Origin of the sequence: Salinicola sp. MH3R3-1 (assembly GCF_001937155.1) — a bacterium.
In the GTDB taxonomy this organism is placed as follows: Bacteria; Pseudomonadota; Gammaproteobacteria; order Pseudomonadales; family Halomonadaceae; genus Salinicola; species Salinicola halophyticus.
The window spans coordinates 1-57,671 of sequence record NZ_MSDP01000030.1 but is presented as its reverse complement, the minus strand read 5'-3'; the positions used below and the strand labels follow the sequence as shown (position 1 = coordinate 57,671).

The following is a 57,671-nucleotide window of genomic DNA, read 5'->3' as shown; positions in this document are numbered from 1 at the left end:
CTGGATCCGTGCGCTGGCGAAGGCCATGCGATTCTGGAAAGCGCTCACCGGCTGGGCCGGGAACGAACCGACACCTACGGCATCGAGTTCGATCTCGAGCGAGCGCGTCACATGCAGAGCCTGGTCGATGTCGGCATTCAGTCGGACCTGATGGATACCGTCATCTCGCCACGCTCGTTCGGGATGATGTTCTTCAACCCACCTTACGGCGATCTCGTCAGTGAAACCGGCGGCAGCAAGGGGTATGCCGGCAAGGGCAGGCAGCGCCTGGAGAAGCTGTTCTACCAGCGCTGTGTGCACCTTCTGCAGTACGGCGGGATCTTGGTAATGATCGTGCCGCACTACGTCTTCGACGATGAGCTGTCGAGCTGGGTCAGCCAGCACTTCGATCGCGTCACTGCGTTCGAGGCCGCGGTCGATACCTTCAAGCAGGTCGTCGTCTTTGGCGTTCGCACGAAGCGCAATGCACTACTGGCAAACGATAGGGCCAAAACGATCAGGCAGATGTTGCAGCAAATCGGGCTGGGAGAGTTCAAGCCCGAGCCGCTGCCTTCGATCTGGTGTGATGGTCTCTATGATGTGCCGCCGGCGATCGGCAGCGCGCCACACTGCTACCGCGTGTCGCTGGAACCCGAGCAGCTGAAGCAGGAGATCGATCAACTGGGCGGGCTATGGCCCGATTTCAACCTCGCGTTCTGGACCGATGGGGTTACACAACGACGTCCGCTGCGCCGGCTTTCGAGCTGGCACCTCGCGCTGTCGCTGGCAGCGGGAGGCATATCGGGCATCGTGACCTCGCGTTCGGGGCGTCAACTGGTCGTGAAGGGCGACACCTTCAAAGAGAAGTCCTCGAAGGTCGAGTTCGACGAAGACGCCGATGGCAACATCAGCGAGCGTCGGATTCTGACCGATCGTTTCGTGCCGGCCATCATGGCCTGGGACGTGACGCCGGACTCTCCCGACAAGGGGCGATTGTTCACGATCACCTCGACGCCGGCGCAGGATGCTCCTGCACAATCTGAACCCACCGACTCGGACGCCGAGACGGCATAAACCACCACGCACGCTCATAGAGCGAGCCAACCCCTACGGGCAGAACATCGCCCGTGGGGTCGTGTTCTGCCCGTTTTCATTGGAGACGGACATGAACATGCAATGCACAGCACCGGATAACGTCATCGCGCTCAACGATTTCATCGATGAGTTCGGCGACGGACTTCTGGATACGCTCAACCACACCCACCCTCCGGTCTACGACGGCCGAGGGAACCTGGCGCGACAGGCGGTGATGAACGCGCTGGCACGCCAGCCGTTTCCGGCACAGGCGGATGTCGTTCACGCGATCTGCGCGCTGCTGCTGGATCAGAACGAGCGTGCCGGCGTGATTAACGCCGAGATGGGGACCGGCAAGACGATGATGGCGATCGCCGTCGCCGCCGTGATGGCGACCGAAGGCTATCGTCGATCGTTGATCGTGTCTCCGCCGCACCTGGTCTACAAGTGGCGGCGCGAGATCCTCGAGACGGTGCCCGAGGCTCGGGTCTGGGTACTTAATGGGCCGGACACGCTGGCGAAGTTGCTCAAGCTGAGGGAGCAACTGGGACAGCCAGACGGTAGCCGGCCGGAGTTCTTCGTGCTGGGGCGCGTGCGGATGCGAATGGGGTTTCACTGGATCCCGGTGGCCACCCCGAAGCGTACCATTGCCGGTCGCCTCGCCGCGTGTCCGGACTGCGGCCGCATGATCCTCGACAACGACAATGAGCCGATTCGGTTCGAATTGTTTCAGCAGACCGAGCGTCAGCAAGCATGCACCGGATGCGGTGGCCAGCTCTGGACACTCATACGACAGCGGCAGCCCGGAGGGGATGCCCGCCGTCGTTCGGTGCTCAAGGCGCTGCAGCGCATTCCGACGATCGGCAAGGTGACATCGGAGAAACTGATCGACCAGTTCGGCGAGGGGTTTCTCTCGTCGATGCTGGCCGACAACGTGCACGAGTTCATCAACCTGATGGACGAGAACGGCGACCTGGTGTTCAACGATCGACAGGCGACGAGAATGGAGCGGGCGATGGCGAATATCGAGTTCGGTTTCGGTGAGGGCGGTTTCCAGCCGAGCGAATTCGTGAAGCGCTACCTGCCCGATCAGTTCTTCGACCTGCTGATCGTCGACGAGGGGCATGAGTACAAGAACGCAGGATCGGCCCAAGGCCAGGCTATGGGCGTACTGGCAGCAAAGGCACGCAAGACGCTTTTGCTGACCGGCACGCTGATGGGCGGCTACGCGGACGATCTGTTCTACCTGCTCTTCCGGATCCTGACGCCGGTGATGATCGAAGACGGCTACCGTCCCCAGCGCAATTCTTTGGGAGCGGCGTCCATGGCCTTCATGCGCGAGCACGGTGTTCTCAAAGACATCTACTCGGAGCGCGAGGGCGCTGGACACAAGACGGCGAAGGGGCGGAAAACCTCGGTGCGCACGGTGAAGGCACCAGGTTTCGGTCCCAAGGGCATACTGCGCTACGTGTTGCCCTTCACGGTCTTTCTCAAGCTCAAGGACATCGGTGGCGATGTACTGCCACCGTATGACGAGGAGTTCGTGGAAGTCCCGATGTCGTCCGGCCAGGCCAGCGCCTATGAGAGGCTCTCTGGAGAGCTGACACAGGCGTTGAAAGAGGCGCTGGCACGCAAGGACACCACACTGCTGGGCGTGGTGCTCAACGTGTTGCTGGCGTGGCCTGACTGCTGTTTTCGGCCGGAGACGGTCAAGCACCCGCGCTCGCGGGAGCTGATCAACTTCACTAAGTCGATCTTCGACGAGACGTCGACGATGCCGAAGGAGGACGAGCTGGTCGAGCTATGTCGGTCGGAGAAAGCCCAGGGCCGCAAGGTGCTGGTCTATTCCACCTACACCGGCAAGCGCGACACGACGAGTCGCCTGAAGCGGGTGCTCGAGCAGGCGGGGCTGAAGGTGGCCGTGCTGCGCTCGAGCGTCGACACCAGTCGGCGGGAAGATTGGATCGCGGATCAGGTCGAGAAAGGGATCGATGTACTGATCACCAACCCGGAGCTGGTGAAAACCGGCCTGGATCTTCTCGACTTCCCGACGATCGCGTTCATGCAGACCGGCTGGAACGTATACACGCTGCAGCAAGCGGCTCGGCGCTCGTGGCGTATCGGTCAGCACCGGGCGGTGCGTGTGGTGTTCTTCGGCTACGCCGAGACCTCACAGATCGCCTGTCTGCGACTGATGGCCAGCAAGATCGCCGTGGCGCAGAGCACGTCCGGGGACATCCCCGAGTCCGGGCTCGATGCGCTCAACAACGATGGCGAGTCGGTCGAAATGGAGCTGGCCCGTCAGTTGGTCGCTTGACGCTCACATTGACCTCAACCCAGCCCCTCTTCGGAGGGGTCACGTTGTTGCAATAGCTGCGATTACGAGGTAGCGCAGACCTTTGGCAAATGTGACGATCAAAAGGAAACTCCAAAGAGGTTCACGCATGAAGCCCGCTATTATAGTTAAAGGATCACCAACGATTGGCATCCAACTTAGCACAAGAACCCATCGTCCATGGCGTAGATAGATAGCCCGAGTCTTATCAAGTTTTTCCTTTTTACATGGGAACCATCGTCTATGGCTGTACTGGTCTATGTGGCGACCTATGTACCAATTGATAGCGGAGCCAAGCACGTTTCCTAATGTTGCGACCAGTAGCAAAAGTGGGATGAGGTATTTATTTGAAAACAACATGGCCATAAGCACTACCTCTGATTGCATTGGCAGTAGTGTCGCTGCCCCCAAAGCCGTAAAAAAAAGGCCGAGATAGCTGGTTATTTCAAATATAATGGTTGCCCCACATGTCTGTTTGGAAAAGCCGGTGCTGTATCATAAAGAATTTGTGTTGTTTTCGCTAAGAGCAGGCTGTTTTTTTATAATAATGGAGGTCGGGCATTTTTAATGCCAAGCCCTTTTGGGCTTGGCGAAAAGTGCCTTTGACTTTTTAGTCTCTATTTGACGCCCATGTGGATGTTGTAACGATTATCAGAATCGTTAACGCTACCAAGAGACGATCCTTTTATATCTAAGTAATAGGTTCCGGGGTCCACACTTTCATTGAGTGTGAAGTGCCCTTTGCTGTCAGAATCTTTAGCAAGAAGTTGGCCAGAAGGCGAGTACAAAGAGGCTTCTATGGCCATCGTTCGATTTGATTCGCTCGCAAGGTGTTCACTGCTCAAATACAGTTTTCCTGTTCTGGCGACGGGGATCTGATATCGGACTGGGCTACCTCCTAGTTGCTGAGAAGATGAGACGCCCTCTTTGAGTATTTTGCCTTCGGCTTCTTCGTGTCCCGGTGCAGCAAAAACCGGAGCGGTAGCGGCTACCGCAATTGCTAGGATCAACACTTTGATTCTGCTTTTCATGATATACTCCTAAATGATTGGTGCAGTACAAGTGTGTGTGATGAGCCTGAAAAAAAGCTGAATCATTATCTGATTCTTCACTCCATTATTGCTTGATGATTAAATGATATTGTTATGCGGAGGCTACATTTCTCCTTTGATTTCGAGCTTTATTAGCCACCAGTTGACCGGATATGAGATGATAAAACCAAAAGCCATGGCAACTTGTATCATAAACCAAAATTCAATTGTATTAATGCGCAACGGATGGCCCAAGACTGAAGGAAAGAGGTAGAAATGGGCGAAGGCCATGAATCCATACACCCCCACTTGCCAAAAGGTTAGGGGCAAAAAGTCAACTTTTATCGCTTGGATGATACCATTGCCAAATGAAGAGTTACGCGTCTTTTGGATAGTGAGGTATTGAAATGATATCGCTAGCAAAAAAGCTAAGAAATAACTCAATATCCATACTGAAAATATTTCCTTATCAAATAGTGTTTGCCAGCCTAGCCAAATGGAAATCGATGGAAAAAGTGATATCAAGGCTATGGCAGCTATATTGCCGAGCACGCAGCCACTGCCACATTGCAAGGTCCCTTTTGCCACCTTGAGAGGGAAGGAGGTATAACGATAATATGAAGGTTTGTCGTTATCTGCTGCTGTCCTTAGAGGAGCTTTTCGCGCTGCTAAAGGGTCATTTTTTCGGTAGAGAACAATGGTTAATAAATGGCCTAAAAACGAGAAGGTTTGCCAGATATGATTCATGAGGCTGATGTTGCGTGGGTTCCTTCGCACGACCATGATGATATAGATAACGCACAAAATACCTAGTGCAACAGAAAGCCAGGAAAGAGCCGTAGGCCAGTGTGGTATCATGTGTACTACCTTTAGTGCTTAAATTCCTAGCTGCTGCCTGTTGAGCTCAAAAGACTTAATTGAGTAAGCAGGCTCGTTATTGCCATCGGTATGCGAATTGGCGTCCATAAATCATCAGTATCGTTATCTGGTTTTCGATAAGGGCTAAGTATTGCTTTTGCAACTATTGCATGCTTGAATTTACATTTGTCTATTTGGGTTGCCTTGAATACTTGGGTGCATCCTAGGTGTTCATAAATAGGACCATGAGTACGATGAGCAAGGATAAGAGTAAGCTTGCTGGATCTGTTCTGCGTAAGGAAGCCTCTTCTATTTTGGTATCTTTATGCTCCAATAATGCCTTGGTCTTACGTCCGAAGAAAGAGCTACAATGCTCACTCATTAACCTTCGATAAAATATGGTTTTGTTGGTTGGTGTCGATGCCACTCCTGGTTTTTTCTGGACTCATAAGATATCTCTTGGTGATCGATGACGTGGGTCGGAACTGACGCGCCGTTGAATGAAAGCCATCGGATTCATGTCGTACAGCCTATTTTCAGCCTAGATGATGAAGTTTAGCCTTGTCGGCGGCCAGCCATGCGGGCAAGAATCCCGTCACGCCGTATTAGCCCGTGCCAAAGAAGTGCCATGCCAGCATGAACAACAATCAGCGTCAGCAGGGTCCAACCAAGCCAGACATGCCACTGGCGAGCTATCATCATGCGACCGTTTTCGGGGCTTCTGCCATCGAATAGAGGTATGCCAAATGGCGTGAATGGCTGGCCGCCGAGCCATGTCATGTAGAGCCCGAGAGCCGGTATTCCCAGCATAAGCAGATAGAGCAGCAGATGAGACATTACGGCTGTACGCGCCAGTCCACCGGTATGAGTTGGGCGGTGGGGTAGGCTGAGTAGAGCCCAAAGCGCTCGAGCCATAATCAGCCCCATCAGTAGCGTTCCTAGTGGCCGATGAGTCGAAAGCCAAGCCTGTATCCATTGCGGGTGCCCCCATAATACCTTGGCCGTCATACCGCCCAGTTGCCATAGCAACAGAGCGCCAATACCCCAGTGTAGCCAGCGGCTGATTCGACCGTAGTAAGCAGGTGTATCCCTCCATGGAAAAGATGACATCGTGATCCTCCCTTAATGTAAAACTTGGACTTTTAGTACCAGGCGCGCAGACCCATTACCAAGGCAGTTGTTGACTCATCATCATCGTAATTACGTTCGTAGCTAACCCCCACGTATGGGCTTAGCTCCCTCATCAGGTCGTAGCGCAGACGAAGACCGATCTCACTACTGTTAAAACCGCGCTCAATGTCGTACTCGGGAACATCCTGGAACGATGCTGAGAGCTCCAGTCGTGGTTGCAGGATCAATCGCTGAGTGAGTAGCATCTCGTATTCGAACTCGGCGCTTGCACTGACATCACCTTCGTCACTGAGGTATAGCGCAGTATCGGTTTCCAGCAGCAGCGGCACCAAACCCTGGAAGCCCACGACCGCGAAGCGTCGGTCGGGATCAGGGTTGAAGCTCTGGCGTACGCCGGCCTGCAAGTTCCAGAAAGGTGAGACTAGGCGGCTATAGAGTAGCTGTAGATCACTACTCTCGGGGCTTCCACCGTTGATCGGTCCCTCTCCCTCGCTTTTCCACCAGAATCGGTTGATATCGTTACCGATCCAGCCCTGGGCGTCCCACAGCCAGGCATTGGGCGCGCCGTTGCTATCTCGGTATTCGAATCGGTCGACCAGTATTTGGCTGAATATCGCGTCGTCATGTACCGGTTCGTTCCATTCGGTGGGAGAGCCGCTACGAGCATTCAAGGGCTCTTCGGGAACGACCTCGTCTACATTGGCACGACCGTGATGGTCGCCGAAAGCGACGGAGGGCAACCAGAGAGCTGCAATCAAAAATGCACCACAGTGAATGAGTTTGTTGTTAAACATTATCGAATGCCTCCGCCGGGGCTACCCGTACCACCCGGAACATCCCGGCATCCATGTGGTATAGCAGATGGCAGTGGAACGCCCAGCGTCCTGGTTCATCGGCAGTGAACAACAGCGAAGCACGTGAGGCGGGTAGTACGCTGAGGGTGTGCTTGAATGGGAGATAATCTCCCTGGCCATTTTCCAGTTCCATGAACATGCCATGCAAGTGGATGGGGTGTTCCATCATGGTGTCATTGACCAGGATCAGACGAATGCGCTCACCCAGCACGATGTCGATCGGCGTGGATTCGGAGTATGTCAGGCCGTCGAACGACCACATGTAGCGATCCATATTGCCGGTCAGGTGTAGCTCGATATTCCGCGACGGCACACGCCGGTCGCGCATTGGCTTGACGTTGCGCAGCTGCGTGTAAGTGAGTACACGATGGTCGACAGCCTCTAGCCCGGTACCTGGCTCACCGAGGCGGTCGCGTTGCACCTCGGCGACGTTGAAGTTGCCGGGCCCATGACCGCCGGGCTCATGGCGCGCCACGACCGGCCCGGGATCGCCTGCACCCATGCCCGCCATCCCGGCCATGGCCGCGCGTCCGCTGTTTTGGTTCATACTCGACATAGCGCTGTGATTCATGCCCGACATGCCACCCATGCCACCCATGCCACCCATGCCACCGTGGCCATCGCCGTGGCTCATGCCCGACGTGATGCCATTGTGCATGCCGCCCATGGCACCGGACTCTTCCTTGCCGTGGTCCATATCGGTCATGGCATCGGCGGACATGCCGCCCATGGCCCCGTGCGTCATGTCCATGCCCATATCCACCATCGTGCGCTGGGGTGATTCTCTCAACGCCGGTATCGCCGCGCGCATTCCGGCGCGAGGCGCCAAAGTACCCAGAGCGTAGCCGCTGCGATCCATCGACTCCGCCATCAGCGTATAGGCGATGCTGGCTTGGGGTTCGACAATGACGTCGAGAGTTTCCGCCACGCCAATCTGAAACTCGTCGGTCTCTACCGGCTCTACTTCCTGACCGTCGGCACCGACTACCGTCATTGGCAGGCCGGGAATGCGAAAGTTGAAGTAGGTCATGGCCGAGGCATTGATGACACGCAGGCGTACGCGTTCCCCGGGCTTGAATAGTCCTTCCCACCCCGTCGCTGGATGGCGTCCATTCATCAGGTAGGTGTAGGTGGAGCCGGTCACATCGGCGATGTCGTTGGGGCTCATGCGCATGTTATTCCATGCGAGCCGGTCACGAAGCGTCGACATCCAGCCATCCTTCTCGACGGCGTCGAAGAAATCGCCTGCCGTGCGTTCATTATAGTTGTAATAGTCGCTCTGACTTTTCAGTCGTGCCATTACCCGATGCGGATCTTCAAAAGTCCAGTCGTTGAGCATGATCACGTATTCGCGATCGGCCTGTATCCGATGGGGTGTTGCGGGATGAACGACAAGCGGCCCGGTCAGACCGATCTGCTCCTGCATACCGGAGTGACTGTGATACCAATAAGTCCCACTCTGGCGCACGGGAAATGCGGCTTCAAAACTTTCGCCTGGGGCGATGCCGGGAAAGGAAACGCCTGGTACACCGTCCATTTCAAACGGCAGCATCAAACCGTGCCAGTGAATAGAGGTATCCTGATCGAGGTGGTTGTGAACGCGCAGACGCGCTCCTTGTCCCTCCCACAGTTCGATGAGCGGCGCGGGGATCGAGCGATTGATGGTGATGCCGCTGCCGTGGCCTCCGGCGATGGCGACCCGTTCGCGACGTACGTCGAAATCCAGCGAAACTGGGTGGGGCGGGCCGCCTGCGACCTGCGCCGCGATTCCGCTCCGGGGGGAAAGCGTTTCCCCCCGCGCATAGCTTGGTAACAGTGACTCCAGCCCTGCCAGCGCACCGGTTCCGGCTAACGCGACCAGAAGACGGCGGCGATCGTTATCGATCGAACGATGTTTCATGAGTTTCTTTCCTGGAGTTCTAGTGACGTGCCTGAAGTGCTTGTGACGCGTGGCCAAGGCTCAAGAATTCGAATTTAACGTGACCGTCCCTTTCATCCCGGCTTCGTAGTGGCCTGGCAAGAAGCAAGCGTATTCAATGGCGTCGCCTTGCTGGGGCGCGGTCCAAGTCAATGTCTCGGTCTCGCCCGGCGCTATCGTGATGGCAGCACTCTGACGGCTCATCTCGTCTTGGTTCATCATGCCGTCGTGATGATTGTCCGCCATGTCATTGCTGTCGGTAGCACCGTGGTGATCACCACCCTGCTGCATCATGTCACGGTGCATCTGCTGCATACGGCTGCTGCCGATAGCAAATTCGTGAGGAATCATGGAAACGTTTTCGACACGAAAACGTACCGTCGTGCCTGGCGCGATCTGCAGTTCATCGGCATCAAACCACATGCTCCCAGCCTGGATATCGATCGTTCGATCAGGTTCGGAGCCAATTGTTTTCCCCTGGTCGTGGCCGGTGTCGGCCATTGCAGAGGTGGTGACGGCAGCAAAGGTGAAAAGCAAAAACAAGAATTTCATAAAAGCTCCACTGAAATGAGAGGGCGACACGTTTGTCCGATTGCCCGAGGAAGACGAAATAGGAAAGGGCCAGATGCTGCGGTCGGAAGTATCACCCGGCCGATGTCGGCAATGTCATGAACAGTTGGGTTTCATCATTGCCGAATTGATGCACGGTCAGTGCCTGAACCTGATCGCCGGGCATACCTGGAGTCCCAGCGGGCATGCCGGGCAGCGATATACCTTTCACGTCCGGACGTTCGGTGAAGAGCCGGCTGAGCGCCACGCCGGGTACATGGCCCTCGACAATGTAGCCGCCCATCTCGAGGGTATGGCAGCTTCCGAGTCCATGTGGAACTCCGAGACGCGCTTTGGTATCACTGAGACTCGTTGTTTCTATTACCTCGACTTCAACGCCACGCTCCTCCAAATATTCCCCATAAGCTGCACAACAGCCGCAGGAAGGGCTTTTATAAAGTATGGCTTTATCGGGCAGCGCGGCGTTTGCGAACTGAGCACTCAGTGTGAGTGTTGCGGATAACAGCAGTGTGATGGTCCTACGTGGCATGGCAGATATCCTGAGGGCTGTTGAATTCCTATCGCCAGTAGACGCCGGTAATCTGAAATAACGCTGAAAGGAAAATGCTACTGAGAGGAGATATTTTCAGGGTGTTCCGCGAGGGACAAAAGTTATCTCGACCCTCAGTCCGCCCAGTCTGGATCGGTCATAGGTCACGTGGCCGGCGTAGCGCGCGGCTAGCTGCGCTAAAATGGAGAGCCCGAGACCGTGCCCTCGATACTGTTCATCGAGCCTCATACCTCGCTGGCCGAGCTGCCCAAGCATGTCGTTGGGCACCCCCGGTCCGTCATCCTCTATTCGCAGGCGGCATGGCGCGGCGAGCAAAGTCAGCTCGACTCTCTGTCGCGCCCACTTTCCCGCGTTATCGAGCACGATGCCCAGCAATTCCATCCCGTCTTGACGCTCCAGCGGCATCCTAAAGTCGGTGATAGAGGTGTCATCGAGAATAAAAAATCGATTGGGATATAGAGTTTGAAACATTTCCAGCATGGAGGTGATCTCTTTCATCCCCATGTGTTGCTGGCCAGTAGATTGACCGACGATACGTGACTGTCGTAGCTCACTTTCCAGTTTTTCGTCGATATCATTGAGCCGTTCGAGCATACGCATGCGGCGTTTCTCATCCATGGCCCGTTTCGAACGCAGAGCCTGCATGACCGCGGTGAGCGGGGTTCTGATAGCATGAGAGAGGTTGGCAAGTGACTCTCGCGAGCGTTGCTGACGCCGTTCATGCTCATCGAGAAGCGTGTTTAGCTGGGCTATTGGCGCTTCTAACTCGGAGACGGTCTTGATTTGAAGGCGACGGCGCTCGCCGCGTTGAAGCTCGATGAGCTGTCGCGACAACTGACTGAAAGGATGCAGGGCACGGTTAACCGCAAATAGGTTGAGTAATATCAGCAACAGCAGTAATGCCACTGCCACTGCGCCGATCCACCAGTGCAGCCGTGTCAACCCCTGTTCGATACCGGTGAAATCCTCTCCCACAATCAGTGTGGCCGATTCGCCGCCGAGAAAGAATCGAGTCCGCCAGAGAAGCAAGCGATGATTACGCCAGTTTATTAATTCGGCGCCTTCACCCGACTCTTTAATCGGTAATGACTTGAGCGCACCGTGGGTACTGAAAACACGTCCGTTCATACGCAGTTGGTAGAAGTGGTGAAAAGTTTCGGCGGGATTGGCATCGGGCGGCAACGACAATGCCTTCAGGCCGTCGATGCGCAGACGACCAATGACCAACGCAGATTCCTGTTTCAAGCGATCAGCGAGAAAGTTATGTGCCAATCGATCTAATAGAAGCCCGTGTAGTACCCAGGTGCTGCCCACCACTATTAAGGCTGCTACGCCTAACCCCCCGAGTAGGCGTAGTCGCAGACTTCGCGAATTAGGCCGTAACAAGTATGTACCCTTGGCCGCGACGGGTTACAATTCGTTCGCGACCAAGCCGAGAGCGTAATCTACCGATGTAGACCTCGACTAGATTGGGCTCGGCTGCGTCTTGCTCAAGCGCATAAAGTTGATCTAGCAAATGCCTCTTGGAGTGGATGCGGTCGGGGTTGCGCATCAAATAGCGTAATAACCGGAATTCGGTAGAGGTCAAAGTCTGCCATTCTTGGTGCATCAAACTGAACTGTTGACGCGCCTCATCGAGACGAATGTCATTGACTTCCAATAATGAGGAGAAGGTATTTGCTTGCCTTCGTAATAGCGCTTGTAGTCGGGCTAGCAGCTCCTCCTCATGATAAGGCTTGGTCATATAATCATCGGCGCCTATGCGAAGACCTTCCACTTTATCGACCCAGCTATCTCTAGCCGTCAAAATCAATATTGGCACCGACCATTGCGCCTGCCTCCAATTAGCGAGAAGATTCAATCCGGCGCCATCAGGTAAGCCGAGATCGAGAATCACCAGCGCATACACCTCCGTAGCTGATAGAGCCATCGCCGTTCTCATGGTGAGGGCGATGTCGGTGCGGTATCCAGCGTCATCGAGAAGTTCGGCTAGGCTTTCCGCTAGTAGTTCATCATCTTCAATCAGTAAAATTTTCATATTTTCAGGGGTTTGCTTTAGCTTTCGGAGCTTTACCTTTCAGAATAGCTGATTTTCCTGAACTGATCCTGAATGCGTTGTACGCGATATCATCATGGGGCGCCAGCTTTATCCTCTCTCATCTATTACGCCGCTTACCCTAACTTCCTGGAGTTTGGCTTAGCCCAGCAATCGAGGAGATAGCGAATTTTAGATTACTGAGCTCTCTTGTGTGAGTTGAGCAGATAACTGGCAACGCCTCTTTAAATCGGCGCCTATGATTTATGAATAATGCCAAACGCAGAGTGCCGAGTTGCTGGGGCGGTTAGGGCCTGGCACTCCGGTTTTTATTAACCTACTTTAACCGAGGGGCTAAATAGGGACATTCATTCAGCTTGCGTTCAGAAAAGCCGCCTAGTTTTTAGAAACGAACGGGCTAGAAGCCCTAAGGTCAGAGCCCTTGGTACGGGCTGAGGATTGTTGAGTCAGCGACGCGAGGGATACGCATGGAGCTGTTCGCTCTTCTAATCATTCTAATTCTTGCTCTGAGCGCCGGCTTGTTGGTGCAGTGGTTGCCCATACGTCACCGGCCACGGCCTAGCTGGTCTCAACGCGTGCCGTTTTTGGGCGGGGGGACGCCCGACAGCCACGCCTGGAGCCGCTATCACGTTCGCTATTACTCCATGACACTGCTGTTGATCGCCTTCGAAATGGAAATGATGTTCATGTACCCGTGGGCAGTCGTATTCGTCGAGAAGGGCATGAAAGCCATGATGGAGATGGGCATGTTTCTCGCCATCCTGTCGGTGGGCATCGTCTATGCCTGGCGTGAGGGGGTGTTCAAGTGGCAGTGAACTGGCTGCATAAGCTCGCGGCGCGTGGCAGCGTTCCCGTGTTTCCCGTATTGGGGATCAATGGCGCTGGCGCGTTGAGACACCTTGTGCTTTCACCACACATCGAACTGGTCGACTCACCGCGCCACGCCAGCGTGCTGCTGGTGGCGGGGGAGATTCCGGCCGACCGCTTCGAGCCCCTGCGCCGGGTGCATGACCAATTGCCATACCCCTTCACGACGCTGTGGTTTCGCAGCGAACCCTGGCCCCATCTGGAACGCGTGGCCCGTATCGACGCTCTCGATGACCTGCCCGGCGCACTGGTCAAAGCGCATCGCGAGCTGATGGAAGGCCGCCGCGGCAGCGCCCATCGTCTCCTGCCGGATGAGCCGCCCAATCCTTGGGAAGGCGAGGGCGATTTCGGCCAGGGCGGTGAAGGCATGATGGGTGGGGTGCCCTACGGGCGACCCATGGCCATGAACATGGAGGATGACATCCGCGACGGGTTGACGCTGGATTCACTGACTTTCCGGCTGGGGCCATTCTTTTTCGCGTTTCCGCCCGGCATGGCGGCGGAGATCACCCTCCAGGGGGATCTTGTGGAGACATGGAAAACGCAGTTTGCACCGTATCCACAATTTCTCGACGAGGTCTTTTTCAACGCGCACGAGCGCCCCGTCCCCATTGCGGAGGTCGAGCTTGCCCGGGTTCGCCATCATCTGCAGCGTTTGTTTCATGCGTTACACCTGGCGGGCCTGGAGAGCGTGAGCCTGAGAGCCTTGCGCTTGGCGCATGGATTGTCGACGTCGAGCACCCTCGACGGATTGCGGCGTGCGCTATCGCGTAGTGGCTTCTTTCGCCTGACGGCGGGCGGAGGCGCGCTCGGCCCCGAGCAGGCACGCATGATCGGCGGGCCTGCCGCCCGAGCTGCCGGAATGGCTGATGATCTGCGCTCGGAGGACGCCGGCTATCGACGGCTGGGGTTCTCCCCCGTCTGTCAGGCCGAAGGCGATACCCATGCTCGCTGGCGGCAGCTTCTGGATGAAATCGATCAATCCCTCCATCTGGCCCGTCTGGCCGAACGTGACAACGTACACACGGAGCGAGCAGACAGCATCGAGACGCCGCGTGGCCCCTGGTCGGAGCGGCGGCCGGCGGATGCGAGTGCGCTCTTCGATGAGCTGTTGCCCGGGCTGGAGTGGGGCGACGCCCTGGCAACGGTCGCCAGTCTGGATGTCGCGGCGTTGGCCGACCAGCCTGTCGGCACACAGCCATCCGGTGAGTCCCGCGCGGCGCGGGGAGGCAACGGAAACGATGTTTAGCGAGCTATTTCTGCCGGTTCTCATGGTGATCTTCATGCTGGTTGTCGGCGGCTATGCCGTTGCCGTGCTTGATCGCCTGGTTGCCAGCGCTCTTGGCATCCCTCAGGCCGGGCGTATCTGGCTGGCGCCGATGGCGCGCGGAGCCTGGTTGCTGACCCAGCACGCCAATGCCACCGAAGCGCCGGATTGGCGGGCCTGGCGGCTGGCACCGGCCCTGTATCTGGCGTTGGCGGCGGGCGGGCTGGCGGTGGTGCCATGGTCGGCATCGCTGGTCGCCACGGACCTGGTCACCAGCGTGGTGCTGTGGGGCAGCGTGGAAGCGCTGGCGACCGTCGTCATCTTCTTGCATGGCTGGTCGGCGAATTCGTTACTGGCCTTGATCGGCGGGTACCGGTACGTGGCGCTGGGGCTTTCCTACATCCTGATCAGCATGTTCGTGCTGATCGGCGTGGCATTGCCGGCCGAATCGCTGCAGTTCACCCAGGTGGTGGCTTCGCAGGAAGGCCTGTGGAATGTCATCCGCCAGCCGCTGGGACTGCCGCTGTTTCTCATCGTCGGCCTGGGCATGACCTTCTGGGGGCCGCTGAATCTGGCCGATTCGACGGATCTTGCCGGCGGCACGGCCTCGGAGATCTCGGGGCCGCCACGGCTGGTCTGGGACATGGCCCGGGCGGGCATGCTGGTCGCGTTCAGCGGCGTGGCAGCGACTGCCTTCCTGGGGGGCTGGCTGGGGCCCTGGCTGCCCGGCCCGGTATGGATGTCCCTCAAGATGCTGGCGGTATTGAGCGTGCTGCTGTTGCTCGGGCGGCTACTGCCGCGACTGGCGCCGGAGCGCTGCGTCACCTTGATGTGGGTCGTGTTGCTGCCGCTGTCGTTCATCGATCTGGTATGGGCCGGGATAGGAGTGCTGTTGTGATGGAGAGCATGAATCACGGCCTCGGTGTCGATATCGCGTTTCTGCTGCTGGCCACGCTGGCGGTGGTCACCGGGTGGCGCGTGTTTCGCACCGATTCGATGGTACGGGCCTCCTTCTTTTTGCTGGTGTCGTTCATCGCCGTGGGCGTGATCATGATCCTGTTGGCGGCGGAATACCTGGGCGTTGCCATGTTCTTCATGATGGCCGTGGAAATGACGGTCATGGCGCTGTTCATGGTCATGTTCATGATGAACCCGGCCGGCCTGAATCCCATGAACATGGTCCATCAGGAACGCATCGCCATCGGGGCTGGCGTCGCCGGTTTTCTGGTACTGGGCGCCATGGCCCTGTTGGCAGTCTTTCCCGATCAGCCGGTGCCGGCAGGCCTCGACCCCGTCAGATCACTGGGCAACGAAATGCTCGGTGATTCGATGCTGATTTTCGAATCGGCGGGTCTCGTGCTGCTGACCACCATGATCGGCGTGGTGGTGCTGTCGAGCCATCGCGGGCGCTATGGCGCGGCGGCGGAGGGCTCGATGCCGCCGGGGCTGGAACCGGGCGGCGACCCGGCAGGCAAGCCCGAGGAGGACGAAGAGGGCGAGCATCACCATCATCACCATCATCACTGAGCGGGACAGACAGGCAGGGAGGCTTGCATGACACTCACCACACTTTTGCTATTGGCAGCGGCACTGATCGGTATCGGGATCTATGGCGCGCTTTCCCAGCAGTCGTTCGTGATGCTGATGATGGGACTGGAGCTGATCCTCAACGGTGTCATGCTGGCGGCAGTGGCGTTCTGGGCCTTCAGCGGGGCCGGAGCACCGGAAGGCCAACTGCTGACGATCATCGTCATGGCCGTGATGGCCATCGAGATGGCGATGGGGTTCGCCCTGGTGGTCGCGGTCTTCCGCGGTAAACAGGCCGACATGACCGAATCGCTGACCGGGCTGAAGCACTGATGCTGTGGTTCGTTCCTCTCTTGCCGCTGCTGGCTGCCCTCGTCATCCATGGGGTCGGCAAGCGTTGGCCGGGCGACGACAGGGGCCGTGCCGTGCTGACCCTGGCGGGGGTGGCGATCACGGTCGCTACCTTGCTGCTCGTGAGCATCGCGGTCACGGCGGACTGGGGCGGCACCTATCGCTGGAGCTCCCGAATCGTTCTGTCACTCGGGATGACGTCCACCAGCGCCGTGTTCGCCATCGTCGTGCCACTGATCGCCGCGCCGATCATCGTCTACAGCGCCTACCATGAAGCATCGCCGGTCAGTGGCAGAGAGACGGTGCGCCCCCCCGTCGGACTGGTGGCGCTGCTGACGGCGTTCGTCGGCGCGATGGAACTGCTCGTCCTGGCCGAGGATTTCGTCACCCTGCTGATCGCCTGGGAACTGGTCGGGGCATGCTCGTGGGCGCTCATCGCCCATGAATGGCAGAAGGCCGGCAACCTGCGGGATGCCGCCTGGGCGTTCCTGGTCACTCGCTTCGGGGATCTGGGGCTGTACATCGCCGCGGCGGCAGCGTTCGCCGGCACGGGGTCGTTTGCCTTTGCAGACCTGGCCCAACTCGATGGGTGGCGGCTGGACGTGTTCGTTGCCGGCGTCGTGCTGGCCGCCGCCGCGAAATCCGCCCAGGTGCCGTTCTCTCCCTGGCTGTTTGCCGCCATGTCCGGGCCGACACCGGTGTCGGCATTGCTCCATGCGGCGACCATGGTCGCGGCGGGGATCTACCTGGTGATTCGGCTGCATGCGGAACTGTCCGCAGTCGCCTGGTTTGCGCCGGTCGCCATCACGCTCGGAATGGCCACCGCCCTGGCAGGGGGGGTCGTGGCCTGTCTTCAGGACCATGCCAAGAAGCTGCTGGCCGCCTCTACATCGGCCCAGTATGGCCTAATGTGGCTGGCGGCAGGAGCGGGCTTTCCCGGTGTCGCCCTGGTGCACTTCGTCACACATGCGTTCACGAAAGCGGCCCTGTTTCTGGCGGCCGGCATCGCCGAACGCCATGTCGGCAGCTATTCGCTTAATGCGATGCGCCTGGGCCGCCTGCTTCCGGGCGTCGCGGCAGCCGCCATGGTGGCCAGCCTGGCACTGGCGGGGGTCGTTCCGCTGAGTGCGGCGTGGAGCAAGGAGAAGATCGTCACGGCCGCCGGCCATCAGGCGTCCTGGCTGGCCGTGATTGCCGCCGTGGCGGGAGGCCTCAGTGCGCTGTACGCCACACGCTTTCAACTGCTGGCGTTCGGGCGGGGGCGGCAGGACCGTACGAGTACCGCTTCCTCCCGGTCCGGGCACTCCCGGGCGGAGGCCATCTCGCTTTACCTGCTGGCGGCAGGCACGCTGGCGCTATCGCTACTCTGGTGGCCCGGTGTCGGAAATAGCCTTGCTGATTTGCTGTCTGTGCACTTTCCCAAGACCAAGCTATGGGAACTGATCGTATCGCTACTGCTGGTGGCGCTGGGTGTGGGCCTCGGCGCCTTGGCGGTGCGTCGTGAGGTGTCGAGCCAGCAGAGCGAAACGCGTATCGCTATGGCGGACTGGCTGGGTCTGCCGGCATTGACGGCGCGAGGTGCGGATGCCGTGATGATGTTCAGCCATGGCCTGGCACGCTTCGACGATCGCGCCGTGGATGCCGGGATCCGTGGCAGTGCCCGCTTCGGTGTGTGGCTGGCCAGGCTGGGAGAGCGGCGTGGCGAAGGCGCGTTCGATGGCGCCACAAGCCAGCTCGCGAAGGGTGTCGACTGGGCGGGGCAAGTGGCACGTCGGGCGCACACCGGGCAGATGCATCACTACTACACCGGTATCGCGGCAGGACTCGCCGCGATCCTGATCATTCTGAGCATAGGAGCGCTCCTTTGATTTTGACTGCAGCCTTGGGGCTTCCCATGCTGGGGGCCCTCGTACTCGCCGTTTCAAACCGTTGGACCGAGGTCACGGCTCGTCGATTTGCCATTGCGGTCTCGGTGTTGCCGGTGCTGTTGCTGGCTTGGGCGTGGCGACAGTTCGATCCGCAAGGTGCGCTATTCCAGTTCGTCGAGGAGGTACCCTGGGTACCCAGCCTGGGCATGGGCTACAGGTTGGGCGTGGATGGCATTGCGTTGGCTGTCGCGACGATGAGCTCCCTGGTTTTCTCGGCGAGTATCGCCTACCCCGTGGACACGAAGCATCAGCCTCGCCAGTACTACGCCTGGATGCTCTTCCTGCAGTCCGTGTCACTGGGTGTCTTCCTGGCGCTGGATCTGCTGCTCTTCTATGTCTTCTTCGATCTGAGCCTGGTGGGGATGTTCTTCCTGATCGGCCGCTGGGGGCATGGCCAGGCGCAGCTCGCCGCGTTCAAGTTCTTTCTATACACCTTCTTTGGCTCGCTATTGCTGCTGCTGGCGATCATCGGGCTTTACCTGTCGGTCGAACCGCATACCTTCGACATGCGTGTGCTTATCGAACAGCAGCCACTGGCCGGTACCGGGCTCTACGCCGGGCTGGTATTTCTGGCACTGATGCTGGGCTTTGCGATCAAGACGCCGATGGTGCCCGTGCATACCTGGCTGCCGCAGGCACACGTCGATGCACCGGGGCCGGTCTCGGCGATATTGGCGGGTGTGCTGCTCAAGATGGGCACCTACGGGATCATCCGCATTCCGTTCGCCATGATGGCGGAGACGTTCGCTCGCTATGCCCTGTTCATCGCCGTGCTCGCCGTCGTTTCGATACTCTACGGCGCCCTGGTCGCGCTCGCACAGCGTAATCTCAAGCGGCGCATCGCCTACACCTCGATCAACCACATGGGCTACACGGTACTGGGGATCGCCGTAGCCGCCGCGGTGCTAAGCGATGACACTGTCGCCCGGCAAATAGCGCTGACCGGGGCAACGGTACAAATGGTCGCGCATGGTCTGATCACTGGCACGCTATTCCTGATCTGTGGCTCATTCTGGCAGCGCACCGAGGAGTACGACCTGGACAGCTACGGTGGATTGCTTCGTCAGGCTCCGTGGTTGACAGCTTTCGCCGTGCTCGCATCGTTTGCCAGTCTGGGCCTGCCTGGCCTGGCCGGCTTCGTGGCGGAATTCCATATCTTTGTCGGCACCTTTGGTGTCTATCCGTGGCTCGCCGTCATCGGCGTGCTGGGCATCCTGGTGACGGCAGCATTGTTCCTGCAGATGCTGCAGAAGGTGTTCTTCGGGGCGATGCCGGAGCGCTGGGCGCAGTTCGAGGATCTGCGTCCCCTCGAGTGGGGCGTGCTCGCGGTGTTGTCGGCAGGCTTCGTGATCATCGGCGTGGCGCCGGCGTTTCTGCTGACACTGGTCGAGGCATCGGCGACGCTGTTGATGGGAGGCCACTGATGCCTATCGGTGACGTATTGCCGGAAATCAGCCTGACGCTGGGAGCGGTGGCGATCGTCCTGTTCGCCAGCTTCGTCCGTCAGCGGCAGCAGCACTGGGCAGCTGTGCTGGCCCTGCTCGCTATCGGTCTCGGTGCAGGGCTGACCTTCGCGCAATGGGGCGGGACGCCGCGGCTGACGTTTTCCGGTGTCTGGGCCCTGGATGGCGTGGCGCTCGCCAGCAAACTGGTCGTGCTGGTGGCCGGTGCGCTGGTCGTCGCGATGTCGCCTGAATGGATGCGGACCGATCGACGCCATGGCGAGTACTACGCGCTGGTGCTGTTCGCCCTGCTGGGCGTGATCATGATGGCATCGGCCAGCGATACCATGGAGTTGGTGTTGGGCGTGCTGTTGTCCTCGGTGGCCAGTTACCCGCTGGCCGCCTACCACCGTGGCTGGGCGCCCGCGCTGGAAGCCGGGATGAAGTATTTCCTGATCGGCGCCTTGACCAATACGTTGCTGACGATCGGAGTGGTGGTGCTGTTCGGCCTGACCGGCAATACCGGGTATCCGGACATTACCCAGGCGCTGGCCACGAACAGCGACCGCCTGGCGCTGACCATCGCCACGGCCTGCGTCGTGCTGGGTCTGACCTTCAAGCTGGCGGCGTTTCCGGCCCATGCCTGGATGCCGGACGTGGCGCAGGGTTCCCCGGTACCGGCGGCGGCCTTTCTGACCGTCATCCCCAAGATCGGCGCCGCGGTAGCGCTGGCCCGCTTTGTTTCCTTGCTGCCACCGGATGTAGTCTGGCGGGCGATCGTGGCATCGATCTCCGTCGCCACCATGACGCTGGGCAACGTGGCGGCATTGCGACAGACGGATGTGCGCCGTCTGCTGGGCTGGTCATCGGTTTCCCAGTCCGGGTATGCCCTGATGGCCATCGTGATGATGGGCATCAGCGATCAGGCCCTGCCGGCACTGGTGTTCTTCCTGGCAACCTATGCCACGGCCAACCTGGCTGCCTTCGCCGTGGTCACGCACCTGCGGGGACGTACCGCACTGGACGATTACCGGGGGCTGGCCCGACACGCACCGATCGCGGCAACGATACTGATCGTGTCGCTGTTATCCCTGGTGGGTATCCCGCCGCTGGTCGGCTTCTTCGGCAAACTGATGCTGTTTCGCGTCACGATCGAGGGCGGTTACGCCTGGCTGGCGCTCGTGGCGGTGATCAATACGGTCATCTCGCTGTTCTATTACCTGCGCATCGTCGCGCCGATGATGTTCGGCAGTAACCATTCCGCCGTGCATGTGCTGTCGGGCCAGTGGGCTCGATTCACAATGATCGTGTCTGGCGTGCTGCTGATCGTCGGAGGGCTTGGCGCAGAAGTACTCTCATTATTTACAGGCTCGATACGCTTTGCACTATAGGCCCCGGCGGGCCTAGCCTGCCGGATCCACATCAATGGAGTGATACTGAGAAAGGAGTCGTCCATGTCAACTGCTCAAGGTTTGGCAATTGAAACGCCAGACAACCTGCACGCCAAGGAATGGCTGCGCGCGTACCAGCGGATCCGTGCCGTCACCGAGGCCATCTGTGCACCTCTACACAAGGAAGACTATATGGTGCAGAGCATGCCGGATGTCAGCCCGCCGAAATGGCACATCGCCCATGTCAGCTGGTTTTTCGAAGCCTTCATTCTGAAACCGTTTCATTCCACCTATCAGACCCTCGACTCCGCGTACGACCACCTCTTCAATTCCTATTACGTGACCCACGGCACGCCGTTTCCCCGGCCCGAGCGCGGCATGATCTCGCGGCCGACCGTGGACGATGTCTATCGCTATCGCGCGCACATCGACCGGGCCATGGAAGAGCTGCTCGGCGATCCACCGCAGGAACATCTCCAGGAGATTCTCCGACGTCTCGAGCTGGGCCTGCCGCACGAACAGCAGCATCAGGAACTGCTGCTGATGGATATCAAGCACATCCTGGCCCAGAACCCGCTATGCCCGGTCTACCGGGACGACCTGGCGCCGACGCCTGCGCATGAGGTAGCTGCGCTCGGCTGGCATGCCTATCCCGCCGGCGTTCGGCACATCGGCCATGACGACACCGAGGGGGGCTTTGCCTACGACAACGAGATGGGGCGCCACCGTCAGTTCGTCGAAGCCTTCCGGCTCGCCGATCGCCCGGTGACCAATGGCGAGTTTCTGGAGTTCATGCTGGCGGGCGGATACGACAAACCCAATTACTGGTTGTCGGACGGCTGGGCCACGGTCAAGGCCGAGGGCTGGAAAGCACCGCTCTACTGGGTCGAGCGCGACGGGGCCTGGCACCACTACACCCTGGGCGGTCTGGTGCCGGTCGACAGGAACGCGCCGGTGTGCCATGTCAGCTTCTTTGAGGCCGATGCCTATGCGCAGTGGGCCGGTGCCCGCCTGCCCACCGAGGCCGAGTGGGAGACGGTGGCCCATGATGCCACCATTCAGGGCAACTTCGTCGAGCAGGACCATTTGCAGCCGATCGCCGATGCCGGGGACACAGATGCGCCGGGCCAGATGTTCGGCGATGTATGGGAGTGGACGGGCAGCGCCTATCGCCCCTATCCGGGGTTTCGCAAGTTGCCGGGCAGCCTGGGCGAATACAACGGCAAGTTCATGTCCGGCCAGATGGTGTTGCGAGGCGGCTGTTGTGCGACGCCGGCCGATCATATCCGCGCCACCTATCGCAACTTCTTCCCGCCTCATGCCCGCTGGGCATTTTCCGGCTTCCGTCTTGCCAAGGAGAGCTGATCATGACCCTGGCCGTACAATTCCATGACATGCACACGACCCCTGCCAAAACGTCGCTTCGCGATGAGATATTGATGGGGTTCAGCGCCGACCAGAAATTCGCCTCGCCAAAGTTCTTCTACGATCAGCGGGGTTCCGAGCTGTTCGACCGTATCTGCGCACAGCCGGAGTACTATCCGACACGAACAGAGGAGCTGATCCTGGCCAACGCCGCCGATGAGATAGCGGACATCGCCGGGAGTGAGGCGACGTTGATCGAGCTCGGCAGCGGAGCAAGTCGCAAGGTACGGTTACTGCTGGAAGCCATGCGACCGTCAAGCTATCTCGGCATCGATATATCCCGAGACTTCCTGCTCGAAAGCACGCGTCGCCTGGCTGCCGATTATCCATGGCTCGAGGTACACGCCGCCTGTGCCGACTTCTCTTGCAACATGGTCCTGCCGGAGGGGCTGGGATGCGAACGGCCGGTCGGCTTCTTTCCGGGATCGAGCATCGGCAATTTCGATCCCCAGGCCGCCGAAGATTTCCTGCGCGGCTTGCGCTCCTTGCTGCCCATAGGCAGCGGGTTGTTGATAGGTGTCGACCTGCTCAAGGACAAGGCGACACTCGAAGCCGCCTACAACGATGCGGTGGGCGTGACGGCAGCGTTCAACCTGAACCTGCTGGATCGGCTGCGCGCAGAGCTAAACACCGCAATCGATCCCGGGCATTTCGCCCACCGGGCTTTCTTCAACGAGGCGCAATCCCGCATCGAGATGCACCTGGTCAGCCAGTTACCCCAGGTCGTCGCGGTCGAGGGCGAGCGCTTCCATTTTCTGGAAGGCGAGACCATCCATACAGAAAATTCCTACAAATATACGGTTGAAGGCTTTCAGGCACTGGCAGATCGTGCAGGATTTGAAGCGATTTCCTGCTGGACTGATACTCAAGGCTTGTTTAGCGTGCACTATCTGGGTCGTGCCTAAAAAAGCAGTGGGATTCACTAAAGTATTTGAGGCTTTATGTCATTTTTAATTGGATAAAGTTGAGCGGGAATCCGTTAAGATAATTATAATAATTTCGATGCGCAGCGAGATTAATCCAGTACGACTGGCGAGTAATACGATCGATTCTGTACTCAATATGCATCATGAAGGTTCAACTTTCGGCGGAGCGGGGGCTTTGGGCAAACTGCTCTCTGACTTTCACGCGCCGCTACGCTCCGTTCGAAACCGTTCGACCCAGCGTCTCAAGGGCTAGCACGGATATTGACGGCTTGAGCGGCTTCCGCGATCAAATACCCCTAGTCGAGTACGAGACCGCCAAATTCAGGGGAAAATATGCCGCTATCTTGCCATGGATCAACTCGTGCGGGATGGCGAATGCCACTTTTATACGGATGTCAATTTCATCGGATCACAACAATAGGGGCATTTTTAGCTTAAAGAGCGAGCGATTACACGATCCGCAGGCCATCGCTAAACAGGACAACGAACATGGCAGCTAACCAGCAGCCCGCCTCGCATGCCTCCTTACCAGTAAGACGATGCGGTTTGACTCTATAGCCACTAGAAGGTTTAGAGTTTGAGCAGAGAAATTGAACTAGGTAACTTTTCATGCCAGCTACACATACCGAAGCATCCGGTAACACATACCAGTGGACCGTTCAAGGCATGGACTGTCCAAGCTGTGCCGGTAAGATCCGTGGTGCGGTGGAACGCTTGAAAGGCGTTTCCGACGTTCAGGTTTCGGTGATGAAGGAGACGCTGAGGCTTGGGCTGGACACGCAACAAACCTCAATGAAGCGTGTCGCGAAGACCGTCGAGCGACTTGGCTATTCCGTCCAATTCATGCCTGATTCTGATACTGCCAGTCCAGAAAACTCATCCGAATGTCATTCACCTTGCTGTGACGGTAACGCTCAAGACAACGACGCGGAAACGGTGACGGTACCTGATCGGGCCGACGCCGAGAGCACGCTCAGCTGGAAGGTAGGCGGCATGGACTGCGCCAGTTGCGCGGCGAAAATTCGTGGCGGTGTGGAGAACCTGCCGGGAGTCTCCGACGTCAAAGTGTCGGTCATGAACGAGACGCTCACGCTGAAGCTCGACGAACAGCAAACCTCGCCGGACAGCGTCGAGAAATCGATCAAGCGGCTCGGTTACAGTGTAACGCCGCGCACCGCCATAACCGGTAATGGCTCCAATGGCGCCAGCTCCACAGCTGACGAAGGCGTCGCCGAGGCAGTGTCGGCCTCACCGAAACGCTGGTTTCTGCATGGCAAGGGCCGGCTAGTGGTCATGACCGGGGCTGTCCTGCTGGCCGCCGTGGCGGTGCGCCTGGTGGCCTCGGAGTCTCTGGCTTATTGGGGCTTCATCCTGGCGTGTCTGGTCGGGCTGGTTCCCGTGGCGAAACGCGCCTTTTCTGCCGCGCGCGCGGGCATGCCGTTCACCATAGAAATGCTGATGACCATCGCTGCAGGTGGCGCGCTGATCATCGGTGCCGCCGAGGAGGCGGCGCTGGTGGTATTCCTGTTCGCCGTCGGCGAAGTGCTTGAAGGGGTGGCTGCGGATCGCGCTCGCTCGAGCATTCGCGCGCTGAGTGATCTGGTGCCCAAGAGCGCGCTGGTCGAAGACGCACAGAGGGCGACTCGCAAGGTCAATGCCGCGAATCTGAAGATTGGTCAGGTCGTCGTCGCGCGACCCGGCGACCGGATTCCTGCCGATGGGCAGATCATTGAAGGAACGTCTTCTATCGATGAATCGCCGGTGACCGGTGAATCGGTGCCCAAGAGCAAGACCCTCGACGAGTCGGTCTTCGCCGGGTCCATCAATAATGATGCCGTGCTGCGTATTCGCGTCACCAAGGCGCCCGAAGACAATACCATCGCGCGGATCATCCGCTTGGTGGAAGAAGCACAGGAAGCCCGTGCGCCCACCGAGCGTTTCATTGATCGCTTCAGCCGTGTCTATATGCCCGCTGTGGTCGGTACCGCGCTACTCGTTGCGATCATTCCTCCGCTACTTTTCGGCGGCGCTTGGGGTGAATGGACTTATCGAGCCCTGGCGCTGCTGTTGATTGGCTGCCCGTGTGCGCTGGTAATTTCGGTACCGGCTTCGATCGCCTCGTCGCTGTCTACCGGGGCACGCCGCGGGCTATTGTTGAAGGGGGGCGCGGTGATCGAGTCCACCGCCAAGGCTAGCCTCGTGACCTTCGACAAGACCGGCACCCTGACCGCCGGGAAACCAGTCGTTACCGACGTGCAAGCGGCTGCCGATGACCACGATGAGGCTGATGTCGTTGCCTTGGCCGCCAGTGTCGAGGCCGGCTCCAGCCACCCGCTCGCCGAGGCGGTGTTAAGTCATGCCGAATCGCGTCATATCGCGTTTTCTCAAGGGGCGGACGCACGCGTCATCGCCGGCCATGGTGTCGAGGCAAGCGTGGACGGTCATCGTAGCTATGTCGGTTCGCCACGCTACGCTGAAGACCAGGGCGTACTGACAGAGGCTCTGAAGACGCGGATCGCTGCGCTGGAGGAGCAGGGCAAGACGGCCGTCGTGGTGTTTAGGGACGGCGCGATCGTCGGACTGATTGCCATGCGTGACGAGCCGCGCACGGACGCCATCGACGGCATCAAGGATCTCCAGGCACTGGGCATCCGCTCGGTGATGCTGACCGGTGACAACCCCCGTACCGCGAAAGCGATTGCCGATCCGCTGGGCATCGAGTTCCAGGCAGGCTTGCTGCCTGACGACAAGGTCACGGCAATCAAGGGAATGGTCGCCAAGGACCGGGTGATCATGGTGGGCGACGGGATCAACGACGCGCCTGCACTCGCCACCGCCGACGTCGGCGTGGCCATGGGCTCGGGCACCGATGTCGCCCTGGAAACGGCCGATGGCGCCTTGCTGCGTAATCGCGTGACCGACATAGCGACCATGATTCGTCTGGCTCGCGCCACCATGAACAATATTCGCCAGAACATCACCATCGCGCTGGGCCTGAAGGCGGTATTCCTGTTGACGACCATGTTTGGTCTGACCGGGTTGTGGGTAGCTATCATGGCTGATACCGGCGCCACCGTACTAGTGACGCTGAATGCGCTGCGTCTGTTACGGTTCGAGAATCGACAGGGCCCGACACGCGGCGGTGGAGCCTCCGTCAATGTGCCGCCGGAAAGCTCGGGCCAGGCCGCTTCGCCGGCGAGTGCTTGAAGGCGAGTGCTAGAAGGCGGATAGCTAGACATCGACCAGGGAAGGTGATCATGGATAGCATTTGGATGGTGCTCGGCCTGGCATTGCTTCCCGCGTTGGGAAACTTCGGTGGCGGGCTGGTTGCGGAGGTCTCGCGGACGACCGGGCGCCGTCTCAATTACGCCCTGCATGGCGCCGCCGGTCTGGTCATTGCGGTGGTGGCGGTGGAGATCATGCCGCGCGTGCTGGAAAGTCTCTCAGCCTGGCTGATCACACTCTCCTTCGCCTTGGGCGGCATTGCTTACATAGGTATCGAGAAACTCGTAGAGGGCATTCAAAGGCGGCAAGGCCAGCAGAGAGAAAGCGGCCAGGCGAGCGTCTGGATGATCTATATTGCCGTGTCCATCGACTTGTTCAGCGACGGTCTCCTGATCGGAGCGGGATCGGCGGTCTCGCTGTCAGTCGCTTTGATCCTGGCGGTGGGCCAGGTTCTCGCGGATATTCCCGAGGGCTTCGCGGCAATTGCCAACATGAAGGACAAAGGGATTCCGCGCAGCAAGCGCCTGCTGCTTTCTGCCTCCTTTGCCATCCCCGTCCTCTCGGCAGCCGTTTTTGCTTATTTCGTGCTCAGAAGCCAACCGGAGTCGTTCAAACTCGCAGCATTGACGTTTACGGCAGGCCTTCTTACGGTCGCCGCCATTGAGGACATGATATCCGAGGCTCATGAAAGCGGCGAAGATACGCACGTCTCGCCGCTGGCTTTTGTGGGTGGCTTCGTCCTGTTCACGCTGGTATCGGCGGGCTTAGAGGGGGTATTGGTGCAAAGCTAACGTGCCGTGCTAGCTCCTATTGTATGCCAGTTGTTGTGGTCAACTCGTCCCGGGCAGTAATTTACGATTTGTTTCGATCAACGCAGACGGGCCTCCCTCATTAAACGTATGGGCCGAGGCCGGTTCCGTTTATGACGCGTAGCTTTATCAGCAAAATACACTGTTTTGAGGGGTGAAGCTGCCCTTATGATTTGATTAGGCTGTCACAACGAACTGGCCCATCATGCCTGTGTCCTCATGTTCAAGATTATGGCAGTGGTACATATAAGGCAGATATGGATCACTGTAATCCGTAAAGCTCAGAAGCACGCGTACCCGCTCAGCAGGATTAACGACCACCGTATCCTTCAGTCCCATCTCGTTCAGCGCAGGAGGCGAGCCATTGCGATCGAGTATTCGGAACTGGACATCATGTACATGGAACGGGTGGGGTACCATGCTAGTGTTACTTATCTCCCAGATCTCTGTGCTTCCTAAACGGACAGTTTCATCGATACGGTTGCGATCCATCCGTTTTCCATTGATCGTCATGCCCATTCCCAATACGAACGGGCGAGCCCCGATCGCCTGAGCAGGATCGGGCGGATCCAGCGTGACGAGACGACTGGGCAGCGGCGCGACGCGAGCACGTTCGAGGTCGGGCTGGATACGTAAGACATCGAACACCTGTTCACTGCCCACCGGGCCGCTTCCGGAAGAGACGGCGCGTAGCACGACGGGGCGACCATCACTTAGATCAACAATGACCTGAGCGCGTTCGCCAGGTGCGAGAGTAATGCGCGAGTCATCAATTGGGCGCTCCAAAAGCCCGCCATCAGTGCCTATCTGACTAAACATGCGCTCGTCACTGAAACCCAGCGAGTAGAAACGGGCATTGGACCCATTGAGAATCCGCAAGCGGAGCTTTTGGGATTTTGATTCAAAATACGGATTCAAACTGCCATTAACGAGCAGGACGTCACCCATCACGCCCATCATCATGCCGGAGTAGAATAGCGAACCATCATCGTCGAACGTGCGATCCTGTAGCATTAGTGGAATGTCGTCCACGCCGTATTCGCTCGGTAGGTCCAAGCGCCCGGTCTCGTCGTCGTCCACATAAATCAGCCCGGCAAGGCCCTGGTACACCTGCGGGCCGGTGACGGGCGGCAAATGAGAGTGGTACCAGAACATCGAGGCACGCTGTTTCACCTCAAATTGTGGCGACCACGTAGCACCATCCTTGATAATCTGATGAGGCCCCCCATCGGCATAGGCCGGTAGATGAAAGCCATGCCAATGCAGCGTGCTGTTCTGGCCGAGTTGATTGGTGACGTTGAGTCGCACGGTATCCCCGGCCCGCATCTTTAGCGTCGGGCCGAGATAGCTTCCGTTGATACCCAGCGTGGGCGTATTCATCCCATCGTAGAATTGGGTAGTGCCCTTCTGTAGGTTGAGGTCGTACACCCTTATCCCGTCCCGGCTTTCTCCGCCAAGCAGTGGCGGAACAGCAAGCGGTTTGAGAGAGGTGGCAAAAGCGGGTCTTCCCAATAGTAACTGCTGTAAACCACTGTAACCGGCCATGCCTGTGACCAGCGTTGCCGCGCTTCCGCCAAGGATCAAGTTCTTGACGAGGGCTCTTCTTGTAAGCATCCGTTTATCCACGATTAATGTATGCGGTTTAACGAGAACCACTATGTAGCCAGGATTCGCTGAGAGCCGTTGAGGTCAACCAGACCGAGACAGCGACGAAAGTCCGCTTATCCCAGCCTTGCTAGGAGGGGAAACAGGCCGATCAAGCTGGGGCATCTGAGGTAGTGAAGGAAGGAATGGCATCGGTCGATTAAGGCCGCTGATAGATCGGTAAAGTACGAGCTTAAAACCTTTGCCTTGCCTGGAGGTCAAGTTCGTTGGACGACTACTGCAATAACAAGCTTTTCATCATTGGGGTTGACCTTAAAGTTTACTTTAGGGCTATCGTAAACTACGTATCACCCAACCCCAATGTAAGGATAGCCCCATGACTTTGCAGCTTGGAGAAATAGCACCCGATTTTACGGTGGAATCAACGGAAGGCACTGTCAGCTTCCATGAGTGGCTTGGCGACAGTTGGGCCGTGTTGTTTTCTCACCCGGCCGACTATACCCCTGTCTGCACGACAGAGCTTGGCGCATTTGCCAAGCGCAAAGATGAGTTCGACAAGCGCGGCGCCAAGCTGATCGGTGTTTCCGTCGATCCGCTGACTTCTCATGCCGGCTGGGCGAAGGATATCGAGACTACCCAAGGTGCGTCTCTCAACTATCCGCTACTGGCTGACGAGAATCGGTTGGTGGCAGAGCTTTACGGGATGATTCATCCCAAGGCCGATCCCAAGCTGACGGTACGCACCGTTTTTATCATAGACCCTGACAAGAAGATTCGTCTGACCCTGACCTACCCACCCAGCACGGGTCGCAATGTCGATGAAATCCTGCGGGTCATCGATTCGCTGCAACTGACCGGCAAGCACAAGGTGGCAACCCCGGTGGACTGGCAGAACGGCGAAGACGTCATCATCGTCCCCTCCGTGTCGGACGAGGAAGCCAAGGAGCGCTTTCCTGAAGGCTGGGATGAGCAGACATCGTACCTGCGTGTGGTCCGCCAGCCCAAGTAACCAACAGAACGATCAGGTGGCCCGGTTGCACCGGGCTACCTGAAGTGTCGCTGAGGAACTTTTGATGAAAACCTACAGTATCGGACAACTGGCCGAGCGCTGCGGCATTGCCACCCAGGCGATCCGATACTACGAGCAAGAGAGGCTCATGCCGAAGCCCCAGCGAACGGAATCCAACTACCGCCGCTATCCCGAGGAGCATGTGGCCAGGCTGCAGTTCATTCTTCAGGCCAAGCAATGGGGGTTCACACTCGATGAAATTCGTGAACTGCTGATCCTGCAGGATGCCAACGGCGACCGGGCACAAGCCAAGCGGATTGCCGAAGAGAAGCTGATCAAAGTTCGAGAGCAGATCAGGCATCTTTCGAAAATCGAGTCGGTGCTTTCGAAAACCCTCTCGGAGTGTTCCGGAGAGGGCCCCATGAAGGAAGGGTGCCCCATTGTCGAAGCGATCACCGACGGCAAGTAAATCCCCTTTATTCCCGCCTTCTGGCCTGGCGAAACAATCGCCAGCCATTCGAACCTTGTTAACGTGAGTGATGCCGCCAGGAGTTCTAAATGACCGAGCGTGTCGATATCAGTATTCAGGGCATGTCCTGTGCTTCCTGCGTCGGGCGCGTGGAGCGCGCCCTCAAGAAGCAGTCCGGTGTCACGGATGCGCAAGTGAACCTGGCGACTGAAAAGGCCACGGTTACTTTCGAAGAGCATGCCAATCCCAGCCAGGCAGTCCATGCTGTTGAAGAGGCTGGCTACCAGCCTGTCGTTGAAACCGCTGAGATTCGTATTATCGGCATGACCTGCGGTTCTTGTGTCTCACGGGTTGAACGTACCATTGAGAAGCTGCCAGGCATTGTCCAGGCCAGCGTGAATCTCACCACGCAAAAGGCTTTTGTGCGGTTCCTGCCCGCGGCGGTAACGTTGCCACGCATCCACCATGCCATTCGTGATGCGGGATATGAGCCGCAGGACCAAGGGGAGAGTACACAGACCGAGCGCGAGGACCAGGAGGGCGTCCAGCTTCGCAACAAGGTGCTGATTGCGGCAGCATTCACGATTCCGGTCGTGTTTATTGCCATGGGCAAGATGATCCCTGCGCTGGAAGCGATATTCACCAGCATCATGCCGCACCGAGGTTGGATGGGCATCGAGTGGTTGCTGACTACCCCAGTCCAGTTCTATGCCGGGGCACGTTTCTACCGGGCGGGCTTCGCTGAACTGCGACATGCGAACCCGGGGATGAATAGCTTGGTCATGATTGGCTCAAGCGCCGCCTATTTCTACTCTGTGGCTGCGCTCTTGATTCCCGGCTTCTTCCCTGCGGGGACCGCCGGAAGCTACTTTGAGGCCGCGGCGGTCATCGTGACGCTCATCCTGCTGGGCCGTCACTTCGAGCATGTCGCCAAGGGCCGCACCTCCGAGGCGATCAAGAAGCTTTTGCAGCTACAGGCAAAAACGGCCCGCGTCATCCGCAACGGCGACACGGTTGAAGTACCGATCGAGGCCGTCGTGCCGGGTGATCGTATCCTGGCTCGTCCGGGGGAGCGCATCCCCGTCGATGGCATTGTCGAGGAAGGTCACTCCTACGTCGACGAGTCGATGATCAGCGGGGAGCCGGTGCCGGTTGCCAAGCAGATGGATAATGAGGTCGTTGGCGGAACGATCAACAAGAACGGTGCTCTGACGTTCCGCGCCACCCGAGTCGGTGCCGACACGGTACTGTCGCAGATCGTCAAGATGGTGGAATCTGCCCAGGCGGAAAAACCGCCGATCCAGAAGCTGGCCGACAAGATTGCCGGAATCTTCGTACCGATCGTGCTCCTGATTGCGGCAATCACGTTTACTGTGTGGCTCGGTTTCGGGCCAGCCCCGGCGCTGGCTTTCGCCTTTGTCACCACCGTCAGTGTGCTGTTGATTGCCTGCCCCTGTGCGATGGGCCTGGCGACGCCCACTGCAATCATGGTGGGGACCGGTAAAGGGGCCGAGATGGGTGTGCTGTTTCGTAAAGGGGCAGCACTCGAGACCCTGGCTAGGGTGGACACGATCGTGCTGGACAAGACTGGCACGCTGACGATGGGACGCCCCGAGCTGACGGACTTCGTAGTGCTCGAAGGGCAGGAGAACGAAGTGCTTCGCTGGGTCGCCGCGGTCGAAGCGCAAAGTGAACACCCGATTGCCGAAGCGATTGTACGTGGTGCAAAAGACTTAGGCCTAGATCTGCCATCCATCAGCCGCTTCCAGGCCGAGCCTGGTTTTGGCATCGAAGCCGAGGTCGACGGCCATAAGCTCAATGTGGGAGCTGACCGCTATATGAGTCGGCTCGGCATCGACCTAGGCAAGGCGGAAGAGCGTGCCACTGCGCTTGCCAGAGAGGCCAAGAGCCCGCTGTATGCGGCAGTCGATGGCAAGCTTGCGGCGGTGATTGCTGTTGCCGATCCGCTCAAAGAGGGCTCGGTTGAGGCTATTGCGTCACTCAGGGCGCAGGGCCTGGATGTGGCCATGCTGACCGGTGATAACCGCGCCACGGCCGAGGCTATCGCTAGACAGGTGGGGATTCAGCAGGTGCTCGCCGAAGTGTTGCCGGATCAAAAGGCAAACGAGGTCAAGCGACTACAGGCTGAAGGCCGCAATACTGCATTCGTCGGCGACGGCATCAATGATGCACCGGCATTGGCGCAAGCCGATGTGGGCATTGCTATTGGCACGGGTACCGATATTGCGATCGAGGCTGGTGACGTCGTGCTCATGCGTGGCGATCTGAGAGGCATCGTCAATGCCACGGCGTTGTCCAAGCGCACCCGCAAGACCATTTTGTCTAACTTCGCCTGGGCTTATGGCTATAACGTGGCGTTGATTCCGGTAGCGGCAGGGGCGCTGTATCCATTCACCGGCTTCCTGCTCAACCCGATATTGGCGGCTGCGGCCATGAGCCTATCCAGTATCTTCGTCCTGACGAATTCTTTAAGACTGCGTCGTTTTCAGCCCGTCAGCGGCGAGCCATCTTAGACACCAGCCGACGAGCCCCGAGTCGCTCAAGCTCCCAGAGTAAGTCGCCCCTTTTACCGACGCCACTTGCTGGATGACGTCGACGATCCCGGCTAGGCATTAACACATCTTGTTGAGTAAACAAGGCTTGTTGAGCGTTAAATCCGGCAACCGAATTGACCGTCGGAATATAAGGAAAAACCATGCTTCAGTACCCTCAAATCGATCCCATTGCCATCGCCATAGGCCCTTTGCAGATCCATTGGTATGGCCTTATGTACGTGGTCGGTCTCGCCGCTGCCTGGTGGTTGGGGCGTCGCCGCGCCCATCAACTGGGCATGAGCCGTGACGACATCGGCGATCTGATCTTCTATGGGGCCTTGGGCATCATATTGGGTGGTCGCATTGGTTATGTGCTGTTCTACGGGTTCGATAAATTACTGGCCGATCCCTTATGGCTCTTCAAGGTTTGGGAAGGAGGTATGAGCTTCCATGGCGGTTTGACCGGCGTGCTGGTTGCGGCTTGGTTGTTTGCCCGCAAGCATCGCCTGGCCTTTTTCCAGTTGACCGATTTCATCGCACCACTGGTGCCGATTGGTCTGGGTGCCGGGCGGCTTGGTAATTTCATCAATCATGAATTGCCGGGGCGCATCAGCGAGGTCCCTTGGGCAATGGTGTGGCCGCCCATGATGGGGCTGGGGCCGGAGCCACGTCACCCTTCTTCGTTGTATGAGTTCGCCTTGGAAGGCATCGTGATGTTCGTTGTGCTGTGGTGGTTCTCGAGCCGTCCCCGTCAGCGAGGCATGACATCCGGCCTATTCCTGCTGCTTTACGGTGTTTTTCGCTTTGCCGTGGAGTTCATGCGCCGGCCCGACCCTCAGTTGGGTTTCATTGCCTTCGATTGGCTAACCATGGGCCAATTGTTGAGCTTGCCGATGGTCTTGGGGGGCCTTGCGTTGATCGTCTGGGCGAGACGCCAGTCGGTGGATATTGCAAAAACTATGGCCGCCTCATGAGAGCCGCCTCTCTTCTTCTCATGCTTCTGTTCCTCATCGTGGGACAATCAGCGGCCAGCGAGGAATTGTTCGCGGATAACGGTAAACACGGGCTCTTCAATGATCCCGTCCTAGGCAAGTTCTTGCCGGTCAATCAAGCCTTTCAGGCTAGCGCATGGCGAAGCGATAGTAGGATATTCGTTAGGTTCAAGAATGCCCCCGGCTATTATCTGCATCGACACCAGTTTGCACTGGAAAGCCTTGACCCGTCAGCCAGCTTCGGAGAGCTGGAGATACCCCCGGGCGAGCTTGTCATTCATCCCCAGTTGGGCAAGCTATACGTCTTTTATGACCAGGTCGTGCTCAGCGCTCCCATCGTTTCGGAAAGCGAGGATATTGGCTCGGTGGCCATTTCAGTGACGTTTCAGGGTTGTTCTGACGAAGGGCTCTGTTACCTTCCAGCTCAAATAGAGCTGGAGGCATTCTTCGACTCGGCTCCTGCCACTGTTGACTCAGGTAACTTGGCTCGCCCCTCGGACATAAATGTCATGAGCTTTAGTGGACCGAGGTAACCTTTGACTACGCTGACGACCTCGAACCCCGCTATCTGCAACAAGATGTCTGCTTCGCGGTTCAGGTGACAGCCTCCAGCACAGCGCGTCCAAAGCGGTGTCATGCGGTGCTGCCAGCGAGCCACCCGAGATTCCGGTGAAAGGCCGTGTTCCGTGAACAGAAACTGTCCTCCAGGCTTGAGGACCCGGCGCGCTTCGAGGAGCGCCTGCTCGATATTAGGAATAGTGCAGAGTGTCCAAGTACAGAGTACGGTATCGATGCTCTGATCCGGGAGCGGAATCCGCTCGGCCCCGGCCTGCAGCACTTCTACCGGAAACGCCGCTTTGGCAATAGGTGCCCGAGCCAATTCGAGCATGCCTTCCTAGGGCTCTAGTGCATAGAACTGCCGGACCTTTTCAACGTCGTAGAAAGGCAAGTTGAGCCCTGACCCAAAGCCAAGTTCTAGCATGACTCCCTGAGCCTGTGATGCCAAGCGCTGGCGGTATGCTTCGAGCAAATGCGTACGCATTGCTAGATGCATGAGATGCGGCAATACATAGCGGTTATAAAGTCCCATGTCATTCCATTGTTTGCGGAGTTCAGCATTCAGGCCGTTGCCTCGGAACAGGGCTCTATCGATCGATACTGGCTAGTGCCGGTTACTAGCTGGCTGCCCCAGCATGTAGATAGAGCTAAATGATAACAGGTTGGAGCAGACAGGCAGTCCGTGGATCTCGTAGGCGGACCCAAAGCCAAGAAGAAATTGCACAGGATGTAGAAAAGAAAACGCTTGACCTTAAAGTTACCTTGAAGGATATGGTCATGCATATGCTGCTGAGCATGGGTGCTGGACGGATTATTCGTTTCTTGACCTATGGGTAAGGTCCAGATCCTAAGATGCTTTTATTGGCGATGTAAACGAGTATCGCGCGGAGCTAGGCTCTAACAGCTCTAGGTACGGTGCAGTGCCAAGCGATAGCAAATAGGTAAATTCAGTTTCTGATCCGACATGAGGAAAATACCATGCGAAAGTTCAGCAATATAATGCTCACCGCTACCATTATCACTGTGGGTACCTTTGGTGCCGGTTCTCTCTTCGCGCAAGAAAATGCGCGAAACGGAAAGTTGCAGGCCAATGACATGCCAGGAAGCATGATGGATGAAGGCGGCGGCATGCATGAAAATATGGGCGCTCAGATGAGTTCCATGATGGAAAAATGCAATGCCATGATGGAAATGATGCAAAAAAAGCAGGTTGAAGGCGCTTGATAAACAGTTGGTGAAAATCACACACTAATTTTGCGAGCTTGGCTAATTGATACCGAAGTCTAGCTGAGTAGCTATATGGCACCAGAGAGGGAACGATGAAATACTTCAAGAAACTAATTTTCACTGCATTGCTTGCTTTCCCTATTTCAGGTTTTGCTGCCGAAACTACAGCAACGCTTTATAAGAACCCTAATTGCGGGTGTTGCTCTGAACATGCTGAATATTTGGAAGCCAATGGGTTTGATGTAGAGGTCATCGATACTAATGACTTAGCGAAAATCAAGGCAGAACATGACGTTCCTAAAAAGCTTTATGGGTGTCACTCTACGCTGATCGGTGACTATATCTTCGAAGGCCATGTTGATGCCGAAAGCATCAAGCAGGTGTTGGAAGACAAGCCCTCTATAAAAGGTTTGAGCGTACCCGGTATGCCACTAGGATCGCCAGGTATGGGCAGAGAAAAGCAAGACCCTATCGAAGTCTATACCTTAACCCTTCAGCCAACCGATTCGCCTGAAGTTTACGCTACTTACTAATGCCAGTATTGGACAATTATGACACTGGTCACTATCAAACGGGGCGTGGCGTTTGCATGCCTGATGGTCTTGGCTTCAGTCGCTCCTGCCAGTCCGCCGGAAGGCATCGGTCCGCAGGGGGTCATGCTCTGGGAAAGCCCCCGCGATCTGCCGGAGCTAGCTTTCGAGGATGGTAAGGGAGAGCCACTGACTCTTGCCGATTTCCAGGGCCAGATGGTACTGCTGAATATCTGGGCGACATGGTGCGGTCCCTGCCGTGAGGAAATGCCCGCCCTGGATGCGCTACAGGCCTCGCTGGGCGGGAAAGCGTTCGAGGTCGTCGCGCTATCGATCGATCGCAGGGGAGTCGAGGCCGTGCAGGATTTTTATACGGATGTGGGTATAGAACACCTCCGCCAGTATATTGATACCACTGGCATGGCCGGAACCAAGCTTGGTGCTCTGGGAGTTCCAACGACGTTACTGATCGATTCCCGTGGAGACGAGATCGGGCGCCTCGTGGGTGCGACAGAATGGGACACCCCGGAAATGACCGCGTTTCTTGAAGAAACCATTGGACATTCGACAGAGGTATCTCTATGAGCTGCTGTGGTGACAACAAATCTAATCGAGGTCAAGAACCGTCCGGATTCAAAAGCCTGATGTCAGGCCCGCGCCGCTTATGGATCTTGGGTGCCGTAATTGTTACAGGTAGCCTCGCCATGGGCTGGGATCAACTGGTCATACTCGGCATTGCACCGATACTGGTGGCACTCTTGCCATGTCTGCTCATGTGTGGAGCGATGTGTTTGATGCACTGCAAGAAGGGCAAGAAAGACGAGTCTGCCAGCCAAAGTGAGACGATGACACAGCAGGCCCACGCTGACATACCCCCCTCTACCACCTAGAGAACGTTTTAGCGCGCACCTGAAACATGCTCGAAATCGCCAACATCGGCCTGCTAACGGCGTTTCTAGCGGGCCTCATCTCTTTCGTCTCTCCCTGTGTTCTACCTCTGGTGCCCGGCTATCTCTCCTTTGTAGCTGGTCGCTCGCTGGGTCAGATTCAGCAGGCGAGCCGTCGCGAACGACTCAGGGTGATCACCCAATCACTCTGGTTCGTGCTCGGGTTCTCCACGATATTTCTGATTCTTGGAGCCAGCGCCACAGCCATCGGCCGTTTCCTGCTGATCTACCGTCAGGAAGCGAACCTGATAGGTGGCGTCATCGTTATTCTGTTTGGGATTTTCATGACAGGCATATTCACGATGCCGTGGCTGCAACGGGAGTGGCGTTTCATAGGAAAGTTCAAGGATGAAGGTGACGGGCCCAGCGTGGCTTATTTGTTAGGCGTCGCGTTCGCTTTTGGTTGGACGCCCTGTATCGGCCCGATCCTGGGCGCCATTCTGACTGTTAGTGCCTCGACAGCCAATGTCTCTAGTGGCCTGGCATTACTTGCGGTCTATTCGCTGGGCCTTGGCATTCCATTTCTTCTCACGGCCATCTCGCTCGACCGATTCCTTCAGCATCAGAAACTCTTGCGCCGCTGGGGGCGACCCATGCATATCGTAGCTGGTCTCATAATGGTAGGTATGGGCGTGCTAATGGTTACCGGTCAGCTGACCGCATTGTCCTACTGGCTCCTGGCAGCGTTTCCTGTACTAGGCTATCTAGGATGACTCTATATTAAATAGATATTATTTTTAATGAGGCCACTGTTTTTGTAGCCACGTTTTGGCAGGTCAGACAGACTTGTATTTGACAGGAACTATCGCTCCGTAATTTTAGGTGTTCGGAATGCTTGGTCCGTAGATATTACAGAAGGTCAGAATCCCCATCTTATTCGATTTCATTGTTTATATTTTGCCCAGACTACTGAGTGTCCCTATGAAAGACTGTGGCGGCTTGAGGCACTGAAAATAATGCCTCCATAATTGAGGGAAGACGGGGCGAGACCGAGTTGCATGCAAAACTAATTCTCGCCCGTACCAAGACCGATTACCATGTCTCTGTCGCGCTTAGCTGGCTAACCTTGCCCCAGCATCGGTTTCTCCGGATCAGTGACACAGCGCTGCGTCTCGACGGTAACGTGCACCAACGACGGACATCGAGTTTGTATACGTTGTTTATAGACTTCAGGCGACTCCGGGTCATGCGAAACGATCGAGACGATGGCGGCGTGAATATCCGGACCAATGGCCCAGAGATGCAGGTCGCAGATAAGGGCATCGTCAGTCTCAATGGATTGTTTGACGTCGTGCTCCAAGTCGCTGCGCTGATGATCGAGCAGCACGCGGGAGGTGTCCTTCAACAGATGCCATGACCAGCGGGTGATAAGTGCTGCGCCGACGATACCCATGATCGGGTCCATCCAGTTCCAGCCCGCATACTTACCGGCCAACAGCGCGGCAATCGCCAGCAGTGAGGTCAAAGCATCGGCAAGTACGTGGAAGTAGGCAGCTCTATGGTTATGGTCATGATGTCCGTGTCCGTGTCCGTGTCCGTGTCCGTGTCCGTGTCCGTGTCCGTGTCCATGGTCGTGGTCTTCTCCGCCCAGTATCCAGGCCGATAACCCATTGACGATCAAGCCGATCACGGCGACGAAAATAGCCCCATTGAACGAAATTGCGACGGGGTGGATGAAGCGATCGATGCTTTCGATCACCATGTACAGTGCGAAACCTGCCAGCAGGACCGCGCCGGTGAACCCGCCTAATGCATTGACCTTTCCGGTGCCAAATGAGAACTGCGAATTGCCTGCGTTTCGGCGAGCATAGACATAGGCGAAGGCCGCAATACCCAGAGCGACCGCATGAGAGCCCATGTGCAGGCCATCGGCCAGGAGGGCCATCGAACCGTATAGGACACCGGCCAGAATCTCCCAGACCATCATAGTGAGCGTCAATCCAACTATGATGAGAGAACGTGTTTCGCCGGATCGTTTTCGATCTTGACCGAAAACATGAGTGTGTTGCCAGGCTTCGAGTTGGTGATGGTGCATTCTGTATTGCTCCAGGTTGATTAGGTGTCGTAATCAGCACGATATGTAGAAGCCGGTTGTATCTGCCCGCCTGGCCATGCTTTGAAATATTCAGAGGAACAATCTGACCAGGAGGATGGCGCAGACGATCCAAATGGCGATAAACACGCCCGCAGCCATGCGGCTTGCCGGATGCACGGTCGCATTGGCAGCCGTTTCTCGATGCTCGTTCATTACCTCCGGCGGGATGAGCCTCACGACCAGCATGATGCCGAGTGGCACGACGATGATGTCATCGACGTAACCAAGCACGGGAATGAAGTCAGGGATCAAGTCGATCGGCGAGACGGCATAGGCCGCCACAATCAGCGCAAGCACCTTGGCGAACCACGGTGTCCGCGGGTCGCGTGCGGCTAACCAGACCGCATGTACATCACGCTTGATCGCGTGCGCCCATTTTTTGGCGCTCGAAATTAGTCGTCGTGTCATAGGGGCGTTTCAGTACGCTACTCGTTTTTGTGGCCTTCTGTGTGCCGGGTTTCTTTATGTCCTACTTGAGGTAGGACTTGATGACCTGTAGTACCGCGTCCAAGTCTTGTTGCCGCTGCGCCAGTTCGGGCTCCCTGACGACGTGATCAGTCAGGTGCCCCTCCATGACGGCGGCCATCAACCCATTCACCGCCCCGCGAATCGCAGCGATCTGTTGCAGCACTGCAGTACAGTCGCCTTCCTGGTCAAGCTGCCTTTCAAGTGCGGCCGCCTGTCCCTGAATGCGTCGAACGCGGGTTAACAGCTTCGCTTTGTCTTTGATGGTGTGCATGTGGCTGTCTCTTTAGAAACTGAAACTATACAGGAGGGTAGTATATATACTAGGGGAGAGTATAACAGTCTACCTGCTGATCGCAGACGAAAACGGGATAACCGCCAACGAGGAGATTCTATTGAGGTAGTGGGTGGTCAGCTCGGTAAGAAGGTATTTGGCTTTGTCAGAGGCCGCTTTCGAGTTCTCTGAGCATTCAGCCTAGCAGGATGTCGGCCTCCGTTGAGGCCGCCCCTTTTTGGATTATCTGGCTCGAGGCAGCACCAGTTAGCCCACTATGCCGTTGGGGGTTGAACCGATCAAAATGCCAATCTTCAATTCATCCACGAGCATTGCATCGTCTGGGAAAGCGAGATTGCCAATGAATAAGCTCATGGTGAAGCCAATACCGCAGAGTAGGGCTACGTCGTAGAGGTGTTGCAGATTGGCTCCAACTGGCTGACCAGCCCATCGAGCTCATGTACGCGGTGGACGAGAAAACGGCGGAGCGCTTCGTCACCGCCGTCGAGGCAATCGGTGCACCCGTCTTCTGTATTTGCCGGCCCGTCTATTTCGGTCAGTTGAACGAAAGCAACGGCTGAGTCCGGTGCAGTGCGTGGCTCTCCTGGGAACCACTCCCTTCGATTTCTGCCTGACGGCGTTGCTGTATTTCCATATGTCTTATATTCTGGACATATGGAAACGAATAGTGTCATCACCAGTTTTGCTGCGCTATCCCAGGAGACGCGCCTCGAGGCTTACCGGCTGCTCGTGCGTCATGAGCCCGACGGGCTTCCCGCCGGCGAGATCGCGCGTCAGCTTGGTGTACCCCATAACACCCTGTCGGCGCATCTTTCGGTGCTGGCGCGGGCCGGTTGGGTCATTTCCCAACGGCAGAGCCGGTCGATCATTTATCGCGCCGACCTTTCGCACATGAGAGAGACGATCCAGTTCCTGGTGCGTGACTGCTGCGCCGGGCATCCGGAGGTTTGCGAGCCGTTTCTGACGGCGCTGGGTGAATGTTCCGATGACAAGGAGTGAGACCGTCATGCAGCCTCTGATCTATCACAATCCCGCCTGCGGCACGTCGCGCAACACGCTGGCGATGATCGAAGCCTCCGGCGAGACGCCGGACGTGATCGAATACCTGAAGACGCCGCCCACTCGCGAGCGTCTGGTCGAACTGATCTCGATGATGGGGATCACCCCGCGCGAGTTGCTGCGTCGCAAGGGAACGCCGTTCGAGGAGCTCGGCCTCGATGATCCTATCCTGAGCGATGATCAATTGATCGATGCGATGATGGCGCACCCGATCTTGATCAATCGGCCGATCGTGGTCACCGCCAAGGGCGCCCGCCTGTGTCGGCCCTCGGAGCGGGTGCTGGCACTGCTGGCCAATCCGGTTGCCGCCTTCACCAAGGAAGATGGCGAAGTCGTGCGCGCCGATGGGGCGGGCAATGAGTGAGCTCAGCGGTTTCGATAAGCAGTTCGAAGATCTACCCAATATCGACCCGAGCAAGCTACAGCCGATCGATGTCGAAGCGCTGGTCGGCGCCGATGCGCCACGCCACCCGCCGAAGATTCTGGTGCTCTACGGCTCGCTGCGCGAACGCGCCTTCTCGCGGCTGGCTTCCGAAGAAGCCGGCCGGCTGCTGCGTTGGTACGGCTGCGAGGTGCGCACCTTCAATCCCTCTGGGTTGCCGCTGCCGGACGACGCCGAGGCGGAACATCCCAAAGTGCAGGAGCTGCGTGATCTCGCCGAGTGGTCCGACGGCATGCTGTGGGTCAGCCCGGAACGCCACGGCGCCATGACCGGGGTCATGAAGGCTCAGATCGACTGGATCCCGCTGTCGCTGGGCGGCGTTCGCCCCACCCAGGGCAAGACGTTGGCGGTGTTGGAGGTCTCCGGCGGCAGCCAGAGCTTCAATGCCGTCAATCAGTTGCGGATCCTCGGCCGATGGATGCGGATGATCACGATTCCCAACCAGTCCTCCGTGCCCAAGGCGTTCAACGAGTTCGACGACGCCGGACGCATGAAACCCTCGCCGCTCTATATGCGCATCGTCGATGTCTGCGAGGAGCTCGTGAAGTTTACCTGGCTGACGCGGGGGCGCTCGGCCTATCTCACCGATCGCTATTCCGAGCGTGTCGAGAGTGCGGAAGCCCTCTCTCGGCGTGTCAATCAAAGCACTCACTAAAAAGTACTCACTGAACGCAGGGACATTCGATGCTGGCACTGGCTATTTTCATCGTCACCCTGGTTCTGGTGATCTGGCAGCCCAAGGGCTTGGGGATTGGTTGGAGCGCGCTGGGCGGGGCGCTAATGGCGCTGCTCGTGGGCGTGGTGCATTGGACGGACGTCGGTGTGGTATGGGATATCGTCTGGGACGCGACGTTCACCTTCGTCGCCTTGATCATTATCTCGCTGATCCTGGATGAGGCTGGGTTCTTCGCCTGGGCGGCATTGCATGTCGCGCGGTGGGGCAACGGCAGAGGGCATCTGCTGTTTCCGCTGGTCGTGGTACTGGGTGCATTCATCGCGGCGTTTTTCGCCAACGATGGTGCCGCGCTGCTGCTGACGCCGATCGTGATCGCGATTCTGCTGCGCCTGGATTTCTCTCCGCCGGCGGCGCTGGCATTCATCATTGCTACCGGGTTCGTCGCCGATACCACCAGCCTGCCGCTGATCATCTCCAATCTGGTCAATATCGTCAGTGCCAACTACTTCGATATCGGCTTCGATCGCTATGCCGCAGTCATGGTCCCGGTCAATCTGGTCTCGCTGGCGACCACGCTGGCCGTGCTCTGGATCGCGTTCGGCCGGCGGATCCCCAAGCGCTATTCGATCGAAGAGCTCGATGCGCCATCCTCGGCGATCAAGGATTCGCTGATATTTCGGACCGCATTTCCGCTGCTGGCCGTGCTGCTGGTGGCCTACTTCGTTACGGCGCCGCTGGGCATTCCCATCGCCTTCGTGACCGGCGCGGCGGCGATCGTGCTGATGGCGATCGCCGGGCGCTGGTGGCGGGGCGGCAGAGACGCCGTTGTCTCTGTGACTGCGGCGCTGAAGGGCGCGCCCTGGCAGATCGTGCTGTTTTCCATCGGCATGTATCTGGTGGTCTACGGGCTAGGCAATGCCGGGTTGACCGACTACGGTGCCCGAGCGCTGCAGTGGCTGGCGCAGCAGGGCGATTTCGTCGCCACGATCGGTACCGGCTTCCTCTCCGCCATCGTCGCCTCGGTGATGAACAACCTGCCCTCGACGCTGGTCGGGGCGCTGGCGATCGATCAGGCGCAGGTACCGGCGGTGACACAGGAACTGATGGTCTACGCCAACGTGATCGGTAACGACCTGGGGCCGAAATTCACCCCGATCGGTAGCCTGGCAACGCTTCTGTGGCTTCACGTGCTGGCCGGCAAGGGCTACAAGATCGGCTGGGGGCAGTACATGAAGATCGGTCTATTGATCACGCCGCCGGTATTATTGGCGACCCTCGTGGCGCTGGCGTTGTGGCTGCCGATGTTGCCGGCGGCCTGAATCGTCTGGGCAGCGCTGCCAAAGGAGACGACGTGAAAATATTGATCGTGCTGGGCTCGACGAGAAAGAGCCTGCCGCCGAAACCGCCACGGTTGGGCGCTCGGGTCGCCGAAGCGCTGCGAGCCCATCTCGAGGCGGACTATCCGGACGGTGACATCGAGCTGATCGACCCGCTGGATTACGATTTCGGTCAAGTGTTCAAACCGCATTTTGCCTATGCGGCCAACCACGTGCCCCAGGCGCTCGATGCGCTGGCCGACAAAATTCGCGCTGCCGACGCCTATGTGATGGTGAGCCCGGAATACAACCACAGCCTGAGCCCGGCGCTGGCGCACTTGCTCAACCACTTCGGCAGTTCGCTATACGCCTACAAGCCGAGCCTGATCGTGACCTACTCGGCGGGCCAGTGGGGCGGAGTTCGTGCCGCCGTGGGCATGCGCACCTTTCTGTCCGAGCTCGGTTGCCTGCCTGTCTCGGCGATGATCCATGTGCCGCATGCAGCGGAGGTGCTGGATGAAGACGGGCGGTATCGCAAGGAGGATGGGGCCGAACGCTGGGAGACCTATCTGCAGCGTGGCACCACGCAACTGCGCTGGTGGGCCGACGCCGCTGGCGGGCATCGCCAGAATGTCGATCCCCACGAGCTGGTCGGCGATTTCACTCGCGATCCGCAGCAGCGCAACGCGCCAGAGTAGCCGGCGCGATATTGACTGCCTCGTGTGTCAGTCGGCGGGAGTCTCATGGACAGGCTCGCCACCGGGGCGAATGGCCAGCAAGGCCAGCAGCGCGAACAGCATGAGGAGTGAGGTCAGCACCAGGGCCCCGGCGCCAAACTGGTCGATGAGCAGGCCAAAGGTCAGCGGCGAGGTCGCCTGGGCGACACGCGCCGGAGCGATGATCAGACCCTGGCGTCGTCCGTAGCCTCGCGAACCGAACAGTGCCAACGGCAGCGTGCCCGAGGCGATCGTCATCAGGCCGTTGCCTGCGCCGTGGAGAATGGCGAAGCCTGCCGCGGGCAGTCCGAAGAAGCCAAGCAGTGCCGCGCCGAGGGGACGTAGAAGCGTCGCGAAGCGCGCGGACACGATCGGATGCAGACTCCGCAACAGACCGAATTTCGCTAGCCGTGCGATGGCCTGGGCAGGGCCGACCAGCGGCGGCGACGGCGGTCGTCAACCTGGGTCGACCCTGAGGAGGGGAGGCGACAGTGAGTGCCTAGGATCTAAGCGCAAATACTGGAAATAGGTCAAATTCATTTGGCACGATCGCTCGACCGTCGAAGTGGAAGATTCTCAAATCCATTTAACGTTTCCGCTTTCCCCCATCACCTGCTCCCTGTCACATCTATTGCTCGCGCAGCACGACAGGAATCATCAATGCTACGACCCTTATTCTCGCGATCCGGCCAGAAAGCCAAGCTGTCAGACGGTTTCACGGTACCGCTTTCTGGTAGGGCGCTGCTCGAGACCCCGCGTCGTCAGCGGATGGTAAAGATGCTCTGGGACATGACGTCGTTGACCCAGTTTGTATTCGACGAGTATCTGCTCGCACCGATCCGTCGTTATGCTGAGTTAGTGCAGCTCCTTCCAGCGTCAGAGTCCCATCACCATGCTTACCCGGGCGGCATGCTCGATCATGCCCTCGAGATGGCTTGCTACGGATTGAGACTGAGGCAGCGTCACCTCCTCCCATCTGGCGCAAAGCCGGAAGACCAAAGCTCCGCTGGTGAGTTGTGGAGTGCAGCCGTTATCTACGGGGCGCTCATGCACGACGTCGCCAAGACGCTGGTTGACATCGAGATTCATCTTGAGGATGGAAACGAGTGGCGGCTATGGCATGGCGCGATCCCTGCTCCTTACCGAGTTCGCTATCGATCTGGACGAGAATATCACCTGCATACTGCAGTTAACCCATTGCTAGGCGAGCAAGTCCTCGGAGCAAAAGTTCTTGACTGGATGATGACCCAACCCAAGCTCTTTTCACTGTTCATGTACACCATCACCGGGCATACCGAGCAAGGAGGGATCATCGCAGAGCTGATCCATCAGGCGGATCGTGCGAGCGTCGCCAAGGCGTTGGGCGGTGACCCGGTACAGGCCCTGTCAGCGCCCATGGAGTCCATTCAGAGAAAGTTGGCCGAGGGGCTGCGGTATTTGGTCAGGGAGCAGTTCAAGCTCAATCAGAAAGGAGGAACTGGCTGGCTGACAGAAGAGGCTCTGTGGCTGGTGTCGCCGAAAGCGGTCAATGAACTGAAGACGCATTTATACGCACAGGGCATCAAAAGCATTCCGGGAGATCTGAACAGGCTTTACGGCGAGCTTCAGGCGCATGGGTTGATCGAAGAGGTCAGCGAAGGGAAATCGGTCTGGAAGTGCGACATCGTAGATGGCGAGTGGAAGCAGTCTTTCAACATGATCAAGGTGCCCTCGACCTTGATCTGGGGGGTAGAGGGTAAGCCGGAGTCATTCAGGGGCAAGCTGACGATCAAAGGGGAGGGAGCGCCTGAGCCGAAGATGCAGCCTGAAGAGCTGTCGACCACCTCTAATGAGCCTGAAGCACCGGCTAAACCGCTCTCTAAGGTTAGCCCAAGCAGTGACACGCTGGACGACGACGTCATGGCGCTTTTCCCAGAGATAAGTGCCGAAGATATGCAAGAGTCAGAGAAGGTTCAGATTGCTGGTACGCCTGAACCAGCCAACTCATCCGAGCTAGATGCATCTGTATCTGCTAAAAATGACGATTCTCGACCAAAGTCGAGCACTCAAGACGTTAACAATAATTCGGATCTCGGTAAGCGGTTCTGGCAGTGGTTGAAGATGGGAGTTGCGGATCACTCTATCGTCATCAATGACACTAAGGCGCCTATCCATACAGTGGAAGGAACCTATTTCTTGGTCAGCCCCGGTATATTCAAACGTTTTAGCATCAAGGTGCTGGGCGAGGAAGATCAATGGAAAGCGGTTCAAAAACGCTTTCAGAAGCTGGGGTTGCACATCAGAACTCAGGGGCAAAATATTCATAACGTTTCCGTCGAGGGGCCGAACAAGACCCGACAGCTGAAGGGGTACTTGATCAAGGATCCGCGAGAGTTGAGTCAACGGATACCTCCCGATAATTGGGTATTGACTCTTTTAAAATCCCAAAAGAAGAAGGACGAAACGGATGAATGACGTGTCATTCATGGAGCTGGTAAGTCGGTACTCTGCAGACAAGCATCTGCGCCCCAAGAGTGTGAGCACCTATTCTGGGGTAGTGCGCCTCTTTCGGCGATACCTTGGATACCAAGCTTATCCCAGCATGGTATCCAGGGAGATGGTCATTGCATGGCGGGTATCGATTATACGGACCCAGGCTAAACCTGAGGGCATTGCCGAGTCCAGCTGGAATAATTACGCCAGACACCTCAAAGCACTCTACAGCTTTGGGATCAAGCACGAGCTGATAGCCAGTGTCAGCAACCCCTTTAAGGAAGTATCAGTAAAACAGCCGAAGCAGCCAAAAAAATCACTTCAGCCAATTCAAATACGGTATGCGCGGGAAGTGCTGAGCGTATGCAGGCGCTTTGAATCTTGCTACGACGAGTGTTCCAAGATCCATCCAGCTTGGTTCTGGCTGGGGCTGATGGAAACCTTTTTTTATACGGGAATTCGCCTGAATCAGCTCCTCCACATAGAGGCGGGTGACATAAATTTGAAAAAGCGGGTGTTTAGAGCTTCTGCTGTGGGCTCTAAAACTCATACCGAAACAATCCTGCCAATACCTGATGGCCTTTATCCTCACCTCTACGAGCTGATAGTTGCCGCACACAGTGCTGGGTTTAAACGTAGAGACCAACTGTTCAACGTCAACCGCTTCAGCCAAAGGCATAAGCGGACTACCATGGATACATGGCAGGTAGAGCGTTTCTTCCAGTCATTGTCCGAGCTGGCCGGATACAAAATGTCTCCTCACCGTTTCCGGCACTTCCTCGGGACCAGCCTCATGGATAGCCCCGAGAGGAACATTCATCTCACCCAGAACATCCTCAATCACACCGATATTCGAACCACGATGGAGTACGTCCATCCTGACGTCGAGGCAATGCGTCGCGCGCTGAATGCGAGGCCCCCCGTCTGATGAGATCCTCTTGGCAGGGGGCTGTAGCTCCCTGCCAGGCGTGAGGGAAGCGGATGTACATGAGAAAGTTGACATCCGCTGGGCCGACAGCCATGATTCTAAGCGCCAATGTAGTGCAATAGAGTGAAGGCAGATTCGTGTCTCCTTGCACGCTTGGGCACAGACATTCTTCGTAGCGCGTGGCAACTGTGCTATTCCAGCCGACTTAGAGGCCGCAACTGACTTGTAATCAGTAGGTCCCGGGTTCGACTCCTGGTGTCGGCACCAGAGCTTAGAGATTGATTTAAAAGGCTTTTTTGGCCTTACAAGAGACCGCCAATTTGGCGGTTTTTTTGTGCGTGTCCGTTAAGTGTCCATATTGCCCCATGCCTCAAGATTTTCTGCCGCGCCTGATAGTGTAGCCGCGCGGCGCATTTGGCACTGAAGCGCGCCGGATTTGGCACCGTGCCTAAGTCTTGGAGCAGGGCACTTTAGCGGTCCATTTGGCACCACCCCAGGTTAGCCGACGATAGGGTCAGGATATTCTTTCCACGCCGAATACCTGCAAGTGATGCACTCAAGTACTTCGTCGTTCTCCATCATCACCGCTAGTTTCCCGTCCTCTTTACATCTTGGGCATATTGCATGGTTGGGCTCATAGGGCCCTGCCTGACGTTCATCGAGCCTGAGAACGAAATAGCCTCGCCTTGTTTGCTCGAGGTGATAGCGATCAAACCGCGCCTCTCTGGCCTGAGCCTCCCTTAGCTGCCTCACTTGATCCAGCAGGGCATGATGCTCCTGAAGCACTTCCGTAAGGGTGAACTGTGCTGAGGTCAGCCGTTCCATGATGTCGCTGACCGCTGCGTTCAAAGCTGCTGCATCGTTGACGTCTTTAGCGGCTCTAGCTGTGTCGTAAGCCGTGCGAAGCGCTGTCAGTGCTGCACCTATCTCCACCATCTCTCATCCCCTGGTTTCATCAGCCCGCGTCCACTTCTTACCATACCTAACGTCGCACAATCGTAGGTAGCAGTGCCGACGGACCTTGGCCTCGACCTCCGCAACGTCAGAGACAGCTCTTTGCAGCACCGCAATGCCCTGATTGCTGCCAGCTCTCCAAGGGTACTGGACACACCCATATCTTTGTTGCCAAAGTGTAACCTCAATGCTTGATGGGCTATCACCTCAACTTAGAGATAGGGTGGGACTGTTATGACTTGGACTTGTGACTCCTGCGGTGGACTCATAAACGTAGCTGAGGACGGATGGGTAGAATGGCTGCACCAGGTGCTCCCTGATGGCGAAAGCGCGCCCTCGCATTCCCTTCGTCTTGTTCACGACCGACCTGCTTCGCCTCGTAGTCGTGGTTGCCAGTACGACAGTGATCAAGTGTACCGGCAGGATGGGAATATGATTTCTGACTTGGGGCTTGATTTTTTTGCGACTCCCGACGGATTGATGGACCTGCTACAAAAGCTATCTGATAGTGAGTTCCGGGACCCGGAGGAGGTGCTGGAAATGATCAAACGCTTACATGTACCAAATTATGAGCAAGCTCAACCATTTATGAACCAAGCTATTTCCGAGGGAGTGGTAGAGCGCAATACCAAACCGGGTTACGAATTTCAGGGCGATCTCGTCGCTGTTAGAGGGTGGAAAGGAGTCTAAATGCTATAGGCCGGCAGTGTTTTTGCACTGCCGGTGTTCCTGGTGCGAACCGTGACAGTGAGCGACATTACCTAGAGCTTCCGTAATGGCCGCATAGCCCTCGTTCGATCGGCAGTCATTGTTGCCCTAGAACAGCCCCGCCGGCTCGGCCTCTACATCCCAACTGAATATCAGCACTTCACGGGCGTCCTGGCCCTTACCGCCGCCGACGGTGTAGCGAATGTCGGTGCTCTCGATATGGTACCCGGCGAAGACGTGCCGGATGTCGGGATGGTCGTTAAGGCTGATGATGGCTTTGCCTTTCAGCCTACCGATGATATCGGCCATCTGCTCGTATTCTTCGATGCCAAACGGAACGCCATAGCCCTCGGTCTGCCAGTACGGCGGGTCGAGATAGAACAGCGTGTGGGCGCGGTCGTAGCGAGCGATGCAGTCTTGCCAGCTCAGGTGCTCGATGTAGGTGCTGGCCAGCCGCAGGTGCGCGGCTGACAGCGATTCCTCCAGTCGCAGCAGGTTGAGGCCGGGTGGTGTCGTCGTCGCGGTACCGAACGTCTGCCCCTCGATACGGGCGCCGAAGGCGTTCTGCTGGAGGTAGTAGAACCTAGCGGCGCGCTGGATGTCGGTGAGTGTTTCGACGCGTGTCAGCTTCAGCCACTCGAATACTTGCCTGCTCGAGAGTGCCCACTTGAACTGCCTCACGAATTCTTCCAAGTGGTTCTGTACGACCCGGTAGAGGTTCACTAGGTCACCGTTGATGTCATTCAGCACTTCGACCTGCGCGGGTTGTGCGCGCAGGAAGAAAAGGGCCGCGCCGCCGGCGAACGGCTCGACGTAGCACTCGTGTGCTGGCATCAGCGGAAAGATTCTATCGGCCAGCCTGCGCTTGCCGCCCATCCAGGGGATTATCGGTTGAGCCACGAGTGGTCTCCTTAAAGTTGGAGCTCGTGGCTCTCTGAGTATTGAGTCGCCCGCAGCGCGGACATTTGATTTCGATGGTGTCGTAGCGACTGGCTCTAGCCAGCAGCCGGTTACAACCGCCGCAGCGGATCGTCTCCATTGTCCAGGCCTTCTAACGTTCTAACGTTTCGCCTAGACTCCGCCGTGCATCGCGCGATGCGGGGAGCCTTGGCCGACACGCAGGCTTGGACTGCTGTTGGGATCGTCGGCGGGTGTTCCAGCACCCACCGTCGGTCGCTCCTCTCTGTCCGCCCCGGCGATAGAGCAAAGCCTATCGCGGGTCGTGAGACGACTCGGCGCGTTTTAGCGCCGTTTTTGGCACTTTTCCTCTTTTCCTCGAAATATTTTGACTGACTACTCTGTCGTTAGACTTTCCCACGTCACTGCCAGCGCCGCTGCCGGTGTCTGAGCATCCTGAATGGCCCATTCGCCACGCTGGCGAATACCCGTGAACTCCTGCCACTGGATGAATGCCTCGGCCCGCGCCAGAACGGCGGTGACAAGCCCGCTTAGTGTCTCGGTACCGGACGCGCCGTTACGCCCGCGCAGGATTGCGCAGAGCGCCGGGGTTGCAGGCGCATCGCTCTCGCTGCCGGTCTTGAGCCATGCCCGATAGGCCGTGGCTTCGGTCTGTTGCGTGCCCCAGCTAAGTCGTTCGATCTCGGGGTACTCGCGAAGCAGCGGACGCGCCGCTGCCTCATACGCTGTGTTGAGTAACGCCAGAGCGCGGGACTGCGATACCGCCAGCTGATCCGCGTTCGAGGGGGCGGGGATAAAGGAAACTCGTTGGGCTGTCATAACTCGACCTCTCTCACTTGCTTGCCAGCTTCGTAAGCTGCCAACCGTTCTGCGTATTCGGCCTCGGGTTCGAGCACTGCCTCGTCGCCGGTGCCAATCAACGCTCGCACCGGGGGCGCGCCGAAGTGATGCGTGGCATAAACCGTCAGCACGCCATCTATCCGGCTCGCGCGGCTCACCGTTGCAATAGGTAGATCGCCGGATTCAGGCGGCTCGATGCGATAATCGCCATCTTCAGAGCCACTGAAATCGAACACCTCGACGACTCCATTGACCGTCGCTGTGACGGTGTCGCCATCGGCGGTATAGGTCACGGCGTGGCGCGATCGGGTAGGTTCTAGAATCAATTTCATACGTCGGCCACTCCAACCACTGTGACATTGATGCCGCCGCGCTTGCCCAGGTAGGACGTGCCCTGAGCGGACGCGATAACAGTCTGAATTGACGATCCAGTGGTGCCTCGGCCGTTGGGCCAGAACCGGAAGCGATCGCTGCGATCGTCCCAAAGGTCAACCTCGCTGTTCGTCGTCACACTCAAGCCATGGATCTCCTTGAATGCTATCGGCAGCGAAATGACGAACCCCGACGGGGAATCATTGAGAGGAATTTGCAACCCGTTGATGTGCGCTTCGCCCGTACCATCTGCGGTTATCCGGTAGTAGCCGTTCCCAGCCTTGCTGCTTTCCAAAATGCCGCCAGCCGGGTTGCCGTTAGCGTCAAAGCTGATCGAGTCCAACGCGTTGCGCCCCGAGTAGACTGGAGCGCCGTTGAAACGATTTCGCTCATAGCCATAGGTCAAATCTTCGGTGGGCGTTAAGTCCGATAGATCGGCCTGACTGACCACCTGGTTGACTAGGTTCTGGTGGTAGCCCCAGAACCGAGGCGAGGCATCACTCCAGAGATCTCCGGATGTGTTGGCGAGCACCAGGTACGTTTCACCATCGTAAGTTGCGCGATAGAAAAAGCCCGGTTCACTGTAGCCGGCTCCAAAGCTCGAATAGATCACACTGCGGTCGTTACCGTAGGCATCCGCCGTCGTCATCAAGTCATGGCCACCAAACCGCTCCCCTACATTCGAAGTGTTGGTACGCGCGGCGCGCATCGATCCCACCATCCGAAAGAGAGAGTCTTCCCACTTCCCCAGCAGCAAAGCCTCGTCACCCTTAAAGGCCTTGAGAGGGATTGCCTCGAACCCACGCCCGAGCGTGTTGTGAGCTTGGATGCCGATCCCATGCACCTGGTGGGACTGCCCGTTCTGGATTCGCAACCTGGGGTTCTTGAACTCGACGGTGCCGACACGCCCGTTATAGACGCCAGCGGAGATCGGAAGCTTCTGCCCATCGATAGCATCGAACGGCACCGTGTAACGCAGCTGGTACTGCTTCCAGCTACTGCTATCGATCTTCACTTCTACGACAGGATTCGCCGTCTCTGGATAATCGATAGCGATAGCGGGACAAGTGCTCGCTTCCGGATCGCCCTCGATCAACCGTGCCTCGATGGTGAATAGGACATCGTCGCCGGCCAGGACGCGAGGGTAGAGGCGCCCGTTGACGGAACCATCGTCATTCGGCTTCTCGATTCTCCGAACGCCGTACTGGTTGACGGCCATCTTTGCGGTCAGAGAGTCGTTGTAATACTCCCACTGCATCCAGTCGTTGCCTTGAATTCCCATGTCACCCCCTCACGTTCAAGTCGCACATCAGGCGCGTGACGCCTAGCCGTTCCATTTGCTGCCGCTGTGCCCGCATATCGACGGTCCACACTCCCACGTCGACGCCGCGCGCACGGGCGTACCCCACGATGCCGGGCTGAGTGCTGACACTAGTTGTCTTGAGCAGGAGGCTCGCGGGTAGGTGTTGGCTGGCCTGATCCGCCAGCGCTTCGAGCGAGGCTTGATCGGCACTGGAAGACAAAAAGCCCACCTCACAGCTCGCATCCAACTCGCGCACGCGCTCGAGATCGCTGGGTATGAACGACTGCCAGCAACAGAGGGCCGACAATCCCGCCTCTTGAATGGCTGAGACGTAGGCATCGATATCAGCGGGCGTCCGATAGTTCTTGATCTCGGGATAAAACCGGCACTGTGTGTGCTGGATGTACGCCAACACCTCGGCCAGCGCGGGGATGCCTACGCCGTCATAAGCGGTATCGTCAGCCAGAAGATATCGTTTGCCCCTGATCCAATCCCAAGTGTGTTCCGCAATAGAACCGGCGCCGGACGTCAACGCTGACATCTCGTTGTCGTGAAACAGTACTGGCACACCATCCATAGTCATCTGAACGTCAAATTCGAGAGAGTCGGCGCCACCATCGATGCAGGTGGTCAGCGCCAGCAACGTGTTCTGAATCGACACACCTCTGAACCCACGATGCGCGATGATCTCGATCCCAACTCGTTGGCCACGAAAGGCGGTTTGCAGCATGTCGACGATGGCAGCGGCTGCTCTGGCGGAGCCGGCAGATGCCTCACGATCCCGCCCGGTTTGCTGGCGATCGGCATTAGTCTCCTCTGCATTTTCACCAGCCGCTATGCGATCGAGAGCGGTCTGCTTCCGGTCGGCAGAACTCGCTTCGGCGTTCTGGACAGTCTCAGTTCGATCAAGTCCCGTTTGCTTACGATCGGCGGCCGTTGTTTGAGCATTCTCGCCGGTGGCCGTTCGGTCGAGGGCGGTCTGCTCCCGGTCTGCCTTGGTGGCCGCTGCATTGCCGGCGGTCGCCTGGCGATCCAATCCGGTTTGCTCACGGTCGGCGGCCGTGGCATCGAGGTTCTGACCGGTAGCGACACGGTCGAGCCCAGTCTGCTTTCGATCAGCCGCTGCCGCCTCGGCAAGCTCTTTCGCCAGCGCCGCTTTTTCGACCGCCGTGCGGGCCATGGCGACGACACCCTGGAACGCGGGTACCAGCCTCACACGGTGGCCACCGGCGCCCAAACCTGTAGCGGGATTGGCATCGCCGCTGACGACCAAGCCGTCACCGCCTAGCTCTTCGGGAAACGTGACTTCTGCCATCAGAGGATCTCCAGCAGGTTAACTTTGTTGGTATGTGTGTTGGCGTATGGCTGGCTGAGCGCGTCGAGCTGCTGCTGTCGAGCGAGGAACGTCCGTGCGAACGACTCTGGGCGAGAGGCGAGGTTGAACGCATAGAGCAGCTCGCCATGGGTGCCCAGCACGCGCTGCAGGGAGTAGATGCGCTGGTACGCTTCCTCCTCGCTTAGCCAGTCCAGGCTGAAACTCGCGGTGCGTCGTTGGCGCTTGATGTCCGCGTACTCGGTGCGGTCACCGGCTTCCTCGAACGTGGTCGCGCTGTCGAAGCCATGTTGGACGCCATGAGAGACGTTGAACTTGGGCTGCCAGGCGTCGGACAGGAACACACGACCCAGTCTCACTGCGCCTTCCGAGTTGCCGACGTCGTCGATCTCGACGCGTACGCTCTGCGCGAGCTGAACGTCATCGGCGAAAACGGTCAGCAGCGGTGTATAGAGGGCGCGGTCGTCCTCGCTGATAGTGCCGAACCAAAAGTTGTCGTATTCCCACTCCAGCTCGCTGGTCGCGAACAGCTGCGGCCAGACGGTCTGCCAGGCGCTGTCCCAAAGCAGGAACTGCTGGGCGGCGTCGCCATAGATACGGACCCGATAGCGCGCCGTTGCGGACATCGAGTGCGCGGGGAGCGCCAGGCACTGGACCGGGCGTGGCTTGTCGAGCGTGATATCGAACCAGGTCGAGGCGGGGGCCGCGTCTGCGCTTTTGCAGCGCACCGCGAGTATCTCGTCCTGCACCAGCTCCAGCGGAAGGCTGTCGAGCCACGCGCCGCCGGAAAGCGTCGCGGTGTCGATGACGTTGGGCCAGCAAAGCGTGATGCGATCGGGATCCAGTGCCATCAGCCCCATAGCTCCAATGTAAGGCGCCCGTTGCGCGCGTTGATTTGCTGTCCGATGACGATCACCCGCCGGCCGGCTGCATAGCCGAGGCGCGGCGTGATGATCTCGACGCCGGCACCGATCTCAAGACGGTGCCGGGTGATACGACCCTCGATCGTCACGCGGTCTCGGCGCACGCTGACGAGATCCAGAATCGACTCCGCGAGCGCCTGTGCGTCGTCGAGATCCCGCAGCGTCGACGTGATCGTCAGTTCACCCGCGAGAGGATGGCGCTCGAGCACGTCGGGCCGCTCGGCGATCGCATCTCGGTACTCACGGCCCAGGCGGGCGCGGCGGTCATCATCGACCGATCCGGCGGTGTCCGATAGGGTCGTCTCGAGACGATCCGCGCGGACGGTGACACGCCAGACGGGCAAGCCGACGTCGCCGGCACCAGTTGCCTTGCGGTCGATCGAGACGATCTCGTGGTCGTGAATCGGTGTTGGCGCGCTATCTGGCATCACCAGCATCGCGGCACGTATCACGCCGCCGGCATCAATGCGCCACCACGCGCCGGCGGCGACTAGTCGGTCCAGCAGCGAGGCCGTATCGCTAGCATCGGTAACGTAGAGGCCCACCGCGCCGACGTTCGCCAACGCTGCGACATCGCACGGGATAGCGACTTCGTCGCAAAGCATCGCGATCACGTCGCCGAGTTGAACGCGGGCCGTTCTCGCATCGCAGGTGAGCGTGCCAACGGGCGACGAGCCCAGGCGGACGAACCCCTGATAGCGCCGGGATTCGCCCGCCGCTGGCGCAGTGGCCTGTAAATCGGCAATGGATGCATAGGGTGCGCCTGCGTCGATTGGGGCGCCGTTGTCGTAGACCGCGTCAATCGTGCAGTCGGCGCGGCTGCCGATCTGGTAGATAAGCAGGGACGTATTGACCAGCACCGGCTTGGCATTACGAATGTCACCGTAAACGCGAGGCTTGGGCTGGCCCTGGATGTCGTCCTTGGTGCCCTCGAGCCCATGTGGCAGCGAGTTGGTGCCGGCATAGGTTTGGTGCGGATGCGGCCGTTTGATCAACGCCTGCGGATCGCGCAGCTGCAGCGTGACCTCGTTACGCGTGTAAGAGAGGCCGGAGGCCGTGCCCCGCAGGATCTCACGAACGCCCGCATCCGTTGCCAGTGACAGTACGACTGCCCGGCCATCGACGGCGTAATCGGCGAGGTAGTTCAGGCCGCCATCTGCATTGATCAGCGTCGTTTCACCGACGCCGGAGCGCTCCACGCTGACGACTTCGCCGGCATAGAGCCCGGACTGATACAGCCCCGGCTGCTTGATGCGTGGCAAATAGAGCGTGTCGTCCGGGGCGTCGTACGCGCCATCGGAGAACCTCAACACACACGGCCGGTTCTCGGGATCGCGAGCTTCGATCGTCAGAAGCCAGGTCATGACAGTGCTCCCAGACGCTCGCGGTCATCCATGCTTTCGTTGGAGCCTGCGATGCGCTCAAGCTGCTGAATAGACCGCTGATGCCCGGTCTGAGCGACCCGAACCCCCGCAGCGCCATGTGCATCCAGGCGCTTCAACAGCTCGGTGTTCTCCTGAGTAAGCTGCGCCAGCCGTCGCAGTAGCTGTTCGACCTGGGCGTTGTTATTGCCACCAGTGGCCACCGGCAGCGGCGGCATGTCGAGCCGCACGCCAAGAGAGCCGTCGGAGCCCCGAGACAGCGGCATGATCGCCTCGGGTCCGGCTTCGCCCATTAGCCCCATGTCGAAAGTCGTCGGAGTGGAAACCACCGAGTTCGTGAACGCACCACCTTTTGCAAACTTGGTGTAAGGCGACTCGTAGATCTTCTTCATGAACTCAGCGACGCGGGTCGTCTGCGTCCTGATGCTGATCGCTTCTCGCCAGGCTTTGGTGAGGTGATTGTTGTCGGACTGCTGCCAGCCGTACCAGCGATCATCCAGATGGCTCTCGACGACGTTGGCAATGTCAGTGAGGCGTTGGCGCCGAGTGATGCCTTCGCGCCAATCGTAGCGAACGTGTTTATCCATGCTCGCTAACTGGCCCAGCGTTCTGTCCGTCAGCCCTGAAATGTCGCCGGTGTTATCGCCTGTCCGGTCGGTGGACTGGCGAAGCGCCTCGAGACGCGTGATCTGTCCATCGCCGTTCACGTCCAGCGTGCGGAATATCTGGCGGAGCTGGTCGTCTGATGCGATGCCGGATAGCGCTCGGCGCATCTCGTCGAACGTGATAACGCCATCCAGGTTCAGATCAATCGAATCGAACAGAGGTGCCAAAGACGCCGCGATTGCCCCAGGAAGTCCCGCAGTCGCCTCACGCTGTGCCTCTGCGAGTGTGATGAGGCCATCGCCGTTCGCGTCCAGCGTCTCGACGAGCTTGGTGATCTCGGCGTCAGTGGCTTTGCCTGCCAGCGCCTCGCGCACCTGGCTAACGGTCAGGACCGTACTTGCCAAGCCGCCGAATTCCTTCTGAAGGGAGCGAACCAGGCTGGACGTGGTGTCAGCGGCAGCG

At 58.1% G+C, this 57,671-nt stretch carries 53 protein-coding genes and 3 pseudogenes (1 of these 56 running past the window's edge); 30 read left to right on the top strand and 26 right to left on the bottom strand.

Going from position 1 to position 57,671, the window contains the following annotated elements; all coding sequences use genetic code 11:
- Positions 1-984 (top strand): annotated as a pseudogene (locus tag BTW08_RS16215) (DUF6094 domain-containing protein) (its annotated part extends 126 nt beyond the left edge of the window); the annotation flags it as partial.
- Positions 985-1,144: 160 nt separating this feature from the next.
- A complete protein-coding gene (locus tag BTW08_RS16210; RefSeq protein WP_075563549.1) occupies positions 1,145-3,370 on the top strand; it encodes a DEAD/DEAH box helicase in 2,226 nt (741 codons plus the stop codon).
- A 39-nt stretch (positions 3,371-3,409) separates the two neighbouring features.
- Here the strand turns inward: BTW08_RS16210 and BTW08_RS16205 are convergent, their stop codons facing one another.
- From BTW08_RS16205 to BTW08_RS16165, 10 genes are all read right to left on the bottom strand, one after another.
- Positions 3,410-3,754 carry a YqaA family protein gene (locus BTW08_RS16205; protein WP_348638916.1) on the bottom strand — a complete coding sequence of 115 codons (345 nt, stop codon included), beginning with the start codon at positions 3,752-3,754 and terminating at the stop codon, positions 3,410-3,412.
- Between the two features lie 251 nt (positions 3,755-4,005).
- Entirely contained in the window at positions 4,006-4,419 is a 414-nt protein-coding gene (locus BTW08_RS19050) for a hypothetical protein (protein ID WP_139284317.1), read from the bottom strand.
- A gap of 123 nt (positions 4,420-4,542) precedes the next feature.
- Positions 4,543-5,277, bottom strand: a complete 735-nt coding sequence (locus BTW08_RS16200) for a DUF4396 domain-containing protein (RefSeq protein ID WP_075563547.1) — start codon at positions 5,275-5,277, stop codon at positions 4,543-4,545.
- Positions 5,278-5,832: 555 nt separating this feature from the next.
- Complete coding sequence (locus BTW08_RS16195) at positions 5,833-6,387, bottom strand: cytochrome b/b6 domain-containing protein (RefSeq protein WP_071232265.1); 555 nt, start codon at positions 6,385-6,387, stop codon at positions 5,833-5,835.
- Between the two features lie 32 nt (positions 6,388-6,419).
- Positions 6,420-7,202: a copper resistance protein B gene (locus BTW08_RS16190; RefSeq protein WP_075563546.1), complete on the bottom strand. Its 783-nt coding sequence runs from the start codon at positions 7,200-7,202 to the stop codon at positions 6,420-6,422.
- Complete coding sequence (locus BTW08_RS16185) at positions 7,195-9,162, bottom strand: copper resistance system multicopper oxidase (protein WP_075563545.1); 1,968 nt, start codon at positions 9,160-9,162, stop codon at positions 7,195-7,197. The genes BTW08_RS16190 and BTW08_RS16185 overlap by 8 nt, the downstream gene beginning before the upstream one ends.
- A 60-nt stretch (positions 9,163-9,222) precedes the next feature.
- On the bottom strand, positions 9,223-9,732 hold the full coding sequence (locus tag BTW08_RS16180; protein ID WP_071232268.1) for a plastocyanin/azurin family copper-binding protein: 510 nt from the start codon (positions 9,730-9,732) through the stop codon (positions 9,223-9,225).
- Positions 9,733-9,823: 91 nt separating this feature from the next.
- Complete coding sequence (locus tag BTW08_RS16175; protein WP_075563544.1) at positions 9,824-10,279, bottom strand: DUF411 domain-containing protein; 456 nt, start codon at positions 10,277-10,279, stop codon at positions 9,824-9,826.
- 96 nt (positions 10,280-10,375) lie between these two features.
- The gene (locus tag BTW08_RS16170; protein ID WP_083627932.1) at positions 10,376-11,527 is read right to left on the bottom strand and encodes an ATP-binding protein; all 1,152 of its coding nucleotides are present in this window, start codon (positions 11,525-11,527) and stop codon (positions 10,376-10,378) included.
- 145 nt (positions 11,528-11,672) lie between these two features.
- Positions 11,673-12,338, bottom strand: a complete 666-nt coding sequence (locus tag BTW08_RS16165) for a response regulator transcription factor (RefSeq protein WP_075563542.1) — start codon at positions 12,336-12,338, stop codon at positions 11,673-11,675.
- Positions 12,339-12,931: 593 nt separating this feature from the next.
- Between BTW08_RS16165 and BTW08_RS16160 the strand changes: the two genes are divergently transcribed.
- From BTW08_RS16160 to BTW08_RS16100, 12 genes are all read left to right on the top strand, one after another.
- Positions 12,932-13,171, top strand: a complete 240-nt coding sequence (locus BTW08_RS16160) for an NADH-quinone oxidoreductase subunit A (protein ID WP_246837775.1) — start codon at positions 12,932-12,934, stop codon at positions 13,169-13,171.
- A complete protein-coding gene (locus BTW08_RS16155) occupies positions 13,162-14,472 on the top strand; it encodes a hypothetical protein (RefSeq protein WP_139313695.1) in 1,311 nt (436 codons plus the stop codon). Before BTW08_RS16160 ends, BTW08_RS16155 begins: the two co-directional genes overlap by 10 nt.
- Positions 14,465-15,388, top strand: coding sequence for an NADH-quinone oxidoreductase subunit H (locus BTW08_RS16150; RefSeq protein WP_075563539.1), 924 nt, complete (start codon positions 14,465-14,467; stop codon positions 15,386-15,388). Before BTW08_RS16155 ends, BTW08_RS16150 begins: the two co-directional genes overlap by 8 nt.
- Positions 15,388-16,017 carry an NADH-quinone oxidoreductase subunit J gene (locus tag BTW08_RS16145; protein ID WP_246837773.1) on the top strand — a complete coding sequence of 210 codons (630 nt, stop codon included), beginning with the start codon at positions 15,388-15,390 and terminating at the stop codon, positions 16,015-16,017. The genes BTW08_RS16150 and BTW08_RS16145 overlap by 1 nt, the downstream gene beginning before the upstream one ends.
- Before the next feature lie 27 nt (positions 16,018-16,044).
- Positions 16,045-16,350 carry an NADH-quinone oxidoreductase subunit NuoK gene (gene nuoK, locus BTW08_RS16140; RefSeq protein ID WP_035413666.1) on the top strand — a complete coding sequence of 102 codons (306 nt, stop codon included), beginning with the start codon at positions 16,045-16,047 and terminating at the stop codon, positions 16,348-16,350.
- Positions 16,350-18,236 (top strand): proton-conducting transporter membrane subunit, encoded by a 1,887-nt coding sequence (locus tag BTW08_RS16135; RefSeq protein ID WP_075563538.1) that lies wholly within the window; start codon positions 16,350-16,352, stop codon positions 18,234-18,236. The genes nuoK and BTW08_RS16135 overlap by 1 nt, the downstream gene beginning before the upstream one ends.
- Positions 18,233-19,720: an NADH-quinone oxidoreductase subunit M gene (locus tag BTW08_RS16130; RefSeq protein ID WP_210403267.1), complete on the top strand. Its 1,488-nt coding sequence runs from the start codon at positions 18,233-18,235 to the stop codon at positions 19,718-19,720. Before BTW08_RS16135 ends, BTW08_RS16130 begins: the two co-directional genes overlap by 4 nt.
- On the top strand, positions 19,720-21,129 hold the full coding sequence (locus tag BTW08_RS16125; RefSeq protein ID WP_071232068.1) for an NADH-quinone oxidoreductase subunit N: 1,410 nt from the start codon (positions 19,720-19,722) through the stop codon (positions 21,127-21,129). Before BTW08_RS16130 ends, BTW08_RS16125 begins: the two co-directional genes overlap by 1 nt.
- Before the next feature lie 63 nt (positions 21,130-21,192).
- Positions 21,193-22,494: an ergothioneine biosynthesis protein EgtB gene (egtB, locus tag BTW08_RS16120; protein ID WP_083627931.1), complete on the top strand. Its 1,302-nt coding sequence runs from the start codon at positions 21,193-21,195 to the stop codon at positions 22,492-22,494.
- A gap of 2 nt (positions 22,495-22,496) precedes the next feature.
- A complete protein-coding gene (egtD, locus tag BTW08_RS16115; RefSeq protein ID WP_075563537.1) occupies positions 22,497-23,459 on the top strand; it encodes an L-histidine N(alpha)-methyltransferase in 963 nt (320 codons plus the stop codon).
- 630 nt (positions 23,460-24,089) lie between these two features.
- Complete coding sequence (locus BTW08_RS16105) at positions 24,090-26,687, top strand: heavy metal translocating P-type ATPase (RefSeq protein ID WP_083627930.1); 2,598 nt, start codon at positions 24,090-24,092, stop codon at positions 26,685-26,687.
- Between the two features lie 50 nt (positions 26,688-26,737).
- Positions 26,738-27,496 (top strand): ZIP family metal transporter, encoded by a 759-nt coding sequence (locus BTW08_RS16100; RefSeq protein WP_075563534.1) that lies wholly within the window; start codon positions 26,738-26,740, stop codon positions 27,494-27,496.
- A 195-nt stretch (positions 27,497-27,691) separates the two neighbouring features.
- Here BTW08_RS16100 and BTW08_RS16095 read toward each other — a convergent pair whose 3' ends face one another.
- Positions 27,692-29,128: a multicopper oxidase domain-containing protein gene (locus BTW08_RS16095; RefSeq protein ID WP_139313694.1), complete on the bottom strand. Its 1,437-nt coding sequence runs from the start codon at positions 29,126-29,128 to the stop codon at positions 27,692-27,694.
- A 367-nt stretch (positions 29,129-29,495) separates the two neighbouring features.
- Here BTW08_RS16095 and BTW08_RS16090 point away from each other — a divergent pair, with 367 nt between their 5' ends.
- From BTW08_RS16090 to lgt, 4 genes are all read left to right on the top strand, one after another.
- Positions 29,496-30,128, top strand: coding sequence for a peroxiredoxin (locus BTW08_RS16090; RefSeq protein WP_075563533.1), 633 nt, complete (start codon positions 29,496-29,498; stop codon positions 30,126-30,128).
- A gap of 64 nt (positions 30,129-30,192) precedes the next feature.
- A complete protein-coding gene (locus BTW08_RS16085; protein ID WP_071231946.1) occupies positions 30,193-30,597 on the top strand; it encodes a heavy metal-responsive transcriptional regulator in 405 nt (134 codons plus the stop codon).
- Positions 30,598-30,686: 89 nt separating this feature from the next.
- On the top strand, positions 30,687-33,131 hold the full coding sequence (locus BTW08_RS16080) for a heavy metal translocating P-type ATPase (protein WP_075563532.1): 2,445 nt from the start codon (positions 30,687-30,689) through the stop codon (positions 33,129-33,131).
- 182 nt (positions 33,132-33,313) lie between these two features.
- Positions 33,314-34,126, top strand: coding sequence for a prolipoprotein diacylglyceryl transferase (lgt, locus tag BTW08_RS16075; RefSeq protein ID WP_071231944.1), 813 nt, complete (start codon positions 33,314-33,316; stop codon positions 34,124-34,126).
- 442 nt (positions 34,127-34,568) lie between these two features.
- Here the strand turns inward: lgt and BTW08_RS16065 are convergent, their stop codons facing one another.
- The gene (locus BTW08_RS16065; RefSeq protein ID WP_210403266.1) at positions 34,569-35,033 is read right to left on the bottom strand and encodes a class I SAM-dependent methyltransferase; all 465 of its coding nucleotides are present in this window, start codon (positions 35,031-35,033) and stop codon (positions 34,569-34,571) included.
- 647 nt (positions 35,034-35,680) lie between these two features.
- On the opposite strand from BTW08_RS16065, the gene BTW08_RS16060 reads away from it, so the two are divergent.
- The 4 genes from BTW08_RS16060 to BTW08_RS16040 all read left to right on the top strand — a co-directional run bounded on the left by BTW08_RS16060 (position 35,681) and on the right by BTW08_RS16040 (position 38,119).
- On the top strand, positions 35,681-35,926 hold the full coding sequence (locus BTW08_RS16060) for a hypothetical protein (RefSeq protein WP_071231941.1): 246 nt from the start codon (positions 35,681-35,683) through the stop codon (positions 35,924-35,926).
- 95 nt (positions 35,927-36,021) lie between these two features.
- Positions 36,022-36,462, top strand: coding sequence for a DUF411 domain-containing protein (locus BTW08_RS16055; protein WP_075563531.1), 441 nt, complete (start codon positions 36,022-36,024; stop codon positions 36,460-36,462).
- Positions 36,463-36,480: 18 nt separating this feature from the next.
- Positions 36,481-37,044 (top strand): TlpA disulfide reductase family protein, encoded by a 564-nt coding sequence (locus BTW08_RS16050; RefSeq protein ID WP_071231939.1) that lies wholly within the window; start codon positions 36,481-36,483, stop codon positions 37,042-37,044.
- Between the two features lie 331 nt (positions 37,045-37,375).
- On the top strand, positions 37,376-38,119 hold the full coding sequence (locus BTW08_RS16040) for a cytochrome c biogenesis protein CcdA (RefSeq protein ID WP_071231937.1): 744 nt from the start codon (positions 37,376-37,378) through the stop codon (positions 38,117-38,119).
- 347 nt (positions 38,120-38,466) lie between these two features.
- Here BTW08_RS16040 and dmeF read toward each other — a convergent pair whose 3' ends face one another.
- The 4 genes and pseudogenes from dmeF to BTW08_RS16020 form a co-directional block, all read right to left on the bottom strand.
- Entirely contained in the window at positions 38,467-39,441 is a 975-nt protein-coding gene (gene dmeF / locus BTW08_RS16035; protein WP_071231936.1) for a CDF family Co(II)/Ni(II) efflux transporter DmeF, read from the bottom strand.
- Positions 39,442-39,591: 150 nt separating this feature from the next.
- Positions 39,592-39,900: pseudogene (locus BTW08_RS16030) on the bottom strand (YkvA family protein); the annotation flags it as partial.
- 70 nt (positions 39,901-39,970) lie between these two features.
- Positions 39,971-40,240, bottom strand: a complete 270-nt coding sequence (locus BTW08_RS16025; RefSeq protein WP_071231934.1) for a metal/formaldehyde-sensitive transcriptional repressor — start codon at positions 40,238-40,240, stop codon at positions 39,971-39,973.
- A gap of 267 nt (positions 40,241-40,507) precedes the next feature.
- Positions 40,508-40,678 (bottom strand): annotated as a pseudogene (locus tag BTW08_RS16020) (Na+/H+ antiporter NhaA); the annotation flags it as partial.
- Between the two features lie 237 nt (positions 40,679-40,915).
- On the opposite strand from BTW08_RS16020, the gene BTW08_RS16015 reads away from it, so the two are divergent.
- From BTW08_RS16015 to BTW08_RS15995, 5 genes are read left to right on the top strand one after another with little or no spacing between them, the layout of a single operon-like run.
- The gene (locus tag BTW08_RS16015) at positions 40,916-41,260 is read left to right on the top strand and encodes a helix-turn-helix transcriptional regulator (RefSeq protein ID WP_075563529.1); all 345 of its coding nucleotides are present in this window, start codon (positions 40,916-40,918) and stop codon (positions 41,258-41,260) included.
- A 7-nt stretch (positions 41,261-41,267) separates the two neighbouring features.
- Complete coding sequence (arsC, locus tag BTW08_RS16010; RefSeq protein WP_075563528.1) at positions 41,268-41,684, top strand: arsenate reductase (glutaredoxin); 417 nt, start codon at positions 41,268-41,270, stop codon at positions 41,682-41,684.
- Positions 41,677-42,417, top strand: a complete 741-nt coding sequence (gene arsH, locus BTW08_RS16005) for an arsenical resistance protein ArsH (protein ID WP_083627929.1) — start codon at positions 41,677-41,679, stop codon at positions 42,415-42,417. Before arsC ends, arsH begins: the two co-directional genes overlap by 8 nt.
- A 29-nt stretch (positions 42,418-42,446) precedes the next feature.
- Complete coding sequence (locus tag BTW08_RS16000) at positions 42,447-43,757, top strand: arsenic transporter (protein WP_075563526.1); 1,311 nt, start codon at positions 42,447-42,449, stop codon at positions 43,755-43,757.
- Positions 43,758-43,789: 32 nt separating this feature from the next.
- Complete coding sequence (locus tag BTW08_RS15995; protein ID WP_075563525.1) at positions 43,790-44,452, top strand: NAD(P)H-dependent oxidoreductase; 663 nt, start codon at positions 43,790-43,792, stop codon at positions 44,450-44,452.
- A gap of 27 nt (positions 44,453-44,479) precedes the next feature.
- On the opposite strand, the gene BTW08_RS15990 is transcribed toward BTW08_RS15995, so the two are convergent.
- Entirely contained in the window at positions 44,480-44,839 is a 360-nt protein-coding gene (locus BTW08_RS15990) for a hypothetical protein (RefSeq protein ID WP_246837771.1), read from the bottom strand.
- A 291-nt stretch (positions 44,840-45,130) separates the two neighbouring features.
- On the opposite strand from BTW08_RS15990, the gene mobH reads away from it, so the two are divergent.
- Together mobH and BTW08_RS15980 are read left to right on the top strand one after the other, a co-directional pair.
- On the top strand, positions 45,131-46,924 hold the full coding sequence (gene mobH, locus BTW08_RS15985) for a MobH family relaxase (protein ID WP_075563524.1): 1,794 nt from the start codon (positions 45,131-45,133) through the stop codon (positions 46,922-46,924).
- Complete coding sequence (locus BTW08_RS15980; RefSeq protein WP_075563523.1) at positions 46,917-47,870, top strand: site-specific integrase; 954 nt, start codon at positions 46,917-46,919, stop codon at positions 47,868-47,870. The genes mobH and BTW08_RS15980 overlap by 8 nt, the downstream gene beginning before the upstream one ends.
- A 498-nt stretch (positions 47,871-48,368) precedes the next feature.
- On the opposite strand, the gene BTW08_RS15970 is transcribed toward BTW08_RS15980, so the two are convergent.
- Positions 48,369-48,806 carry a hypothetical protein gene (locus BTW08_RS15970; protein WP_075563522.1) on the bottom strand — a complete coding sequence of 146 codons (438 nt, stop codon included), beginning with the start codon at positions 48,804-48,806 and terminating at the stop codon, positions 48,369-48,371.
- Between the two features lie 450 nt (positions 48,807-49,256).
- Between BTW08_RS15970 and BTW08_RS15965 the strand changes: the two genes are divergently transcribed.
- Positions 49,257-49,514, top strand: coding sequence for a hypothetical protein (locus tag BTW08_RS15965; RefSeq protein ID WP_210403265.1), 258 nt, complete (start codon positions 49,257-49,259; stop codon positions 49,512-49,514).
- 126 nt (positions 49,515-49,640) lie between these two features.
- Here BTW08_RS15965 and BTW08_RS15960 read toward each other — a convergent pair whose 3' ends face one another.
- From BTW08_RS15960 to BTW08_RS15915, 8 genes are all read right to left on the bottom strand, one after another.
- A complete protein-coding gene (locus BTW08_RS15960) occupies positions 49,641-50,432 on the bottom strand; it encodes a DNA adenine methylase (RefSeq protein ID WP_075563520.1) in 792 nt (263 codons plus the stop codon).
- A 393-nt stretch (positions 50,433-50,825) separates the two neighbouring features.
- Positions 50,826-51,269: a hypothetical protein gene (locus tag BTW08_RS15950; RefSeq protein WP_075563518.1), complete on the bottom strand. Its 444-nt coding sequence runs from the start codon at positions 51,267-51,269 to the stop codon at positions 50,826-50,828.
- Complete coding sequence (locus BTW08_RS15945) at positions 51,266-51,583, bottom strand: hypothetical protein (protein WP_139313693.1); 318 nt, start codon at positions 51,581-51,583, stop codon at positions 51,266-51,268. Before BTW08_RS15945 ends, BTW08_RS15950 begins: the two co-directional genes overlap by 4 nt.
- 35 nt (positions 51,584-51,618) lie before the next feature.
- A complete protein-coding gene (locus BTW08_RS15940; RefSeq protein ID WP_075563516.1) occupies positions 51,619-52,944 on the bottom strand; it encodes a hypothetical protein in 1,326 nt (441 codons plus the stop codon).
- A 1-nt stretch (position 52,945) separates the two neighbouring features.
- Positions 52,946-54,280, bottom strand: coding sequence for a glycerophosphodiester phosphodiesterase (locus tag BTW08_RS18840; protein ID WP_083627928.1), 1,335 nt, complete (start codon positions 54,278-54,280; stop codon positions 52,946-52,948).
- On the bottom strand, positions 54,280-55,149 hold the full coding sequence (locus BTW08_RS15925) for a hypothetical protein (RefSeq protein WP_075563582.1): 870 nt from the start codon (positions 55,147-55,149) through the stop codon (positions 54,280-54,282). Before BTW08_RS15925 ends, BTW08_RS18840 begins: the two co-directional genes overlap by 1 nt.
- Positions 55,149-56,585 carry a hypothetical protein gene (locus tag BTW08_RS15920; RefSeq protein ID WP_075563513.1) on the bottom strand — a complete coding sequence of 479 codons (1,437 nt, stop codon included), beginning with the start codon at positions 56,583-56,585 and terminating at the stop codon, positions 55,149-55,151. Before BTW08_RS15920 ends, BTW08_RS15925 begins: the two co-directional genes overlap by 1 nt.
- Entirely contained in the window at positions 56,582-57,583 is a 1,002-nt protein-coding gene (locus BTW08_RS15915) for an EF-hand domain-containing protein (protein WP_168170676.1), read from the bottom strand. Before BTW08_RS15915 ends, BTW08_RS15920 begins: the two co-directional genes overlap by 4 nt.
- Positions 57,584-57,671 lie beyond the last annotated feature (88 nt).

Coding starts and splice junctions, on each gene's coding strand:
- BTW08_RS15940 (WP_075563516.1), bottom strand. CDS start 52,944: ATGGGAATTCAAGGCAACGACTGGATGCAGTGGGAGTATTACAACGAC.
- BTW08_RS16040 (WP_071231937.1), top strand. CDS start 37,376: ATGCTCGAAATCGCCAACATCGGCCTGCTAACGGCGTTTCTAGCGGGC.
- BTW08_RS16105 (WP_083627930.1), top strand. CDS start 24,090: ATGCCAGCTACACATACCGAAGCATCCGGTAACACATACCAGTGGACC.
- BTW08_RS16205 (WP_348638916.1), bottom strand. CDS start 3,754: ATGGCCATGTTGTTTTCAAATAAATACCTCATCCCACTTTTGCTACTG.
- BTW08_RS16015 (WP_075563529.1), top strand. CDS start 40,916: ATGGAAACGAATAGTGTCATCACCAGTTTTGCTGCGCTATCCCAGGAG.
- nuoK (WP_035413666.1), top strand. CDS start 16,045: ATGACACTCACCACACTTTTGCTATTGGCAGCGGCACTGATCGGTATC.
- BTW08_RS15925 (WP_075563582.1), bottom strand. CDS start 55,149: ATGGCACTGGATCCCGATCGCATCACGCTTTGCTGGCCCAACGTCATC.
- BTW08_RS15965 (WP_210403265.1), top strand. CDS start 49,257: ATGATTTCTGACTTGGGGCTTGATTTTTTTGCGACTCCCGACGGATTG.
- dmeF (WP_071231936.1), bottom strand. CDS start 39,441: ATGCACCATCACCAACTCGAAGCCTGGCAACACACTCATGTTTTCGGT.
- arsH (WP_083627929.1), top strand. CDS start 41,677: ATGAGTGAGCTCAGCGGTTTCGATAAGCAGTTCGAAGATCTACCCAAT.
- BTW08_RS16210 (WP_075563549.1), top strand. CDS start 1,145: ATGAACATGCAATGCACAGCACCGGATAACGTCATCGCGCTCAACGAT.
- egtD (WP_075563537.1), top strand. CDS start 22,497: ATGACCCTGGCCGTACAATTCCATGACATGCACACGACCCCTGCCAAA.
- BTW08_RS16050 (WP_071231939.1), top strand. CDS start 36,481: ATGACACTGGTCACTATCAAACGGGGCGTGGCGTTTGCATGCCTGATG.
- BTW08_RS16180 (WP_071232268.1), bottom strand. CDS start 9,732: ATGAAATTCTTGTTTTTGCTTTTCACCTTTGCTGCCGTCACCACCTCT.
- BTW08_RS19050 (WP_139284317.1), bottom strand. CDS start 4,419: ATGAAAAGCAGAATCAAAGTGTTGATCCTAGCAATTGCGGTAGCCGCT.
- BTW08_RS16055 (WP_075563531.1), top strand. CDS start 36,022: ATGAAATACTTCAAGAAACTAATTTTCACTGCATTGCTTGCTTTCCCT.
- BTW08_RS16125 (WP_071232068.1), top strand. CDS start 19,720: ATGCCTATCGGTGACGTATTGCCGGAAATCAGCCTGACGCTGGGAGCG.
- BTW08_RS15920 (WP_075563513.1), bottom strand. CDS start 56,585: ATGACCTGGCTTCTGACGATCGAAGCTCGCGATCCCGAGAACCGGCCG.
- BTW08_RS16175 (WP_075563544.1), bottom strand. CDS start 10,279: ATGCCACGTAGGACCATCACACTGCTGTTATCCGCAACACTCACACTG.
- lgt (WP_071231944.1), top strand. CDS start 33,314: ATGCTTCAGTACCCTCAAATCGATCCCATTGCCATCGCCATAGGCCCT.
- BTW08_RS16080 (WP_075563532.1), top strand. CDS start 30,687: ATGACCGAGCGTGTCGATATCAGTATTCAGGGCATGTCCTGTGCTTCC.
- BTW08_RS16150 (WP_075563539.1), top strand. CDS start 14,465: ATGTTTAGCGAGCTATTTCTGCCGGTTCTCATGGTGATCTTCATGCTG.
- BTW08_RS16100 (WP_075563534.1), top strand. CDS start 26,738: ATGGATAGCATTTGGATGGTGCTCGGCCTGGCATTGCTTCCCGCGTTG.
- mobH (WP_075563524.1), top strand. CDS start 45,131: ATGCTACGACCCTTATTCTCGCGATCCGGCCAGAAAGCCAAGCTGTCA.
- BTW08_RS16185 (WP_075563545.1), bottom strand. CDS start 9,162: ATGAAACATCGTTCGATCGATAACGATCGCCGCCGTCTTCTGGTCGCG.
- BTW08_RS16095 (WP_139313694.1), bottom strand. CDS start 29,128: ATGCTTACAAGAAGAGCCCTCGTCAAGAACTTGATCCTTGGCGGAAGC.
- BTW08_RS16135 (WP_075563538.1), top strand. CDS start 16,350: ATGCTGTGGTTCGTTCCTCTCTTGCCGCTGCTGGCTGCCCTCGTCATC.
- BTW08_RS16085 (WP_071231946.1), top strand. CDS start 30,193: ATGAAAACCTACAGTATCGGACAACTGGCCGAGCGCTGCGGCATTGCC.
- BTW08_RS16145 (WP_246837773.1), top strand. CDS start 15,388: ATGGAGAGCATGAATCACGGCCTCGGTGTCGATATCGCGTTTCTGCTG.
- arsC (WP_075563528.1), top strand. CDS start 41,268: ATGCAGCCTCTGATCTATCACAATCCCGCCTGCGGCACGTCGCGCAAC.
- BTW08_RS15970 (WP_075563522.1), bottom strand. CDS start 48,806: ATGGTGGAGATAGGTGCAGCACTGACAGCGCTTCGCACGGCTTACGAC.
- BTW08_RS16090 (WP_075563533.1), top strand. CDS start 29,496: ATGACTTTGCAGCTTGGAGAAATAGCACCCGATTTTACGGTGGAATCA.
- BTW08_RS15980 (WP_075563523.1), top strand. CDS start 46,917: ATGAATGACGTGTCATTCATGGAGCTGGTAAGTCGGTACTCTGCAGAC.
- BTW08_RS16025 (WP_071231934.1), bottom strand. CDS start 40,240: ATGCACACCATCAAAGACAAAGCGAAGCTGTTAACCCGCGTTCGACGC.
- BTW08_RS16060 (WP_071231941.1), top strand. CDS start 35,681: ATGCGAAAGTTCAGCAATATAATGCTCACCGCTACCATTATCACTGTG.
- BTW08_RS15950 (WP_075563518.1), bottom strand. CDS start 51,269: ATGACAGCCCAACGAGTTTCCTTTATCCCCGCCCCCTCGAACGCGGAT.
- BTW08_RS16200 (WP_075563547.1), bottom strand. CDS start 5,277: ATGATACCACACTGGCCTACGGCTCTTTCCTGGCTTTCTGTTGCACTA.
- BTW08_RS16190 (WP_075563546.1), bottom strand. CDS start 7,202: ATGTTTAACAACAAACTCATTCACTGTGGTGCATTTTTGATTGCAGCT.
- BTW08_RS16165 (WP_075563542.1), bottom strand. CDS start 12,338: ATGAAAATTTTACTGATTGAAGATGATGAACTACTAGCGGAAAGCCTA.
- egtB (WP_083627931.1), top strand. CDS start 21,193: ATGTCAACTGCTCAAGGTTTGGCAATTGAAACGCCAGACAACCTGCAC.
- BTW08_RS16065 (WP_210403266.1), bottom strand. CDS start 35,033: ATGCTCGAATTGGCTCGGGCACCTATTGCCAAAGCGGCGTTTCCGGTA.
- BTW08_RS16000 (WP_075563526.1), top strand. CDS start 42,447: ATGCTGGCACTGGCTATTTTCATCGTCACCCTGGTTCTGGTGATCTGG.
- BTW08_RS16195 (WP_071232265.1), bottom strand. CDS start 6,387: ATGTCATCTTTTCCATGGAGGGATACACCTGCTTACTACGGTCGAATC.
- BTW08_RS18840 (WP_083627928.1), bottom strand. CDS start 54,280: ATGGCAGAAGTCACGTTTCCCGAAGAGCTAGGCGGTGACGGCTTGGTC.